Annotated in this window: 56 protein-coding genes (2 of these 56 only partly in view); 30 read left to right on the forward strand and 26 right to left on the reverse strand. The window is 68.5% G+C overall.

Annotated elements, in window-relative coordinates; all coding sequences use genetic code 11:
* Positions 1–269: the start of a sigma-54 dependent transcriptional regulator gene (locus ACP26O_RS18690; RefSeq protein WP_244098971.1), read on the reverse strand. 1,105 nt of this gene lie to the left of the window's left edge; the window shows 269 of its 1,374 coding nt (coding positions 1–269); its start codon is at positions 267–269; its stop codon lies beyond the left edge, outside the window.
* A 1,006-nt stretch (positions 270–1,275) separates the two neighbouring features.
* Positions 1,276–2,202: an AraC family transcriptional regulator gene (locus ACP26O_RS18695; protein WP_011659200.1), complete on the reverse strand. Its 927-nt coding sequence runs from the start codon at positions 2,200–2,202 to the stop codon at positions 1,276–1,278.
* 181 nt (positions 2,203–2,383) lie between these two features.
* Here ACP26O_RS18695 and ACP26O_RS18700 point away from each other — a divergent pair, with 181 nt between their 5' ends.
* From ACP26O_RS18700 to ACP26O_RS18725, 6 genes are all read left to right on the forward strand, one after another.
* Positions 2,384–2,845, forward strand: a complete 462-nt coding sequence (locus ACP26O_RS18700) for a (2Fe-2S)-binding protein (RefSeq protein ID WP_012366480.1) — start codon at positions 2,384–2,386, stop codon at positions 2,843–2,845.
* A 2-nt stretch (positions 2,846–2,847) separates the two neighbouring features.
* Positions 2,848–5,058, forward strand: a complete 2,211-nt coding sequence (locus ACP26O_RS18705) for a xanthine dehydrogenase family protein molybdopterin-binding subunit (RefSeq protein WP_175663505.1) — start codon at positions 2,848–2,850, stop codon at positions 5,056–5,058.
* 628 nt (positions 5,059–5,686) lie between these two features.
* Positions 5,687–6,085, forward strand: a complete 399-nt coding sequence (locus ACP26O_RS18710; protein WP_166726267.1) for a winged helix-turn-helix domain-containing protein — start codon at positions 5,687–5,689, stop codon at positions 6,083–6,085.
* A gap of 388 nt (positions 6,086–6,473) precedes the next feature.
* The gene (gene sctQ / locus ACP26O_RS18715) at positions 6,474–7,619 is read left to right on the forward strand and encodes a type III secretion system cytoplasmic ring protein SctQ (RefSeq protein WP_175663504.1); all 1,146 of its coding nucleotides are present in this window, start codon (positions 6,474–6,476) and stop codon (positions 7,617–7,619) included.
* Positions 7,620–7,622: 3 nt separating this feature from the next.
* A complete protein-coding gene (gene sctR, locus ACP26O_RS18720; protein WP_006755970.1) occupies positions 7,623–8,297 on the forward strand; it encodes a type III secretion system export apparatus subunit SctR in 675 nt (224 codons plus the stop codon).
* Positions 8,294–9,097: a lytic transglycosylase domain-containing protein gene (locus ACP26O_RS18725; protein WP_175663503.1), complete on the forward strand. Its 804-nt coding sequence runs from the start codon at positions 8,294–8,296 to the stop codon at positions 9,095–9,097. The genes sctR and ACP26O_RS18725 overlap by 4 nt, the downstream gene beginning before the upstream one ends.
* A gap of 72 nt (positions 9,098–9,169) precedes the next feature.
* Here ACP26O_RS18725 and asnB read toward each other — a convergent pair whose 3' ends face one another.
* From asnB to ACP26O_RS18800, 15 genes are all read right to left on the reverse strand, one after another.
* The gene (gene asnB / locus ACP26O_RS18730) at positions 9,170–11,137 is read right to left on the reverse strand and encodes an asparagine synthase (glutamine-hydrolyzing) (RefSeq protein WP_175663502.1); all 1,968 of its coding nucleotides are present in this window, start codon (positions 11,135–11,137) and stop codon (positions 9,170–9,172) included.
* A gap of 245 nt (positions 11,138–11,382) precedes the next feature.
* Entirely contained in the window at positions 11,383–12,414 is a 1,032-nt protein-coding gene (locus ACP26O_RS18735; protein WP_175663501.1) for an EscU/YscU/HrcU family type III secretion system export apparatus switch protein, read from the reverse strand.
* A 24-nt stretch (positions 12,415–12,438) separates the two neighbouring features.
* On the reverse strand, positions 12,439–13,248 hold the full coding sequence (gene sctT / locus ACP26O_RS18740; RefSeq protein WP_006754499.1) for a type III secretion system export apparatus subunit SctT: 810 nt from the start codon (positions 13,246–13,248) through the stop codon (positions 12,439–12,441).
* A complete protein-coding gene (locus ACP26O_RS18745; RefSeq protein ID WP_175663500.1) occupies positions 13,242–13,913 on the reverse strand; it encodes a hypothetical protein in 672 nt (223 codons plus the stop codon). The genes sctT and ACP26O_RS18745 overlap by 7 nt, the downstream gene beginning before the upstream one ends.
* Positions 13,906–15,291 carry a type III secretion system ATPase SctN gene (sctN, locus tag ACP26O_RS18750; protein ID WP_175663499.1) on the reverse strand — a complete coding sequence of 462 codons (1,386 nt, stop codon included), beginning with the start codon at positions 15,289–15,291 and terminating at the stop codon, positions 13,906–13,908. The genes ACP26O_RS18745 and sctN overlap by 8 nt, the downstream gene beginning before the upstream one ends.
* Positions 15,288–15,917, reverse strand: coding sequence for a type III secretion system stator protein SctL (gene sctL / locus ACP26O_RS18755; RefSeq protein ID WP_175663498.1), 630 nt, complete (start codon positions 15,915–15,917; stop codon positions 15,288–15,290). The genes sctN and sctL overlap by 4 nt, the downstream gene beginning before the upstream one ends.
* Positions 15,899–16,639 carry a SctK family type III secretion system sorting platform protein gene (locus ACP26O_RS18760; RefSeq protein WP_175663497.1) on the reverse strand — a complete coding sequence of 247 codons (741 nt, stop codon included), beginning with the start codon at positions 16,637–16,639 and terminating at the stop codon, positions 15,899–15,901. The genes sctL and ACP26O_RS18760 overlap by 19 nt, the downstream gene beginning before the upstream one ends.
* Positions 16,636–17,523: a type III secretion system inner membrane ring lipoprotein SctJ gene (gene sctJ / locus ACP26O_RS18765; RefSeq protein WP_041491499.1), complete on the reverse strand. Its 888-nt coding sequence runs from the start codon at positions 17,521–17,523 to the stop codon at positions 16,636–16,638. Before sctJ ends, ACP26O_RS18760 begins: the two co-directional genes overlap by 4 nt.
* Positions 17,524–17,645: 122 nt before the next feature.
* Positions 17,646–18,128, reverse strand: coding sequence for a hypothetical protein (locus ACP26O_RS18770; protein ID WP_105830405.1), 483 nt, complete (start codon positions 18,126–18,128; stop codon positions 17,646–17,648).
* Between the two features lie 124 nt (positions 18,129–18,252).
* Positions 18,253–18,474: a hypothetical protein gene (locus ACP26O_RS18775; protein WP_041491501.1), complete on the reverse strand. Its 222-nt coding sequence runs from the start codon at positions 18,472–18,474 to the stop codon at positions 18,253–18,255.
* A gap of 148 nt (positions 18,475–18,622) precedes the next feature.
* A complete protein-coding gene (gene sctD, locus ACP26O_RS18780) occupies positions 18,623–19,990 on the reverse strand; it encodes a type III secretion system inner membrane ring subunit SctD (protein WP_175663496.1) in 1,368 nt (455 codons plus the stop codon).
* Positions 19,971–22,013 carry a type III secretion system outer membrane ring subunit SctC gene (sctC, locus tag ACP26O_RS18785; RefSeq protein ID WP_175663495.1) on the reverse strand — a complete coding sequence of 681 codons (2,043 nt, stop codon included), beginning with the start codon at positions 22,011–22,013 and terminating at the stop codon, positions 19,971–19,973. Before sctC ends, sctD begins: the two co-directional genes overlap by 20 nt.
* Complete coding sequence (gene sctS / locus ACP26O_RS18790; protein WP_006751731.1) at positions 22,013–22,291, reverse strand: type III secretion system export apparatus subunit SctS; 279 nt, start codon at positions 22,289–22,291, stop codon at positions 22,013–22,015. Before sctS ends, sctC begins: the two co-directional genes overlap by 1 nt.
* Positions 22,288–24,492 carry a type III secretion system export apparatus subunit SctV gene (gene sctV, locus ACP26O_RS18795; protein WP_175663494.1) on the reverse strand — a complete coding sequence of 735 codons (2,205 nt, stop codon included), beginning with the start codon at positions 24,490–24,492 and terminating at the stop codon, positions 22,288–22,290. Before sctV ends, sctS begins: the two co-directional genes overlap by 4 nt.
* 238 nt (positions 24,493–24,730) lie before the next feature.
* Positions 24,731–25,564, reverse strand: coding sequence for a helix-turn-helix transcriptional regulator (locus ACP26O_RS18800; RefSeq protein ID WP_011659217.1), 834 nt, complete (start codon positions 25,562–25,564; stop codon positions 24,731–24,733).
* A 279-nt stretch (positions 25,565–25,843) separates the two neighbouring features.
* Here ACP26O_RS18800 and ACP26O_RS18805 point away from each other — a divergent pair, with 279 nt between their 5' ends.
* Positions 25,844–26,749: a helix-turn-helix transcriptional regulator gene (locus tag ACP26O_RS18805; RefSeq protein WP_175663493.1), complete on the forward strand. Its 906-nt coding sequence runs from the start codon at positions 25,844–25,846 to the stop codon at positions 26,747–26,749.
* A gap of 74 nt (positions 26,750–26,823) precedes the next feature.
* Here ACP26O_RS18805 and ACP26O_RS18810 read toward each other — a convergent pair whose 3' ends face one another.
* Together ACP26O_RS18810 and ACP26O_RS18815 are read right to left on the reverse strand one after the other, a co-directional pair.
* The gene (locus ACP26O_RS18810) at positions 26,824–28,470 is read right to left on the reverse strand and encodes an NRAMP family divalent metal transporter (protein WP_175663492.1); all 1,647 of its coding nucleotides are present in this window, start codon (positions 28,468–28,470) and stop codon (positions 26,824–26,826) included.
* A gap of 102 nt (positions 28,471–28,572) precedes the next feature.
* On the reverse strand, positions 28,573–28,710 hold the full coding sequence (locus ACP26O_RS18815; RefSeq protein ID WP_012366499.1) for a hypothetical protein: 138 nt from the start codon (positions 28,708–28,710) through the stop codon (positions 28,573–28,575).
* A 1,064-nt stretch (positions 28,711–29,774) separates the two neighbouring features.
* Here ACP26O_RS18815 and ACP26O_RS18820 point away from each other — a divergent pair.
* Together ACP26O_RS18820 and ACP26O_RS18825 are read left to right on the forward strand one after the other, a co-directional pair.
* Complete coding sequence (locus ACP26O_RS18820; protein ID WP_175663491.1) at positions 29,775–30,047, forward strand: hypothetical protein; 273 nt, start codon at positions 29,775–29,777, stop codon at positions 30,045–30,047.
* A 110-nt stretch (positions 30,048–30,157) separates the two neighbouring features.
* A complete protein-coding gene (locus ACP26O_RS18825) occupies positions 30,158–31,648 on the forward strand; it encodes a carbohydrate porin (protein ID WP_175663490.1) in 1,491 nt (496 codons plus the stop codon).
* A 93-nt stretch (positions 31,649–31,741) separates the two neighbouring features.
* Here ACP26O_RS18825 and treA read toward each other — a convergent pair whose 3' ends face one another.
* Positions 31,742–33,484: an alpha,alpha-trehalase TreA gene (gene treA, locus ACP26O_RS18830; RefSeq protein WP_175663489.1), complete on the reverse strand. Its 1,743-nt coding sequence runs from the start codon at positions 33,482–33,484 to the stop codon at positions 31,742–31,744.
* Positions 33,485–33,803: 319 nt separating this feature from the next.
* Between treA and ACP26O_RS18835 the strand changes: the two genes are divergently transcribed.
* A complete protein-coding gene (locus tag ACP26O_RS18835; protein WP_105830399.1) occupies positions 33,804–35,192 on the forward strand; it encodes an MFS transporter in 1,389 nt (462 codons plus the stop codon).
* 348 nt (positions 35,193–35,540) lie between these two features.
* Entirely contained in the window at positions 35,541–36,752 is a 1,212-nt protein-coding gene (locus ACP26O_RS18840; protein WP_175663488.1) for a winged helix-turn-helix domain-containing protein, read from the forward strand.
* Positions 36,753–36,860: 108 nt separating this feature from the next.
* Here the strand turns inward: ACP26O_RS18840 and ACP26O_RS18845 are convergent, their stop codons facing one another.
* Both ACP26O_RS18845 and ACP26O_RS18850 read right to left on the reverse strand, forming a co-directional pair.
* On the reverse strand, positions 36,861–37,079 hold the full coding sequence (locus ACP26O_RS18845) for a DUF1653 domain-containing protein (RefSeq protein ID WP_011659226.1): 219 nt from the start codon (positions 37,077–37,079) through the stop codon (positions 36,861–36,863).
* Between the two features lie 55 nt (positions 37,080–37,134).
* The gene (locus tag ACP26O_RS18850) at positions 37,135–37,578 is read right to left on the reverse strand and encodes a GNAT family N-acetyltransferase (RefSeq protein WP_175663487.1); all 444 of its coding nucleotides are present in this window, start codon (positions 37,576–37,578) and stop codon (positions 37,135–37,137) included.
* Positions 37,579–37,726: 148 nt separating this feature from the next.
* On the opposite strand from ACP26O_RS18850, the gene ACP26O_RS18855 reads away from it, so the two are divergent.
* Together ACP26O_RS18855 and ACP26O_RS18860 are read left to right on the forward strand one after the other, a co-directional pair.
* A complete protein-coding gene (locus ACP26O_RS18855; RefSeq protein WP_175663486.1) occupies positions 37,727–38,350 on the forward strand; it encodes an HAD hydrolase-like protein in 624 nt (207 codons plus the stop codon).
* Positions 38,351–38,729: 379 nt separating this feature from the next.
* Positions 38,730–39,302 (forward strand): DUF4142 domain-containing protein, encoded by a 573-nt coding sequence (locus ACP26O_RS18860; RefSeq protein WP_011659229.1) that lies wholly within the window; start codon positions 38,730–38,732, stop codon positions 39,300–39,302.
* Positions 39,303–39,419: 117 nt separating this feature from the next.
* On the opposite strand, the gene ACP26O_RS18865 is transcribed toward ACP26O_RS18860, so the two are convergent.
* Together ACP26O_RS18865 and ACP26O_RS18870 are read right to left on the reverse strand one after the other, a co-directional pair.
* Complete coding sequence (locus ACP26O_RS18865; protein ID WP_175663485.1) at positions 39,420–40,019, reverse strand: GNAT family N-acetyltransferase; 600 nt, start codon at positions 40,017–40,019, stop codon at positions 39,420–39,422.
* 98 nt (positions 40,020–40,117) lie between these two features.
* A complete protein-coding gene (locus ACP26O_RS18870) occupies positions 40,118–41,032 on the reverse strand; it encodes a LysR family transcriptional regulator (RefSeq protein WP_012366512.1) in 915 nt (304 codons plus the stop codon).
* Between the two features lie 109 nt (positions 41,033–41,141).
* On the opposite strand from ACP26O_RS18870, the gene lysA reads away from it, so the two are divergent.
* The 9 genes from lysA to ACP26O_RS18915 all read left to right on the forward strand — a co-directional run bounded on the left by lysA (position 41,142) and on the right by ACP26O_RS18915 (position 48,749).
* On the forward strand, positions 41,142–42,380 hold the full coding sequence (gene lysA / locus ACP26O_RS18875; protein WP_175654464.1) for a diaminopimelate decarboxylase: 1,239 nt from the start codon (positions 41,142–41,144) through the stop codon (positions 42,378–42,380).
* A gap of 147 nt (positions 42,381–42,527) precedes the next feature.
* Positions 42,528–42,794 (forward strand): hypothetical protein, encoded by a 267-nt coding sequence (locus ACP26O_RS18880; protein WP_175663484.1) that lies wholly within the window; start codon positions 42,528–42,530, stop codon positions 42,792–42,794.
* 168 nt (positions 42,795–42,962) lie between these two features.
* Positions 42,963–43,763 (forward strand): transporter substrate-binding domain-containing protein, encoded by an 801-nt coding sequence (locus tag ACP26O_RS18885; RefSeq protein ID WP_426356389.1) that lies wholly within the window; start codon positions 42,963–42,965, stop codon positions 43,761–43,763.
* 74 nt (positions 43,764–43,837) lie between these two features.
* Complete coding sequence (locus ACP26O_RS18890) at positions 43,838–44,497, forward strand: amino acid ABC transporter permease (protein ID WP_011659235.1); 660 nt, start codon at positions 43,838–43,840, stop codon at positions 44,495–44,497.
* Positions 44,498–44,541: 44 nt separating this feature from the next.
* Positions 44,542–45,267, forward strand: a complete 726-nt coding sequence (locus ACP26O_RS18895) for an amino acid ABC transporter ATP-binding protein (protein ID WP_426356390.1) — start codon at positions 44,542–44,544, stop codon at positions 45,265–45,267.
* Between the two features lie 49 nt (positions 45,268–45,316).
* Positions 45,317–46,504: a cystathionine beta-lyase gene (gene metC / locus ACP26O_RS18900; protein WP_175663483.1), complete on the forward strand. Its 1,188-nt coding sequence runs from the start codon at positions 45,317–45,319 to the stop codon at positions 46,502–46,504.
* Positions 46,505–46,573: 69 nt separating this feature from the next.
* Positions 46,574–46,918, forward strand: a complete 345-nt coding sequence (locus ACP26O_RS18905) for a DUF3088 domain-containing protein (RefSeq protein WP_175663482.1) — start codon at positions 46,574–46,576, stop codon at positions 46,916–46,918.
* A gap of 441 nt (positions 46,919–47,359) precedes the next feature.
* A complete protein-coding gene (locus ACP26O_RS18910; protein ID WP_233465655.1) occupies positions 47,360–47,695 on the forward strand; it encodes a hypothetical protein in 336 nt (111 codons plus the stop codon).
* 1 nt (position 47,696) lies between these two features.
* The gene (locus ACP26O_RS18915; RefSeq protein ID WP_175663481.1) at positions 47,697–48,749 is read left to right on the forward strand and encodes a hypothetical protein; all 1,053 of its coding nucleotides are present in this window, start codon (positions 47,697–47,699) and stop codon (positions 48,747–48,749) included.
* Between the two features lie 50 nt (positions 48,750–48,799).
* Here ACP26O_RS18915 and ACP26O_RS18920 read toward each other — a convergent pair whose 3' ends face one another.
* A complete protein-coding gene (locus ACP26O_RS18920; protein WP_175663480.1) occupies positions 48,800–49,483 on the reverse strand; it encodes a helix-turn-helix transcriptional regulator in 684 nt (227 codons plus the stop codon).
* 282 nt (positions 49,484–49,765) lie between these two features.
* On the opposite strand from ACP26O_RS18920, the gene ACP26O_RS18925 reads away from it, so the two are divergent.
* The 8 genes from ACP26O_RS18925 (at position 49,766) to ACP26O_RS18960 (ending at position 55,745) form a co-directional block, all read left to right on the forward strand.
* Positions 49,766–50,458, forward strand: a complete 693-nt coding sequence (locus ACP26O_RS18925; protein WP_175658928.1) for a DUF2589 domain-containing protein — start codon at positions 49,766–49,768, stop codon at positions 50,456–50,458.
* A 15-nt stretch (positions 50,459–50,473) separates the two neighbouring features.
* Positions 50,474–51,361: a DUF2589 domain-containing protein gene (locus ACP26O_RS18930; RefSeq protein WP_244098948.1), complete on the forward strand. Its 888-nt coding sequence runs from the start codon at positions 50,474–50,476 to the stop codon at positions 51,359–51,361.
* Complete coding sequence (locus ACP26O_RS18935; RefSeq protein WP_011659244.1) at positions 51,345–51,791, forward strand: lysozyme; 447 nt, start codon at positions 51,345–51,347, stop codon at positions 51,789–51,791. The genes ACP26O_RS18930 and ACP26O_RS18935 overlap by 17 nt, the downstream gene beginning before the upstream one ends.
* A gap of 175 nt (positions 51,792–51,966) precedes the next feature.
* Entirely contained in the window at positions 51,967–53,091 is a 1,125-nt protein-coding gene (locus ACP26O_RS18940) for an extracellular catalytic domain type 2 short-chain-length polyhydroxyalkanoate depolymerase (RefSeq protein WP_175663479.1), read from the forward strand.
* A gap of 76 nt (positions 53,092–53,167) precedes the next feature.
* Entirely contained in the window at positions 53,168–53,710 is a 543-nt protein-coding gene (locus ACP26O_RS18945; RefSeq protein ID WP_175663478.1) for a hypothetical protein, read from the forward strand.
* A complete protein-coding gene (locus tag ACP26O_RS18950) occupies positions 53,707–54,327 on the forward strand; it encodes a hypothetical protein (RefSeq protein WP_175663477.1) in 621 nt (206 codons plus the stop codon). The genes ACP26O_RS18945 and ACP26O_RS18950 overlap by 4 nt, the downstream gene beginning before the upstream one ends.
* 112 nt (positions 54,328–54,439) lie before the next feature.
* Positions 54,440–55,057 carry a hypothetical protein gene (locus ACP26O_RS18955; protein WP_011659248.1) on the forward strand — a complete coding sequence of 206 codons (618 nt, stop codon included), beginning with the start codon at positions 54,440–54,442 and terminating at the stop codon, positions 55,055–55,057.
* Positions 55,058–55,127: 70 nt separating this feature from the next.
* Positions 55,128–55,745 (forward strand): hypothetical protein, encoded by a 618-nt coding sequence (locus tag ACP26O_RS18960; protein ID WP_012366530.1) that lies wholly within the window; start codon positions 55,128–55,130, stop codon positions 55,743–55,745.
* 58 nt (positions 55,746–55,803) lie between these two features.
* Here the strand turns inward: ACP26O_RS18960 and ACP26O_RS18965 are convergent, their stop codons facing one another.
* Positions 55,804–56,411, reverse strand: partial view of a DMT family transporter gene (locus ACP26O_RS18965; protein WP_175663476.1) — the 3' portion only. Its footprint extends 280 nt past the window's final position; 608 of the gene's 888 nt are visible here — the last part of the coding sequence; its start codon lies off the right edge, out of view; it ends in the stop codon at positions 55,804–55,806.

The following is a 56,411-nucleotide window of genomic DNA, read 5'->3' on the forward strand; positions in this document are numbered from 1 at the left end:
AGCGCGACCCAGCCGATACGCGGATCGCGCAGCAGCGCCTCGAACGACGCGACGTCGGGTGACGCGAAGCCGTCGAAATCGACGATGCCCGCATGCAGGCGGTTCGCCTTCACGAGATTGAGTGCGTCCGCAACGGATTTCGCCCGCCATACGTTCCAGCCGCGCGATGCGAGACAGTCGACGAGCCACGCATCGGGATGCTGCGACAGATAGACGAGCGGGCGCGTGAGCGCGGCAGGGGGACGCCGGCCCGGGACGAACGGCGGCATGCATGCGGCCCGTTCGCCGTCGTGCGGGCCGGACAGTCTGATCGGGCAGTAATGGTTCACGGCACTCGCCTTCCCGGATCAATCGTTTTCGACATTCACTCCCGTGGCATGCCGGCATACGGCAGCCGCTTCAACGACCGAAAATGCGCGAATAGACGGCGTTCGAGCTAGTCCAGCCAGCGCCGGTATGTGTCCGGCGCAATCGATACGGCCCTGCACGACCGAAGCGGGATCGGCGTCAAACTGACCGGCACGAACAGCGTGGCCCATCCGGATGAAGGCGCGCACCGCGGTCCACAGGTCGTCGTGCGGAACGACAGGCGTTCCAGCACGCGCAACGCGCGGATGCCGGGAAAACGGCGGCGACGACCCCGCGACGCAGGCACTGCATCGCGAGTCGTACGACACGCTGCGCGGCTGCTCCAAGGGTGCGCAAGGAATGCGCGGATCACGTCATGGCTTCTGGTCTTCATCATCGTGTCCCCGAGTGCCTATTGACGAGTTGGCCACGCGCCATCCTTGCTGCATCGGATCGACCGCTCGCCGGTACATCCAATATCGCAAGCGGCATGCCATGCGTGATTCCATCGACGGTTGCGCGTCGCATACCGTCCGCGAGGCTTGACCTATCGTCGGGAATCGCCTGTTTTGTTTCAGGAATGTATCGCGACAACCGTCGGGGGCTTGCGCCTCGGCTCCGGCAAACCGTCTGCATATCGAAAAAACGAGGGCGTGCGATACGCGCGACAAACATTTCCGAAGTGATATCGGTCGCGGCTACCATTGCAGAAACCTGGTCGTACCACGCGCGATCTACGCGGAAGGTCCGTCATTGCGCGATCTTTTTGCGCGCCTCGAGCGGTCGGCCTGCATCTGGCCCGTTTCCGGCCGGCAGTTGCCGCATGGGTCCGTCCGCGCACCTGCGGGATACACGCGTGAAACCGAAGTTCGTGCGCGACCCGCAGGGACTCGGGCTCGCCGCCACCGCAATAATCGACGCCGCCGGCTACGTGCCGAGCAACTCCGTCTTGCGCAGATGCACGACGTCGCGCATCGGCGGTGCGCCGAACAGCCGGCTGTATTCGCGGCTGAATTGCGACGCGCTTTCGTAGCCGACTGCCGCGGCCACCGAACCGACGTCGCCGCCCTGTCGCAGCAACAGCCGCCGCGCCTCGTGCAGCCGCAGCTGCTTCTGGTACTGCAGCGGGCTCAGCGTGGTCACGTGCTTGAAATGATGGTGCAGCGACGACACGCTCATATTGACCGCCTGCGCGAGCGTATCGACGCGCATCGGCTCCGCGTAGTGATCGCGAATCCACTCGATCGCGCGCGCGATCCGGTGCGTCTGGCTGCCCGCGACGGCCATGTGCCGCAGCCGCGTGCCCTGCCCGCTCGTCATCAGCCGGTACAGCAGTTCCTTCTCGATCAGCGGCGCGACCACCGGAATATCGGCCGGCGTATCGAGCAGCCGCAGCAGCCGCAGCGCGGCATCGAGCAGCGGCGGCGTCAGCTCGGCGAGCGCGATGCCCTCGCCTTCGGGGCCCGCCTCGGGCTCCGGCAGCCGCATCTCGGCCGCGAGTTCGACGATGCGCTGCAGATCGAGCGTCAGTGACATGCAGAGATACGGCGCGTCCGGCGATGCCCGCGTGACGCGCGAGAGAATCGGCAAGTCGATCGACGTAATCAGGCAGTTCTGCGTGTCGTATTCGTACGTCTGGCCGGCCACGATCACGCGCTTCGCGCCCTGCGCGGCGATCACGAGCGCGGCGCGCGACACGCCGCAGCCGAGATCGACCGGATGCGCATGCCGGTGCAGCATCAGCGCCGGCACCGCGGTCGAGTGGGAGCCGTCCGCCGGCGCGAAACGGCCGATCAGCGACGCCAGTTCGCGCCGTCCGGATTCGCGCGACGCCGCGATATCGGTCATGTCCATGACGGATTCCTCACTTCATTTCCCTGGATCGCGGGAGCATAGCGAATCGCTTGCCGCCGCGCCGGGGATTTGCAGGATTGTTCAATAAATTTGCAGGATTGGGTAGACGTAAAAACCGACCGTTCGCGCACACTGCCACCTGATCCGGCTCATGCCGGGTTTTCCCCACGGAGACAAAAATATGCCCACCACGTTTGTCCTGAACGGCAAGAGTGTCACGCTCGATGCCGATCCGTCGATGCCCGTCCTCTGGGCGATCCGCGAGCACGCGGGGTTGACCGGCACGAAGTTCGGCTGCGGCATGGCGCAATGCGGCGCCTGCACGGTCCACCTGGAAGGCCAGGCCGTGCGCTCGTGCGTGCTGCCGCTCGCCGGCGTCGCGGGCAAGCACGTCACGACGATCGAAGGCGTGCAGAGCAAGCCCGCGCAGGCCGTGCAGGCCGCCTGGGTGAAGCTGCAGGTGCCGCAGTGCGGTTATTGCCAGTCCGGCCAAATCATGTCGGCCACCGCGTTGCTCGAACAGAATCCGAAGCCGACCGACGCGGACATCGACGCCGCGATGAACGGCAACCTCTGCCGCTGTGCGACCTACGCCCGCATCCGGGCCGCGATCCACGACGCCGCAGCGACGCTGGGAGCCTGACCATGACGATCGAACTCGACAACCCCGATTCGGTGCGACCGTCGCGCCGCACCTTTCTGAAGGCCGCGGGCGCTGCGGCCGCCGTCAGCCTGACGATCGGCTTCGAATGGGCCGGCCTCGGCCGCCGCGCGCTCGCCGCGACGGCGCCCGCCGCCGACTTCGCGCCGAACGCATTCCTGCGCATCACGCCCGACGGCAAGGTCACCGTGATCGCCAAGCACGTCGAAATGGGCCAGGGCGCGTATACGGGCATCGCGACGATCGTCGCCGAGGAGCTCGACGCCGACTGGTCGAGCGTGCGCGTCGAAAGCGCGCCGGCCGATGCGAAGCGCTATGCGAACCTCGCGTTCGGCACGATGCAGGGCACGGGCGGCAGCTCGGCCATGTCGAACTCGTGGCAGCAGTTGCGCGAAGCGGGCGGCAAGGCGCGCGCGATGCTCGTGTCGGCCGCGGCGGCCCGCTGGAAGGTGCCGGCCGGCGAGCTGACCACCGCCAACGGCGTCGTCACGCATGCGAAGAGCGGCAAGACGGCCGCGTACGGCACGCTGGTCGCCGATGCATCGAAACTGCCGGTGCCCGACAAGGTCACGCTGAAGCAGCCGGCCGACTTCAAGCTGATCGGCCATCGCATTCCGCGCGTCGACGGGTCGGCCAAATCGAACGGCACCGCGCAATTCACGCTCGACACCACCTTCCCCGGCATGCGCGTCGCGCTGCTGCAGCGCCCGCCGCGCTTCGGCGCGACGGTCAAGTCGTTCGACGCGACGGCCGCGAAGGCCGTGCCGGGCGTGGTTTCGGTCGTGCAGGTGCCTAGCGGCGTCGCGGTCGTCGCGACCGGCTTCTGGGCCGCAAAACAGGGCCGCGACGCGCTGAAGGTCGAATGGGACGAAGCGAACGCCGAGAAGCGCGGCTCGGACGAGATCATGCGCGAATACCGGCAGCTCGCCGCGAAGCCCGGCGCGTCGGCGCGCAAGGACGGCGATGCCGACGCGGCGATCGCGGGCGCCGCGCGCAAGATCAGCGCGACCTACGAGTTCCCGTATCTGGCCCATGCGCCGATGGAGCCGCTCGATGCGGTCGTCAAGCTGACGGCGAGCAGCTGCGAGATCTGGGCCGGCGACCAGTTCCAGACGGTCGACCAGGGCAATGCCGCCAAGGTCGCGGGCCTGAAGCCCGAGCAGGTGCGGATCCACACGCTGTACGCGGGCGGCAGCTTCGGCCGGCGCGCGAACGCGTGGTCGGACTATGTGGTCGAGGCCGTGTCGGTCGCGAAGGCGCTCGGCGCAGACGGCAAGCCGGTCAAGCTGCAGTGGACGCGCGAGGACGACATCCAGGGCGGCTTCTATCGCCCGATGTACTTCCACAAGCTCGATGCAGGGCTGACGAAGGACGGCAAGCTGGTCGGCTGGCGCCACCGGATCGTCGGCCAGTCGATCCTCGCCGGCACGCCGTTCGAGGCGTTCATGGTGAAGAACGGGATCGACGCGACGTCGGTCGAGGGCGCGGCGAACCTGCCGTACGCGGTACCGAACGTGTCGGTCGAGCTCACCACCACCAAGGTCGGCCTGCCCGTGCTGTGGTGGCGCGTGGTCGGCAGCTCGCACACCGCGTATGCGGTCGAGGCGTTCGTCGACGAAGCCGCACACGCGGCGGGCAAGGATCCGTACCTGTTCCGCCGCGACCTGCTCGCGAAGGAGCCGCGGATGCGCGCCGTGCTCGAGCTGGCCGCGCAGAAGGCCGGCTGGGATCCGGCGAAACCGCTGCCGAAGGGCCGCGGGCGCGGGATCGCGGTGGCCGAGGCGTTCAAGAGCTATGTCGCGCAGGTGGCCGAGGTGTCGGTGGACGCCGACGGCAAGGTGAAGGTCGAGCGCGTGGTGTGCGCGGTCGACTGCGGGATCGCGATCAACCCGGACATCGTCGCCGCGCAGATGGAAGGCGGCATCGGCTTCGGGCTCGGCGCGGCGCTGCACAGCGCGATCACGCTGAAGGACGGCCACGTCGAGCAGCGCAACTTCGACGGCTACCACGTGCTGCGGATGGCGGAGATGCCGAAGGTCGAGGTGCATATCGTGCCGTCGGCGGAAGCGCCGACCGGCGTCGGCGAGCCGGGTGTGGCGCCGATCGGGCCGGCGGTCGCCAACGCGATCTTCGCGGCGACCGGCAAGCGGCATTACGTGCTGCCGTTCGACTCGGGCGATAGCGCGAAGGCTTGACGGGCGGGTGAAACGCCGGCCGTGCGACGGGAACGTCGCGCGGCCGGTTTTTTTATGCCGCGCTGCCGCCCGCAGCCCGCCGCCCGCGACGCGATCGCCCGGGATCGCTCATTCCTGTTCGACCTCCGGCCAAAGCTTCGGGAACAAAAATCGAAGTGCCGCAAGCGGCAACCCGAAGGAAAGCTCGCCGCGGTGCGAGTCGGGTTTGATGTAGGGTTGAATGTAGGGTTTGGTGTCGCCGATTATTTCGACTTATATCCATGATTTATATGCGATTTCCATTTCAGGGAGTCGGGTCGAATGTAGGGTTCCACGTCGAGTTTGTTTGGCCGAACTTTGCGCAGGCCGAGGACGGCACTGCGGTGACCTCGTCATCGGCTCATCCCCACGTTACGCCGCCCGTAACGCCCGTAACGTTCCCAACCGATGCTACGTAACAATCCTTCAATATTGGCCGTGCCCTTCCCGAGCGCGCCGCGCGTCCCGCGTTAAAAATTCTTTTAGATTCAACGCCGGCGGGCCGCCCACCCCGCTCCCACCCTCTGTCGCTGCCCCCCACGCCCGCCCTGGCCCGGAAGTTGCGGTACATGACCCGCAAACACTCCTTTACGGACATGCGAGGGCCACCATGGATTGCAAATACCTGTACATCGACAACATAAAAATCAACTTCGTGCGCCGCACGATCGAAATCGACAACAAAATCGTCGACGTCACCCCGCGCGAATTCGATGTCGTCGAATTCCTGCTCGACAACATGAACAAGATCGTGCCGCGGCAGGCGATCCAGGAAGCGGTCTGGGGCCGCGAGCTCGGCGTGTCGTCGCGCACGCTCGACACCCATATCTCGCGCATCCGTTCGAAGCTGCAGCTCGATCACGACAAGAACCTGCGGATCATCCCGATCTATGCGGTCGGCTATCGGCTGGTGCTGTTCGGCGCGGCCATGACGCACGTCGAGCGCCACGACGCGGCGCCGATCCTGCGCGCCGCGCCGCTGTCGGCGCTGGCCGCCGACTACGCGTAACACATAGCGGCTCACCCACGCGCCGCCATCGCGCGGCGCGCCGGTAAGGTTCCCCTTCCTTGCGTGCCGCGCGTGCGACATGCAGCGCCTCGCGGCCCGGCACGCGCGCCTCCTCGCCGCAAAACGAAACGACACGACACGACCGCCGCCTCCGGGGCGGCGGCCGCATTTGCGCGGACGACGCCACGGGCGGCCACGCGGCCCCGCCGCCGCGCAACACGCTTCGTAGCTCGCCGCCACCCGCGCGCCCACCGCACACCTACGACTACGGATTCCGGCACGGCACACGCCCGGCGCCGTCCCTACAATCGACGCAGCAGCCGCGCGCCCCGGCGCCGCCGGCCACAACAACCTGTCGAACCAACGCCGAATCCGCCCTGATCCCGCCGTGCCTGCGCTGTCCCTGACGAATGCCGACGCCGGCGACGCCGCGAACCGGGCTCCGCCCGCCGCCGCCACCCCGGCCGCCGCCGCGGTCGCGCTCGACGCGTCGCCCTATCTGCCGCGCCTGTCCGCCGCCGCCGCGCGCGGGCTGTCGCACGCGTACGGCGCGACGGCCGCGGTTCCGGTCACGCTCGGCGAACACGCGTACGAGGTGCGCTGGCGCATCGATGCCGAACCGGCCGCCGACGCGCATGCGTACCGCTTCGTCATCGGCCCGGCCGCCGGCACGCTGTGGATCGATCCGCTCGCGGAAAGCGAGTGGCTCGGCGACGCGGCCGACCCGGCCGTGCCGGCCGTGATCCGCGCGGCGCTGCTCGCCGATCTCGCCGCGCCGCTCGCCGCCGCGCTGCAGGCCGCGACGCGGCAGCGCGTGGAATTGCTGCCGCCGCCCGCGAGCGTGCCCGCGTGGCGCACGGCGCCGGCCGCGCTGCGCTTCGAGCTGCGTCGCGCCGACGGCGCGTGGCGCTGCCACGGCGCGCTGCTGTTCGATGCGCCGGACGCGCTCGCGGTGTTCTTCGCGACGCCGGCGGCCACGCGAGCCGATACGCGCGCCGCGTATGCGGGCCTGCCGGTGCCGCTGGTATTCGAGATCGGCCGGACCGAGCTGACGATGGCCGAGCTGGCCGACGTCGTCGGCGGCGACATCATCGCGATCGAGCACTGGCGCGCGCACGAGCAGAACCTGCTGTGCGTCGCGCGGGTGCCGGCCGCGCCGGCGTGGGAAATCACCGGACGGCCGTCGGGCAACCGGCTGACCGTCGAACGAATCAGGGAGATGCCTTTGGAACCGACCCGCACCGATACCCCGACCGCGACCACGCACGACGCATCGGCCGACGATGCGCCGCGCTCGCTCGACAGCCTCGCGGTCGACCTGCGTTTCGAGTTGCCGCCCACGTCGATCCCGCTCGGCGAGCTCGGCACGCTGCAGCCCGGCGCGGTGATCGAACTGCAGCAAGGGATCAACCAGAGCGTGATCCATCTCGTCGCGAACGGGATGCTGATCGGCACCGGCCAGCTGATCGCGGTCGGCCAGAAGCTCGGCGTGCGCGTCGTCACGCTGACGCAGCCCGCGCCGCGCGAGCGCTGAACGATGGGCAACCTGCCGAATCCGGTCGCGCTGATCGCGGTGATCGCCGCGCTCGGCATCGCGCCGTTCGCGGCGCTGATGGTGACGAGCTATACGAAGCTCGTGGTCGTGCTCGGCCTGCTGCGCTCCGCGCTCGGCATCCAGCAGGTGCCGCCGAACCTCGTGCTGAACGGCATCGCGCTGATCCTGTCGCTGTTCATCATGGCGCCGGTCGGGATGTCGATCCGCGACGCGCTGCAGTCGCGCCACTTCGATGCATCGGGGCAACTGTCGACTTCCGATATCGGCGTACTCGCCGATGCCGCGCTGCCGCCGATCAAGGATTTTCTGGTGTCGCATACGCGGCAGCGCGACCGCGAATTCTTCGTGCGCACCGCGACGTCGGTCTGGCCGAAGAATCGCGCGGACGGCATCAAGGACGACGACCTGCTCGTGCTGGTGCCGAGCTTCACGCTCGCCGAGCTGACCAAGGCGTTTCAGATCGGCTTCGTGATCTATATCGTGTTCATCGTCGTCGACCTGCTGGTCGCGAACATCCTGCTCGCGCTCGGGATGCAGATGATCTCGCCGACGACGATCTCGGTGCCGTTCAAGCTGCTGCTGTTCGTCGCGCTCGACGGCTGGTCGCTGCTCGTGCACGGGCTCGTGCTGTCGTACCGCGTGGCGGGGGCGGGATGAACGCGCGCGGCCCGCGCTCCGCCGTTGCGAGCCTGTGCGCGCTGGTCACGACGCTCGCACTGGCGCTCGCATGGGTGGCGCTGCAGCCGCGCAGCGCGCACGCGGCCGGCAGCGCCGCAGGCTTCGCGCAGCTCGCGCGCGCGTGCGCGCCGAACATCGACCCCGACACGCTCGCCGCGCTGGTGCGCACCGAGTCCGGTTTCAATCCATATGCGATCGGCGTGGTCGGCGGCCATCTGGCGCGCCAGCCCGCGTCGCTCGACGAAGCGCGCGCGACCGTGAGCGAGCTGGCCGCGCGCGGCTTCAGCTACAGCGTCGGCCTTGCGCAGGTGAACGAGCGCAATTTCGCGAAATACGGCCTCGACGATGCGACGATGTTCGAGCCATGCCGCAACCTGCGGGCGGGCGGCGCGATCCTGACCGAATGCTTCGCGCGTTCGTCGAACACCGGCCGCCCCGCGCAGGCCGCGTTGCGCGCGGCGCTGTCGTGCTACTACAGCGGCAACTTCACGACCGGTTTCTCGAGCGGCTATGTGAGCCGGGTCGTCGCGAGCGCGCAGCGCAACGCACGCGAAGGCGGCGTCGAGCCGATTCCGGTGGTGCGCGACGTGCCGCCGCCAGCGCGACAGCGACGCATGGACGCGGCCGCCACCACGCCGCCCGAACGCGCGCGCCGGCTCGCGTCGCCCGCGGCATCGGCCGACGCGCCGTCGTGCCATGCGCGCCCGGTCGTGATGATGTGCCGCGGGTTGTCGGCAAGCCAGGCGAAGCGGCTGTGCGTGCGGTGTCTCGATCAGTGAGCGGCGACGCGACACAGGCGTGACCTCGGCGTGACGCGCGGGAGATGACGCGGCACGCCGCGTCATCGCGCATCATGCGGCGCGCTGGGCCTCCAGCCACGCCTGAAACATCAGCACGGTCCACAACTGGTGCTGCCAGTTCATCCGGCCCGACTGGTGCTGCCGCCACAGCCGCTCGACCGCCTGCGCATCGAAGAAGCCCTCGTCGCGCAGCCGCGACGGCTGCAGCAGCGCATCGGCCCAGTCGCGCAATGCGCCGCGCAGCCAGTGATCGACGGGCGCGCAGAAGCCCTGCTTCGGCCGGTCGATCAGCGACGACGGCACGTACTGGTCCAGCAGCCGGCGCAGCAGCGCCTTCGACTGCCCTTCCGGCAAACGCACCGACGCGGGCACGCGCCACGCGAATTCGACGACGTGATGATCGAGGAACGGCATGCGCGTCTCGAGGCTCACGGCCATCGCCGCGCGGTCGACCTTCGCGAGGATGTCGGTCGGCAGGTACGTGAGCGTGTCGATCGCCATCGCCTGCTCGGCGAAGCTCAGGTGCGCGGGCCACGCGGAAACGGTATCGAGCGGCGTCGGCGGCTCCTTCCCGGCGAGCGCGATGCGCTCCGGATGATGCACCGACGACATCAGCAGCCGGTACAGCCCGATGCGGCTCTCGGCCGTCATCACATGGCCGAGCTTGTGCAGCCGGTCGCCGATACGGGACGCCGATTCGCGCGCTTCCACGCCGCTCCACGCGCCCTGCGCGACCGCCGCGAGCTGGTCCGCATGGTCGGGGCGCAGCGCGTGAAGCGCGGCGGCGATCCGCGCACGCACGGCCGCCGGCACGCGATGCAGCTTGCGCCAGAGGCGCGGCGTCAGGAAGTAGCGCGTATAGCCGCCGAACAGCTCGTCGCCGCCGTCGCCGGACAGGCTCACCTTCACATGCCGGCGCGTCAGCTCCGACACGAGGAAGGTCGGAATCTGCGACGCATCGGCGAACGGCTCGTCGTAGATCGTCGGCAGTTTCGGCACGACGCCGAGCGCATGGTCGGCCGTCACGTAGAGCTCGGTATGCCGCGTGCCGAGATGGCGCGCGACCGCCTTCGCATAGCCGGCCTCGTCGTAGCCGGCCTCGTGAAAGCCGATCGTGAACGTGTCGACGGGGTTCGTCGACTGCGCCTGCATCAGCGCGACGATCGCCGACGAATCGACGCCGCCCGACAGGAACGCGCCGAGCGGCACGTCGGCTTCCATCTGCCGCGCAACGGCCTGCCGCAGGATCGCGTCGAGCTGCCCGACGGCCTCGTCGGCGCTGCCCTCGAACGGCCGCTCGCGGCCCGCCTCGATCGCCTGCTCGAGCGTCCAGTACGCGCGCACGGGTGGCGTGTCGCGCGCATGCTCGAACTGGATGAAGGTGCCCGGCGGCAGCTTGCTGATGCCGCGATAGATCGTATGCGGCGCGGGCACGCTCGACTGGCGCAGGTACAGGCACAGCGCGTCGCGATCGATCGTGCCGTCGAAGCCCGGATAGCCGCGCAGCGCCTTCAGCTCCGACGCGAACACCAGTGCGTCGCCGATCCGGCCGTAGTAGAGCGGCTTCTCGCCGATCCGGTCGCGCGCGAGCGTCAGCACCCGCGACGCGCGATTCCACAGCGCGAACGCGAACATGCCGGTCGCGCGCCGCAGCGTCGCCTCGACGCCCCACGCGACGATCGCCGCGATCAGCACCTCGCTGTCGGAGTGGCCGCGCCACGCCGGTGCGCGACCCGCGCGCTCGAGCTCCGCGCGCAACTCGCGATGGTTGTAGATTTCGCCGTTGAAGACCATGACGTAGCGGCCGCACGCGGATGCCATCGGCTGCCGGCCATGGACCGACAGATCGACGATCGCCAGCCGCCGGTGGCCGAGCGCGATACCGGCTTCCGGGTCGACCCAGAGGCCCTGTCCGTCCGGCCCGCGATGCGCAAGGCTCGTCGTCATTCGCGCGAGTGTGCCGCGCGCTGTCTCCTCATCGAAGGCGACGCTATTCAAAAAGCCGTCGATTCCGCACATTTGATTTGTCTACCCCTGTTGACCTGTCCCGTCAGCGGCGGCGCGACTTCGCGGCCCGCCGTCCCACTGACGGTCGAGCCATATTACGAAGAAATAAATCAGCAATAATTCATGGGTGAACGTCAGACGAACCAGGAAAAAAAACGGCGTCAAGTGCCGCGGGCGCGGCCGGCAGGCTGAGAAGTAGGACCACATCGCAGCGAAACGCGCAGGCCGGCGTTCCGGCCCCCGATACACGGCCCGCGTCAGATAGCGCCCGTCGCCCACTTCAGCAACTGCGCGACCTCGCGGAAATGCTGCTGCTGGATCGTGCCCTTTTCAGGAGTGCTGTCGTATAGCGCATGCGCGAGGCCGGCGTTCGCGAGCGTCGGGCGCAACGCGTCGCGCGCGAGCCGCACGATCCGTTCGGCCGCCTCGCCCTCGCCGCGCGCAAGCACCCACGGCAGCGTGCCGATCCCGCCGTAGTAGAGCGCGACCGCGACGCTCGACGAATAGACGACCACCGACGCGAAGCCGATCCGGTCCTGCAGCGACGAGAACTGCGCTTCGCGCGCGAGCTGCCGGCGCTTCGCCTCGATATGCGGGTCGCCTTCGTCTTCCTTGTGCTCGCGACGCACTTCCTCGATCGACATCTTCATCTTCTGATTGAATTCGTGCCGCTGGTGCACGATGTCGATCAGCGCCATCACGATATAGATCAGCGCGGCCCAGCCGAACAGCAGCATCAGCAGCTTCACGATCAGCGCGAGAATCGACATCGGCCGCGTGAAGCCGGACTGCACCGACGGATCGAGCGACTCGACGATCAGCCAGCCGAGCGTCGCGGCCAGCAGCACGGTCTTCAGCAGCATCTTCGCGAGGTTCACGAGGTTGCGCATCGACCACATGTTCTTCAGCCCCTCGGCCGGATTGAGCCGCGACAGCTGCGGCACGAGCCGGCTCCACGCCATCACGCCGCCCACCTGCACGAAGCCCGCGAGCAACCCAGCCAGCAAACCGGCCGCGACGATCTGCGCGGACAGCATCGCCCAGTCGCGCGCGGCGCCGTCGATCAGCGCCGCGAGCCGCGCGGACGGGTCGGCCGCGCCGGCCGCGTCGAACACGAGCCGGAACAGCGCCTGCAGCCGCGCGAACAGCGTGCCGAGCCCGACCGCGAGCGCGACGCATACACCGACGAAGAACGCCGACGAGATCGTCTCCGCGCTCTTCGGCACATCGCCTTTCTGGCGCGCCTCGCGCAGGCGCTTCGCGGTCGGCTTCTGGTCCTTTTCGGCCATGGTCGCTCCGGCTCCGGCGGCCCGTCACGCGCCGCCGTGCGCGGCGAACAGCGCACGCAGCAGCGCCATCAACCCGCTGTCGGGGCTCAGCAGCGCATGCAGCGACGCGTACACCACCGGCAGGAACAGCACCATCATCAGCACCGCGAGCGCGCTCTTCACCGGCTGCGCGAACACGAAAATGTTCAGCTGCGGCACCGCGCGCCCGACCAGGCCGATGCCGAGCTCGACGAGCACCAGCACGATGATCACCGGCGCGGCGAGCTTCACCATCCATTCGAAGATCGTGTCGGTCTGCCGCACGACGAAGGTCTCGAGCATCGACGAGAAGTCCGGGCCGAGCGAGCCGATCGGCCACCACGCATACGACTGCGCGAACAGCTGCACGAGCACCTGCAGGCCGCCCGCCGTGACGAACAGCGCGATCGCGACGAAATTGAGGAATCCCGACGTCGGGCCGCCTTCGTGGCCGCCCATCGGATCGAAGAACGCGGCGCTGCCGCTGCCGGTCTGGAAATCGATCAGGTAGCCGACGCCCTGGATCGCGAACAGCACCGCGCTGAACGCGCCCGCGAGCAGCATGCCGACCACCGCCTCCTTCGCGACGAGCAGGCACCACATCAGGAACGGCAACGCGGCGACCTGCGCCGGGTCGATCACCGGCGCGACGAACGCGGCGATCACGACCGCGATCCCGTTGCGCACGAGGCCCGTGATGATCTGCTCGTTGAACACCGGCACGACGAACATGATCGGCAGCAGGCGCGGCATCACGTAGAGCAGCGGGCGCAGCGTGCCGGCGATGTCGTTGAAGTTCGCCGCGTGGTCTAGCATCGGCGCTCCGCGGCCGTGGGGGCGGTGTCGTCGGCAGAGTCGGCCGAATCGACCGAATCGGCCGCGTCGGTTGCGTCCGCCTCCGCATCCGCTGGTCGCGACCTCATCTGCGCATCGAACGCGGCGGCCATGTCCGGCTGCCCCGCTGCGTGGCCTTCCGCGTCGCCCGCCCACACGCCGGCCGTCGCGAAACGCCGCACCGCGTGCGCATCCGCGACTTCGTCGGCGTCGCGCTCGACCCGCGCCGCGCGGGCCTGCAGCGCCTTCTCGCCGGCCTTGTCGAGCTTGTCCTCGGCGGCCTTCGCCTTGCGCGCGGCGCGCTGCAGATCGGCGAGCGTCGCCTCGTGATCGCGATGCACGTGGGTGGCCTCGCTCACCGACGCATTCGCGACGCCGATATGACGATCGAACGTGCGCGTGTCGGCCGCCGCGTTCTGCAGCGCGCGCGCCTCGCGCACGTCGTCGGCGAGCCGGGTCTGGATCGCGGCCTTCGCGGCGACCTGCTGGGCGAGCTGCGCCTGCGCGGCGTCGAGCGCGCGACGGCTCTGCGCGGCGATGCCCTGCTGGCGCGCGGCCGCGACGCGCGCGATCTGGCTGCGCATCTCGCGCACGCGCTTCAGGCGTGCGAGTGTCGCGAGCACGAGGCGGTCGTCGGCTTCAGACATGGTCGTTCGCGAGTTTCGTCAGCTTCGCGAGCAGCGCGTCGAAGCGCACGTCCTCGTGCGAGCCCTGCGCGCAGAACGCACCGATCGCATCGCGCGCGCGCAGCGCGAGATCGCCGAGCCGGTCGCTGCCCTCGCGATACTCGCCGATCTGCACGAGCAGCTCGATTTCCTGATACTTCGCGATCAGCTCGCGCACGCGCGCGGCCGATTGCTGATGTGCGCGGCTCGCGACGAGCGGCATCACGCGCGACAGGCTCGCGAGCACGTCGATCGCCGGATAGCGGTTCGCGAGCGCGATCTTGCGCGACAGCACGATATGGCCGTCGAGGATCGAGCGCACTTCCTCGGCAATCGGATCGGATTCCTCATCGCCTTCGACGAGCACCGTATACAGCGCGGTGATCGACCCCGTCGCGCCCTGCCCCGCGCGTTCGAGCAGGCGCGGCAGCACGGCGAACGTCGACGGCGGAAAGCTGCGCCGTGTCGGCGGCTCGCCGCTCGCGAGGCCGACCTCGCGCTGCGCGCGCGCGAAGCGCGTGAGCGAGTCGACCAGGAGCAGCACGCGCTTGCCCGCATCGCGGAAATGCTCGGCGATCGCGGTCGCGACCAGCGCGGATTTCACGCGCTCCATCGCCGGACGATCGGACGTCGACACGACGACGATCGAGCGCGCGCGCACTTCGGGCGACAGGCTGTGCTCGATGAACTCGCGCACTTCGCGGCCGCGTTCGCCGACCAGCGCGATCACGTTCACGTCGGCCTGCGCGCCGCGCGCGATCATCCCGAGCAGCGTGCTCTTGCCGACACCCGACGGCGCGAAGATGCCGACGCGCTGGCCGATGCCGAGCGTCATCAGGCCATCGATCACGCGCACACCGGTCGGAAACGGCGTGTCGATCATCTTGCGCGCGAGCGGATTGGGCGGGTCCTGCTGCGTCGAGACCCACGCGGCGCCCGTCACCGGCCCGCGATCGTCGAGCGGCCGGCCGAGCCCGTCGAGCACGCGGCCGAACAGCGCTTCGCCGACCGGGAACACATGCTCGCGCCCCGACGGCACGACGGTCGTCTCCGGCGACAGGCCGGCCACGTCGCCGAGCGGCGTGAGCAAGGTGGTCTGCCGCGAGAAACCGACCACTTCGGCGAGCAGCGTCGGCTGGTTCGGCGTGCGCAGCTCGCAGATTTCGCCGAGCCGCGCGCGGATGCCGGTCGCGTTGAGGATCTGTCCGACCGCATGATTGACGCGGCCCTGCACCGACACCGGCGAGAAGAACGCGAGCCCCGCATCGAGGTCGCCCACGAGGCGGCCGCGATCGAACGGCGCGGCATCGTCGTCGCTGTCGCCACCGAACGGCTGCGGATCGTCGAGCGGCCCATTCATCGCGTCGTGCCCTTCAGCGCGTCGCGGCGGATCGCCTGGCGCAGCGAGTCGATCTGCAGGTCGAGGCTCGCGTCGATGCGTCCGGACGGCGTCTCGACCGTGCATGCGTGACGTTCGAGCTGCGCATCCTCGACGATGCGGATCCGTTGCCGGTTCGACTGGCCGGCGAACGCGCGCTCGAGCGCATCGCGCATCTCGTCCTGCCGGCCGGGCGCGACCCGCACGATCAGGAATGCCTCGTCGCGCACGAGCGGCGCGATCCGCGCGAGCGCGGCCTCATACAGCTTCTGCGTGGCCATCTCGCCGACGATCGCGCGCACGGCCTTCACGACGATATCGGCCATCGAATCCTTCATCGACTCCATCGTGCGCGCGGCGGCCAGCGCCTGCGTATAGGTCTGCGCCGCATGCTCGCGCTGCGCGCGGCGCATGCCTTCGTCGTAGCCGGCCGCCTGGCGCTTGTCGAATTCGCGCTGCGCGTCGGCGACGATGCGCGCGGCCTCGTCGCGCGCGGTCGCGATCACCGCGGATGCATCGAGCAGCGCCGCATATTCGCGCTCCTTGAGCACCTTGCGCTCCGACAGCAGCTGCAGGTTGTCGCTCGTGATCAGAAAAGCCAGTCCCATGACGCAAGCCTCTCGGGAATCAGAAACAGGAACAGCAATTCGCCGAACTGGTCGCGCTGCGCGCGGTTGAGCCAGTACGGCGCCTCGTCATCGATCGCGCGGTTGAATTTCAGGCGCACGCGCCGCGCGACCGCGTCGCCCGTCACGCCGATGAAATCCGCGAGCAATCGGCCGCCGCGCGCACGAATCACGACCGGCAGCGCGGCCGGATCGGCACGCCACGGTTCGAGCGTTTCCGCGAGCGCGCCGAATTCCGGCGCGCGCTCGAGCGCGAGCTCCAGCGCATCGCCGCCGAGCTTCGCCGCGACCTCCGCACGGATGCGCCGCACGCTCAGCGCATCGCGCAGCCAGCCGCGATGCAGCAGCAGCCCCGCATACGACGCGAGCTGCTCGAGCGCCGCACCGGGCAGCAGCGCGAGCCGCGCGCACGGATTGGCCACGTCGAAGTCGTGGTGCGCGGCCACGCCGTTCGCGTCGAGCAGGTGGCGGGCCAGCAGCTTGCGGCCGGCCGGGCCGAACGCGTCGGGCGAGCGATAGCGCGCGGGCCACTCGGCCGGCACGCGCGTCACGTGCAGATAGCGGTCGGGCCGCAGGTTGAATTCGCAGACGAGCGCGTGAAACGCCGCGCGCCGCCCGGCAGGCGGCGGCGCGATCGGGTGCAGCCACGGCAGCGACGCGGCGTCGGGCGTGACGCCCGGCGGCAACGCCTGAGGCTCGCTCATGCGCCGTCGCGCGCGCCGTCCGGCGTGCGCAGGCTGCCGCCGCCCGACTGCGCGGCCCCGCCGCCGGCCCCGTTCGCACCGCGCGGTGTGCCAACCAGCCCGGCCAGCCGCGCGCCGAACATCCCGCGCCGCGCGGCCGACAGCGCGATCACCGCGCAGGTCAGCAGGATCAGCGCGAACACCAGCCAGCCCAGCGGCGAGCGCAGCCGCAGGATGTCCGACACCGCGCTGCCGATGCCGTCCACGCGCGTCGTGCGCGCGGCGGCCGGCTGCAGGAACAGCGACACGTTGTCGTACTGCAGCCCCTCGATGCTGTGCGCGACGAGATCCTTGACCATCGGCGCCATCGCGCGCAGGTCCACGCCCGGCCGGTAGCGGATGTACACGGCCGCCGACGACGGCTTGATCTTATCCGCGAGCGGATCGTTCTCCGGAATCACGACCTGCACGCGTGCGACCACCACGCCCTCGATGTCCTGCAGCGTGCGCGACAGGTCCTGCGACACGCCGTACAGGTAGCGCACGCGCTCCTCGGCCGGCGTCGAGACGAGCCCCTGCTTCTGGAACAGCTCGCCGAGGCTCGCATAGCTCGGCTTCGGCAGCCCGTTCGCCTGCAGCACGGTCAGCGCCGACTGCATGTCGCCGTCCGCGACGCTCACGAGCCACGCGTTGCGATCCGACGTGTCACGCGCGTCGTTGTCCTTCGACGCGCTGATGCCCGCGTCGCCGAGCACGGCGACCATCTGGTTCGCGTCGCGCTCCGACAGGCCGGAGTAAAGCTCCTTCTGGCAGCCGGCCAGCAGCGCGAGCAGCCCCGCGAGCAGCGCACGCGCCGCCCGGCTGCGCCACGCATGCATGCGCGGCGTCGAATCGATCGTCGTCATCGTTTGTCCACTCAGGGCGCGCGGCCCGTTTCAGGCACACGCACCTCAGGGTCGTCCCATGCCTCGCGCCCCGCCCGTCCGGCGGCCGGCGCAATCCCGTCATGAGCAGGAACGGATCCCGGTCACTCCTGCGTCTTCAGCACCGTGTGCGTGAAGCCGTTCGCCGCCTGCGCGACCGACAGGCTCAACTGGTATTCGGAAATCGTGGTGGTCGCCGTCCACTGGAAATCCATCGCCTGCACCATCGTCATCAGCGGATCGCTGCGGTTGTCCGCCATCGACGTCAGCATCTCGGTGCGATGCTTGTCGATGTTCGCGTACCGCGTGTCGAGATCGTTGCCATACGTGCGCAACCGCTCGACGAGCGACGAATGGTTCGCCTGCGCGGGCGTCGCGGGCGTCATCTGCACCGCCGGCGCCGCATCGGCCGCCACGCGCGACATCGCGACGCCCGATGCCGACGGCGACGCCGCGGCCGCACCCGGCTGCATCAACGCATCGAACTGGCGCACCTGCGCCGGATCGGACGCCGTGCCCGCCTGCTGCACGGCCCCCGCGAGCGCGGCCGCGCCCGGCGGCGCCGCGCCTACGCCTGTTACCGACATGATCGTGTCCTCCTTGACCGGCAGAGCCGGCAATAAGCCGGCCGGCACGCACACCCGCCCTACCGGGCGCCCGTCATGGGCGGCCCCGGCATGTGGCGTCGCGCGGCACGGCCGGCGACCGGCGTCATGCGCGGCCGGCGGAACTCAGGTGTTGCGCAACCTGGGCGTTCGCCGTCCCTTCCTGCGCGGTCACTGCGTTGCTGGTTTCGAACGTCGCGGTCGACTGCTGAACCTGGAAGTTGATCTTCGTCAGTTCGAGTTGCGTCTTGGTCAGGTCGTCCGCCTGTTGCTGGACTTGCTGCGTGTTGGTTGCACCACCCGTATTACCCGCTGCCGAGGCACCCATGATTCGCTCCTTTACGTGAAGAACATCACCTGCTTTCCGGCGCGGCCCCATGCCCCGCCGGCACCGTGACGCGCCGCTCGTGCGCGGCGTGTCGCGTCCTGCGCGCACCGCGCGAAACGCGATGCGCCTGTCATGTCCCGTCGCGGCGCTAGTGCGCCGCCCCTTTCAATGCGCCGGCGGCCGCGACGGACGCGCCTGCCGGTGCAGCCGGTGCCGCCGGCGCAGCCGGCAACAGCGTCGGCCCCGGCACCGGCTGCGCGACCCCGGCCGCCGCACCGCTCGCGAGCGGCGGCACGGGCGGCGCCGGCGCCTGCCCGGGCGCGCTCGCGGACGAACCGCCGAGCGGCATCGTGATGCGCTGCCCGTTGCGCTCGAACACCACTTCGTCCGGCCCGATCGACACGACGGTCGGCCCTTCCTTCAGCCGCGCGCCTTCGAAGTAGCGGCTACCGTCGACGGTCTCGATATAACGCTGATCGCCGTCGCCCGCGAAGACCGTCGTGATCTCCGGAATCCCGGCGACGCCGCCGAGCGTCGTCGCGGTGCGCGGCGCGGCGGCATCGGCGTCACGCACGTGGTCGACCACCTCCAGCGCCGGGCGCGCGTCCTTCATGTAGTTGCGAATGCGCGGCTCGATCTGCGCGCGCTCGGCCGCCCCCGTCAATTCGATCCGGCCGCGGCCGAGATAGGTGACCGTCAGCGCCGTGTCGCTGAAATACGTCTGCGCGGTCGCGACGAGATCGCTCACGACGTAGATGTTGCCGAGCGCCGCGTTGTCGACGCCCGCGACGATCTGCGCGACGCGCTCGCGCGCGGCCGCATCGCTCACGTAGCCCGACACGATCACGCCGTCGTCCCGCGGCGCGACGGCGAGTTCCGGATACCCATGCAACTGCTGCTGCAGCCGGTGCGTGCGCGCGAGCACCGATTCGTGCTGCCACGGCAGGCGTCCCGACCACGCGACGAAGCCGTAGCCGAGCGCGCCGAGCAGCACGCCGATCCACAGCGCGACGAGCGCGATCACGAGCCGCCGGCTGCCGAGACGACGCAGCCCGCCGGTGAGCCAGCCGAGCCACGCGGCCTCGCGCGCGGCGTCCGGCGCGTCGGCCTCGTCGGGCACCGCGACGCTCGCCTGCGCATGACGTGCGATGCCGAGCTTGATGGAACCGACCGTCACGACGTCCTGCGGCGTCATCGAGCGGCGGCCCGCGCCGAGCGGCTCGTCGTTGAACAGCACCGGCGCGCCGCCGGCGCCGCCGTGGTTCTGCACGGTCACCGCGAGCGCGCCGACCTGCAGGCACACCTGTTTCGCGCCGATCTCGCGATCGGGCAGGATCACTTCGCAATCGGCCGCGGTACCGACCCAGTTCGCGCCGCGCGCGAGCGACATCGTGCGGCCGTACATCGGCCCGCTGAGAAAGCACAGGTTCCACGGCGACGCGAGTGCGGCCGCCCCGCCCGCCGCGCCGCCGGGCACCGTGCCGTCGCCGTGCGGCTCAATGATGGTCGTCGACATGGGTAGGCGCTCCTGCGGTCGTCGCCACGGGCCGCGACGCCGAATCCGATGGCGGCGGCGGCAGCGCGGGCGGGCCGAACTTCGTGCCGGGCAGCGGCGCGGGCGTCAGCGGCACCGCGATGTCGTTGTCCGGCGGGCGATACATCGACGTGCCGTTCGGATCGGCCGGCGCGCCCGTGCCCGGGTTCACCGGCGAGCCGTCCGGCGCGTACATCGACGCGGTCGTCACCACGCGCGGCGTCAGCAGGTAGAACCGCTCCATGTGATTGCCCGACTTGTCGGTGTACTTGAACAGGTTGCCGATCAGCGGAATGTCCGACAGCCACGGCACGCCGCTCTTGTTCAGCCGCACCTCGTCGTCGTTGAAGCCCGCGATCAGCAGGCTCTTGCCTTCGTCGATCATCGTCTTGGTGACGATGTTGCGCTGCTGGATCACCGGCACGTTCGACACCGCCTGCCCCGGCACGATGTTGCCGTCCTGGATGTCGATCGACATCATCACGCTCTGCGGATTACCCGACACGGCCGCCGCATTGCGGATCGCCTCGTCGACGATCATCGGCGTCACCTTGATGCTGGTGCCGGTCGTCACGCTGTACAGCGACGAATCTTGATAGCCCTGCACCTGCACGTAGAACTGCGTGAGGTTCTCGAGAATCGCCTCGGTGTTGTCGAGCGCGAGCACCTTCGGCTTCGAGCGCAGCTGCGCCTGCCCTTTCTGGGCGAGCGCGTTCACGCGCGTGAGCAGGTAGTTGCGCAGCGAGCCGCCGATCGATGCGGTAAGCGCGATGCCGGTCGGCAGGAAGGTGCCGGTCTGCCCGGTTTCGGAGGTGCCGATGCCGAACGTCAGCGGCGGGTTGCCGGCGCCGTTGTACTGCGTGTTGCCGTTCAGCGGGTTCTGGCCGTTGCCGATCTGCACGTCGCCATGCGTCGTGTGCAGGCGCCAGTCGATCCCGAGGCTGTCGAGCGAATCCTCGTTGATGTCGATGATCGTCACGTTGATCTCGACGATGCGCGGCCGCTCGTCGAGCTGGTTGATCAGCGACTGGTAGCGGTACATGTTCTCCGGCAGGTCGCGCACGATCACCGCGTTGATCGCCGGATCGGCGACGATCTGCGGCAGCGTGTCGCCGCCGCCGGCGTTCGAGAACGGCGAGAAGCCGCCGGCCGCACCGTCGGCGCCGCCATAGCTGCCCTGACGCGAGCCGCCGGAAATGTCCGGGAAGTCGAGCCGCGGCACCGCGATCGTCAGCCCCGAGCCGAGCTTCACCTGGCGCGCGGCCTGCCCGAGCGGCGTGCTCGACGGCGGCTCGTTCGTGCCGCCGCCTTTGCCGAACAGCCGGCGCAGGATCGTCGCGACGCCCGGCACCGTCACTTCCTTGCCCGAGCGATTGATCGTGAAATCGGACGCCCAGCCGTACCTGAGCCGGAACGCGCGGATGTCCGCATGCGCGCCGTTCGCCGACGGATCGCCGACCGAGCCGACCGCCTGGCGCACGAGTTCGACATAGCGGCGCGGGCCGGCCACGTACACGCTGTTCGCGCGGTCGTTGATCACGAGCGTGTAGCGCTTGTCGGGAATCTGCATCGCCTGCAGCGAGCGGCCGATCTCGCCGGCCGCGTTCGGCGGGATCGGAATCATCTGCGTCTGCGACTGGTCGGCCGGATCGACGTACAGGAACGAGCCGTCGTAGTACCACGTGAGCCCGTAGGTCGAGCAGATCGTATCGAGCGTCTGCTGCGGCGTGCCCGAGAAGCGGCCGCTGATCACGCCGTCCACCTTCGGATCGACCACGGCCGTCACGCCCTGCGACGACGCGAGCTCGCGAATGAAGTCGCCGATCTTCTTGCCGTTCGCGACGATCGTGAACGGCTTGTTGCGCCAGCGCAGGTCGGCCGCGCGCGCCGGCTGCGCGATCGTCACGCACAGCGACGCCGTAAGCAGCGCGGTCGCGCACATGGCGAGCGCAACCCGTTGCAGGCGGCGCGGTTGAAACCGGATCGGGGCGACGCGTCGACGCATCAAAGCACTCCTGTGGAAGAAACGAACATGCGTTCAAGCGCCTGCTGCGCGAAGCGCAGCACCTCGCTGCCGAGCCAGCCCGACAGCAGCACGAGCGCGACCATCACAGCGATCAGCCGCACCGCGATGCCTATGTTGGCGTCCTGCACCTGCGTGACCGCCTGCAGGATCGCGACGACGAGGCCGGTCACGGTCGCGATCAGCACGATCGGCAGCGACAGCAGCAGCACCAGCATCAGCGCCTGCCGCGTCAGGTCGAGGATCGTCGAGCTCGTCATTGCACGACTCCGGGCGCGCGCACGCCGGCGCCCGCGCCGAGCGTGCCGTCGTCGGGCGGGTTCTTCACCCAGCCGACCGTATGGAGCTGCACGTCTTCCTCGACCTCCTGATACGACAGCACCGCGAGCTCGGGCAGCACCGGCTGCAAGATCGTCTTCACGTAGCGGCGCGCGCCGAGCGCGACCATCACCGCGAGCCGCGGCGCACCTTGCGGATTGCCGTGACCGCCGGCGCCGGCCGCCTGCGCGGCCTGCACGATCGCGCGCACCTGCTCGCCGATGTCCTGCTTGATCGCGCTCGACAGCGCGAGGAAATTGCCCTGCTTCGTGCGCATCACCGCGCTCTCGATCCGCTCCTGCAGGTTCTGCTCGAACAGCACGACGCGCAGCTGGCGCGCCGCGCCCGCATGGCGATCGGTGATCATCCGGCGCAGGTCGACGCGCACCAGCTCGACCAGCGCGATCACGTCGTCCGGCTCGTTCGGCGCCCACGTGATCAGGCTCTCGAAGATCACGCGCAGGTTGCGGATCGGCACCTGTTCGGCGAGCAGCCGGCGCAGCACCTCGGTCACGCGCTGCAGCGGCACGAGCCGCGTCAGTTCGCCGACGAGTTCGGGATGCTCGCGGCGCACCAGGTGCACGAGCGCCTGCGTCTCCTGGATGCCGAGCAGCTCGTCCGCGTGCTGGCGCACGACCTGCTCGACGTGCGCGGCGAGCGCGCCTTCGCTCGTCAGCCACTTGCCGTCCGGTGCCGGGCCGTCGGGCTTGATCCACAGCGCGGTCGCGAACGGGCCGAAGGCCTCGGCCGGCTGGCGCTCCGCGCGTTCGGGCAGCGGCGCGACGCCGTCCCACAGCAGCCAGCCCGGCTTCAGCGCGCCATGCGCGGCGAGCACGTCCTGCAAATAGATCCGGTAGGTGCCGGCCGGCGCGCCCTCGTCGTCGTTCAGCGTGATGCGCGGAAACACCGTGCCGATATCCGCGTCGACGCGCGCCTTCGCGCTCGACAGCGCGGTCTGCAGTTGCGCGAGATTCAGTGTCGTGCGCAGGTCGTCCGACAGCGACACCGCGATCAGCGACGTGACGCCCGCCGCGTGCGACACCTTCGCGGGCTGGCCGTCGTCGGTCGCGCCGATGCGTCCGGCGATATGAATCAGGTTGAAGCTCGGCGCGGTCGTCTTGCGCTTCAACTGCGTGACGGCGAACGCGCCGAGGCCGAGCGCGATCAACGCGAACGACCATTTCGGGAAACCGGGTACGACGAGAAAGCCGGCGAGCACGAGCGCCGCGATCAGCAGCGCACGCGGATGCGCGCCGAGCTGCTCGCCCAGCTGTTCGCCGAGCTGGCGCTGCCGCGTGTCGCGCGTCGCGACGCGCGTCGTCACGATGCCGGCCGCAATCGACACCAGCAGCGACGGAATCTGCGACGCCATCCCGTCGCCGACCGTCAGGATCGCGTAACGCTGCAGCGCCTCGCCGATATCCATGCCGTGCATCAGCGTGCCGACCGCGATCCCCGCGACGATGTTGATGAACGCGATCACGAGGCCGGCGATCGCGTCGCCCTTCACGAACTTCATCGCGCCGTCCATCGCGCCGTGCATCTGCGATTCCTGCTCGAGCTTCTCGCGGCGCTCGCGCGCTTCGTCGGCGCTGATGATACCCGCGCGCAGGTCCGCGTCGATGCTCATCTGCTTGCCCGGCATCGCGTCGAGCGAGAAGCGCGCGCCGACTTCGGCGACCCGTTCGGAGCCCTTCGCAATCACGATGAACTGCACGACGGCGATCACGAGGAACACCACGCCGCCCACCACGACGTTATTGCCGACCACGAGCCGCCCGAACGCGTCGATCACGTGGCCCGCGTTCGCGTGCAGCAGGATCAGCTTGCACGACGCGATGTTCAGCGCGAGCCGGAACAGCGTGGTGAACAGCAGCAGCGCGGGAAACGACGAAAAGCTGACCGCCGACGGCACATAGGTCGACACCGTCAGCAGCACGACGCTCGCCGCGAGGTTCAGCGAGATCATCCCGTCGAGCGCGGCCTGCGGCAGCGGCAGGATGAACAACGCGACCACCGACACGATGAAGCCGGCGAGAAACAGGTCGGCGCGCGGCGACGCCCCGAGGCGCCGCCCGGACACGCTGCGGCCGGCGGAAAAGATCCGCTGCCAGTCGCGAGGGAGCGCCTTCGGTTCTGCCATCGTGCCGTCGTCCTGTCGTTGTTGCCGGCGGGCGCGGGCCGTCATGTCCCGCGTCGCTCGGACCGTTGAATGGGACGAGTGTAGCGACGGGAAACCGCGTGAAAAGGGACGCGCCTCGTAGCGCCGCGGCGGTTTTCCGGCGACGATCGGATCGGACTACGAAACCCGGTGGCGCATGCGCGCGCCCGTCGCCGGAACCGCTTCCATCGCGCGGCGGGCGCCGCGCGCACGGAAGGGGTCAGGACTCCAGACGGCGCGCGGCGAGGTATGCGAGCTGCGCGCGGTTCTGGACGTTGAAGAGTTTTTCGAGCGAACGGATATGGTGACCGACCTTGTGCAGCGACGTGCGCAAGGCGCTGGCGATCTCCTGGTCGGACAGCCCGTGCACGAGGCGCTCGAGCACCTGCTGCTGCTCGTCGCCGAGCGCGAAGCCGCGCATGCGCGCGATGCGCGCCTCGAGAAACGGCAGCGCGATGCGGTGCACGGCGAGACTCACCGACAGTGCGCCGCCGATCACGCGATCGTCGATCCACTCGGTGCCGTGGGCTTCCGACGTCACGTTCACCGCGACGCGCAGGTCGAGCCGCGGCGCCGACAGGCTGAAGATCACGCCGCTGTTCATTGCGTGCGCACGCAAATGGCCGGCCAGCGCGAGCACCTTGCGATCGCCGCTGCCCTGCGCGGCCGACTCGATCTCGTCGAGCCGCCACGCGACCGGAAAGCCGCTCTGCCGCACCTCGGCGAAACGCGGGTCGCTCTCGTAGAGCATGCCGTCTATATACGGCTGCATGAACGTCGCGGGCGCGAGGTCGCGCAGCAGATGCGCGCACAGGATGCGCCGCCCGATCATCTCGTAGGCGCCGTAACCGAGCGTGCTGAAACCGATTTGCCGCAATCGCGCATGGCATTGGGCGAAGTCGACGAGACTCAGGTCGGATTTACCGGGCGCGATTTGAATGCCGGTAAAAACGTCGCGCTCGAATGCGTGAATTTCTTTCGAATAAGCGGCAGCGGCCGCGATATCGGCTTGCGAAAACCACTCGACGCGTGGCGCGTCGTCAGCATATGTCATGAGCAGCCCACCCCTTCCCAATATGTGAACGTGCCCCGTCACCACCTGGTCTTTTCTTTATGATTTTCTGGTTGTCTCTATACGGGTGCGGATATGAACCTTTCGTCCGCATTAGTATTACGGCATATTACGCGCACACAGGCATTTTTGTACAATGCCCCCGCGTTTCGTCTGGATGACGATCGGCGCATATCAAAAGATGCTCGATCGCACCGTCGCGAGCGCCGTGCACGACACGGCTGCCGCCACGCGATGCGCGTCGATTCCGAGGGATGGCTCATGTCCGATATTGCATTGCAAGAAGAAGCGGTCGCCCCAACGTTGTCCCGTTCGCCCCGGCGGACGGTCGCCTGCGCCGACGCATCGAGAGAGCGCCCGGTGCAGGTCGTCTGGTGCGATGACTTGAAGCGCGGCGACATCACGCAGCCGCACGCGCCGAAGCTCGGCGTCGCCGATACGCTCGCGAACGCGCAGAGCACGGCGGAACGCAACCGGATCGTCGCCAGCCTGCTGCACCTGACGGGCTTCTCGACGTTCGCGTACTTCGCGCTCGAATTCTCACGCGAGCGCGTCGAAAGTCTCTATCTGCACGAGGCGTTCACGCCGAACACCTACCGTGGCGACTACGTGCGGCACAACCATCACGACATCGATCCGCGCACGCTCGACGCGCGCGTGTGCAACATGCCGATCGTGTGGGACCTGCAGCAGCTGCGCCGCGAACATCGCGAGCGCGACAGCGGCCCGTGCGTGACGCCGGCCGCGCTCGACGGTTTCCTGCAGACGATGCAGGAGGACGGGATGTGCAGCGGCATCATGTATTCGATGGCCGTGCCCGGTACGCGGCTGCACGCGTTCATGAGCTTCACCGCACCGCGCCGCACGCGCGAGTGGATCACGCCGGCGACGATCGAGCAGGCGCTGTCGATCGGGCTGTCGGTGCACAAGTTCGCGTCGCCGCAACTGATCGCGACGTCGCGCGAGCGCGCGGTCAACGGCCTCACGCCGTTCGAGCAGGAACTGCTGCTGGGTATCGCGGAAGGCGCGTCCGACAAGGAGATCGGCCGGCGCCTCGACACCAGCGCGCACAACGTCGACTATCACCTGCGCAAGCTGCGCAAGCGCTTCGGCGTCGCGAACCGGATCCAGCTCACGTATCTGACGTCGAAGCTCGAGCTGATCTGACGCGCTGCCCGCGCATGCGCACCGGCCTCTCGGGCCGGCATGTGCGGGGCGCATCGCGAGGATGACGCGCGCCGTTACTTCATCAGCGTCATCTGCACGACCTTGACGATCACGAGACCGACCGCGACCACCAGATAGCCGCGCAGCACGGCCATCCACACACGCGTCGCGACCGTCATCTTCTGCGGCTCGAGCGAGTCGAGCGGCGGCATGCGCCACGTGTCGCGCGCCGCACGATCGATGCCCGGCTCGACCACGCGCTTGTTGCGGCGGATCAGCACCGTCGCGAGATAGCCGGCGATCGCGAGCACCGTGCCGCCCACCAACACGTCGACGATCGCTTCGCCGCTGATGTCCGGATATATCACCGACGCGGTCAGGATGATCGACAGCAGCACGAGCACCCAGATCACCGCGCCCGTAAACACGTTGAGCTTCGTCGAGTTGACCCACGGGCCGAGCACCTGGCGATCGTTGCAGAGCACGAGCAGGAACACCGTCGCGCTCGGCAGCAGCACGCCCGCGAGTGTCTGCACCGCTTCGGTCAACAGGCCGAGCGGGCTGCCCGGGATCAGCACGAGCGCAGCCGCGGCCGCGACGATCCCGAAGTAGACGAGATAGAAGCCCTTCGCGTCGGACACGCCGCGATGCAGCGAATGGCGGATCTTGAACACGTCGCCGATCGCGTATGCCGTCGACAGCGACACCGCCGCCGCGCCGATGATGCACGCGTCGAGCAGCGCGACCGCGAACAGCGTCGCGCCCGTGCGGCCCGCATACTTCTCGAGGCCCGCGATCACGCCGCCCGCATCGGTGAAGTTGCCGGCTTCCGGATGGCCGCCGAACAGCGCGGCGCTGAAGCCGATCATCGCGACCGCGCCGATCAGCACGAACGCGATGCCGATCCACAGGTCGACCTTCTCGTACTTCATGAAGCGCGGCGTGATGCGCTTGTCGATCACGTAGCTCTGCTGAAAGAACAACTGCCACGGCGCGACCGTCGTGCCGACGATGCCGATCACGAGCAGCATCACGTCGGACAGCTTCGCATGCGCCGGCCAGGTCGGCACGAAGAAGTCGCGCGACATCTGCGACACCGGCGGGTGGATCGATACGAGCACCGGCACGAGCAGCAGGCTCAGCACGCACAGCACGATCGCGAACCGCTCGAAGCGCCGGAAGTCGCCGGTACTCACCGCGGCCATCGTCAGCGCGGCCGCCACGCACACGCCCGCAACCTTCGGGAGCCCGAAGAAAGCCAGCACGAACGTGATGCCGATGAACTCGGTGACGATCGTCAGCGCATTGAGCAGGAACAGGTCGATCACGCTGAACGCGCCCCAGAACCGGCCGAAGCGCTCGAAGATCAGGCGCGCATGGCCGACGCGCGTGACCGCGCCGAGGCGCAGCACCATTTCCTGGTTCACGTACAGCACGGGCACCAGCAGCAGCAGCGTCCACAGCAGCGTCGTGCCGTAGTTCTGGCCGGCCTGCGTGTAGGTGCCGAAGGCGCCCGCGTCGTTGTCGCCGACCATCACGATCAGGCCGGGGCCGATGATCGCGAGCAGCGTGCGTAGCCGCGCCCACCACGTGCGCCGCGCGGCGGTGTCGTGATGCGCGATCGTGCCGAGGGCACCGCGAATGTCGCCCAGATGGGCTTCGTCGAGCACGGCGCTGCGCTCGACGGCGATCGGTGGAGAGACGTTGGATGGCGTGGACATGATGAATTCCGTACGGCTGGTTTTTTATCCGGCCAAGCGTGTGGCCTTGGCATACGCGCGCGGAACCGGCCCGCGTGCGCATGCCGAGACGCGCTCGGTGCGTCAGTGGAACAACGACTTGAGGTGGTTCAACAACCGGGAGAACACCCGCGGACGGGCGTCGAAGGTCAGCATCGCGTCGTAGTGCGAACGCGATTGCGTGACTTGCGGAAGATTCGACAGCAGAAGGCCGAAGTTCATGGTCTGGCTCCTGGCGGCAACGGCATGCGTGCCGGCCGCGTGGTGGGCGCGGGGCCAGTCCGGGGCCTGAACGACGTGTCAGGCTAGTCGGCCGGCATGTCCCTGCGACCCGGGTTCAAAAGGGTCTGTTGACGCAACGGGCATAAGGGACAACTGTCACTGTCGTTCATGGCGGCTCCTGTGCGGTGTTCCGGAAAACACGGTTGACCGCCGTCCGGCGCGCTGACCGCGGTTCGGCTGCATGCGAAACGCATGCGCGAACGCGGCCGCGCACCAGGCGGCGGCGAATCCGGATCGCGCATGCGCAAAGGCATCACGCTAACCGGCGCGAATCAGGGTGCACGTAGGGGGTTACTGCGGAATACTGCTGCGCGCACCGTTTGCCTGGGGGACAAACGGCGGCTTCGATGAGGCGCGGACGTCGGTCGCTCAGGCGGAAATTTCGTTCGAAGATCGACAACCGCAGGCGTCCAAGGCGGCGGCCCCAAGAGTGAAGATGCCGGATTCTATGGACCGGCCGAAACGGAAGTCAACCCTCTGCAACACCGTTCCGGGAACATTTTTTCCCGGACTGGGACGCTGAAAGATTTGCGCCCGGAATGACGCGCCGCAACCTTTCAACGCGTGGGCCGGCGCGTGCCGCCGATGCGTGCGAGCAACAGTGTCCGCAAGCGGCCGGCGGCAGGCTGAACCGCGCGTCGGCCGGGCCGCACCGCCGCTGCGACACTGTCGCGATCCGCGCAAAGCCGACGTTTTTTGCTTGCACCGCAGCAAAACGCGCGACTACAATCCGCTCCGGATCATCAAGGGAGTCCCTCCGTGGACACATGCTCTAGTTGTAGTTCGATGCCGGCTCAAGCCGGCCAAGCCATCGCGAGATAGCAGCCGGACGCATGTCCTTCGCCGCTAGCTCGCTTCGTCGGGTTAGCGCGCTTCCTCCCGGACCGGCCTCGCCGGTTCGTCCGTCGCACGCTCCGTTACGTTCCAACCGCCGATCGCAGGCCGCGTCGTGCCTACGCTCGATCACGTCGTCCGGTATGCTCCGGACCGGACGGAGGTACGCCATGTTCTTTCAATCGCTCGCCGCGAAACTCAAGCGGCGCCTGCACATCACGTGCGATCGCCTGTCGGTTTCACCGCTCGCCGAAGCGCTTGCCGAAGCGCTCGGCAACTGGCGCGGCAGCGCGCTCGCGCATAGGCCGGCAGCGCCGCGCCCGCTCGACTGCATGCTGGCCGGCGCGATGGCGGCCGCCGTCGCGCTCGTCGTGCTGCTCTGCACGGCCGCGTCGCGCCTCGGCTTCGCCCAGGCATGGCGTATCGGCGGCTGGCTGCCGTAACGGGCAGCGCGGCGCTACGCGGCCGTGTGCCCATGCGCCGCCCGCACGCATGCGCTCGCCTCGCGCCGCCACCTCCCCAGCCTGACCCAGCACTCGAATACGGAGCACACATGAAGAATCGTTTCGAAGCCGCGCGCACGCGGCGACTCGATGCGCTCACGGCGCTTCTCCTGTCGCTCGCCGCAGCGCCCGCATTCGCGCAATCGGCGTCGCCCGCCGCTGCCGAGTCGACGGCCGGCGGCGGCGCCAGCGACACCGCCGCCGCCGCCGCGCAGCCCGCCGATGCCCCCGCGCCCGCCCCCACCGGCTTCTGGGACCGTTCAAACCTGTTCGGCAACATGGGCGGCCTGCGCGACGTGCTCGGCGACCACGGCGTCACGCTGAGCCTGCAGGAAACCAGCGAATACCTGTACAACGCCGCGGGCGGCACGAATCGCGGCGGTGCGTACCAGGGCGTCACCCAATTCGGCTTCAACGTCGATACGGAGAAGGCGATCGGGCTGCCGGGCGGCACGTTCAACGTGTCGGGGCTGCAGATCCACGGCACCAACCTCACGCAGCGCTACCTGCAGACGCTGCAGACCGCGACCGGCATCGAGGCGAATTCGACCACGCGGCTGTGGGAGCTCTGGTACCAGCAGGCGTTTCTCGACGGCAAGGCCGACGTGAAGGTCGGCCAGCAGAGCGTCGACCAGGAGTTCATGGTGAGCCAGTACGCGGCGACGTTCATGAACGCGACGTTCGGCTGGCCCGTTCTGCCGGCGACCGACCTGCCGGCCGGCGGCCCCGCGTATCCGCTGTCGTCGCTCGGCGTGCGGCTGCGCGTGAAACCGGCCGACGCGTGGACCGCGATGGTCGGCGTGTTCGATGGCAACCCGGCCGGCCGCAGCGACGGCGACGCCCAGTCGCTGAACGCGCACGGCACCAACTTCAACCTGCGCAGCGGCGCGTTCGTGATCGGCGAACTCCAGTACGCGCTGAACGCGCCGCCCGCCGATCCGAAGGCGCCGCAACCGGCCGGCCTGCCGGGCACGTACAAGCTCGGCTTCTGGTATCAGTCGCAGCACGCGAACGATCCGCGCTTCGGCACCGACGGGCTGTCGCTCGCGAATCCCGACAGCAACGGGATCGCCGCCACGCATCGCGGCAACTACGGCTTCTATGCGGTCGCGGATCAGATGGTGTGGCGGCCGTCGGCCGACAGCCCGCGCTCGGTCGGCGTGTTCGCGCGCGTGATGGGCTCGCCGGGCGATCGCAACGTCGTCGATTTCGCGGCGAATGCCGGCATCACGCTGAAGGCGCCGTTCGCCGGACGCGACAACGATACGGCCGGCATCGCGGTCGGCTACGCGAAGATCGGCTCGCACGCGCGTGCGCTCGACGGCGACACCGGCGCCTACACGACGCCCGGCTATCCGGTGCGCCGCGCGGAAACGGTGATCGAGGCGACCTACCAGTACCAGGTCACGCCGTGGTGGCAGTTGCAGGCCGACCTGCAGCACTTCTTCCGGCCGGGCGGCGGCATCCCGAATCCGAACGCGGCCGGCGCGCGCATCGGCGACGAAACGGTGGTCGGCGTGCGCACGACGATCACGTTCTGACGCACCACGCATGCGACACGGGCCGGACTGCCGCTTGCGCGGCGCTCCGGCCCGTTGTGCATTCAACTGCCAGCGCGCGACGCACGCGCCCCGTCACTCGCCATACAGCCCGAGCAGTTTCAGCGTGACGCCGTTGGTCCAGCCGAAGCCGTCCTGCAGCGGATACTCGCCGCCCCCGCCGCCGCCCGCGCCCGTCCCCTCGACCACGTACTTCTCGACGAGTTTGCCTTCGGTCGCATACACATGCTTCACGTCGGTCAGGAAGCGCGTGCCGATGTCCTTCGCGAGCGCCGGGTCACCGTAACGGCGCAGCCCTTCGATCGCGATCCACTGGAGCGGCGCCCAGCCGTTCGGCGCATCCCACTGCTGGCCGGTGTTCACCATCGTCGTCGCGAGGCCGCCCGGCTGCAGCAGCGTCTTGCGCACCTCCCGCGCGGTCGCCTTCGCGCGCTCGGGCCACGCGACGCTCGTGAACAGCGGATACAGCGCGGCGGCCGTCACGCCGTCACGCGGCTTGCGCAACTGCCAGTCGTAGTCGCCGTAATAGCCGCGACGATTCCACAGATAGTGGTTGATCGCGGCCGCCCGGCGGCCCGCCCGAGCGGAAAAGTCCGCGACGCACGCGATGTCGTGCGTGACCACGCAGCCCTTCACGATCGTCGTCTCGAGATGGAACATCAGGCTGTTCAGGTCGACCGGCACGATCGACGTAGTGCGGATCGTCGCGAGCGTCTTGCCGTCGCCGAACCAGCGCGAGCTGTAATCCCAGCCGCTTTCGGCGCCCGCGCGCAGGTCGCGGTACACCTCGTTCGCGGGCCGATTGGGTACGGCCTTCGCGGTCGTCACGTCCTCGAGATACGACTCGTCGCGCGGCGTGTCGCTCGCGTCCCAGTAGCGGTTCAGCACCGCGCCGTCCGGCATCGCGACCACGTGGCGCGCGGCCTGCCCGCGCGGCGTCGTGGTTTCGCCCTGCATCCAGTACGCATACTCCTTGCGCAGCGCCGGCAGGTATTTCTGGTAGACCTTGTCGCCTTCGGCCTGCGCGGCGAGCGTGACCATGTACGCGAAGAACGGCGGCTGCGAGCGGCTCGCGTAGTACGTCCGGTTGCCGTTCGGGATGTGGCCGATCGTGTCGATCAGATGCGCGAAGTTGTCGAGCATGTCGTCGACGAGATCCTCGCGCCCCGACACCTGCAGCCCGAGCATCGTGAAATAGGTATCCCAGTAGTAGCCCTCGCGGAAGCGGCCGCCCGGCACCACGTACGGCTTCGGCATCGGGATCAGCGAGCTGTACGGCGGCACCGTCGTGCTGGTGCGCGTGAGCTGCGGCCACAGCCAGTCGATGTGCTGGCGCAGCGTCTGGTTCGCGGGCGGCGTGACGCCGCCTGCCGGCGGCGGCGTGAAGTGCTGGTCGACGAACGCCTTCAGCGAGAAGCCCGGCTGCGACTTCTGTTGCTGATACAACTGCATGATGGTCGCGGGATCGGTATCGGGCGTCGCATCGACGAAGGTCTTCTGATCGGGATAGAGCTGCGCGGTCTGCACCGCGACGAACAGGTCGCCGTAGAGCTGGCTCGGCGGCGGCAACAGCGTGCTGCCGGAGGCCGGACTCGCGAGCGCCGCCGAGGCGGGCACGGCCGACTGGGCGGCAGACTGCGCGGCCGCGTGGTTCGCGCTGTCGGCTTGCGCCGCGCATCCGGCGACGGCCAGGTACGCGACGGCCAGGACGGCGGCCCAGCGCATGCGCGGCGCGGGCGCGAACGAGTGCGAGTGCGAGTGCGAGTGCGAGTGCGAAGCAGGATGCGATGCGATCGATGCGGCACGACGTGACGTCATGACGTGTCCCCTCCTTTCTATGGTGAGTGGATCGGCAGGGGTCTCGTTCGCGCGTGCGTTCGTCTCGATGGCCGTCGATCGAAGCGCGTCGTTGTATGTCGCAGATGAGTTTCGACTGTCGCACGAAACGCGCATCGCACGCAAGTTTCGCGGGCGGGCCCGCACACGCGCGCCATCGGTGATGTCATGCGCCGCAGTCGTCTCTTTTGCCGGACACCGTAACAGGAACGACTGTTGCAACATGCGAAACAGGCGTTGCCTCACGTGACGCAACGACCACATTGTGGGCATAATGGCGTCTTTACCGCGCGCCCTGCTCATGTCGCCCGTCTTTCTAGCACCGCTCATCGTTGCCTGTGCGTTGTTCATGGAAAGCGTCGACGCGAACATCATCGTCACCGCACTCCCCGCGATGGCGAGGGACTTCGGACACAATCCCGTCACACTGAACATTGCGATCACGGCCTACGTGGTCGGCCTCGGCGTCTTCATCCCGATCTGCGGATGGCTCGCCGACCGCTTCAGCGCGCGCTCCGTATTCCGCACCGCGATCGGCATCTTCGTCGTCGGCTCGCTGATGTGCGCGGCCTCCAACTCCCTCGGCGTGCTCACGTTCGCGCGCTTCGTGCAGGGCGTCGGCGGCGCGATGATGGTGCCGGTCGGCCGGATCATCATCTTCCGCGCAGTGCCGCGCTCCGAGCTCGTGCGCGCGATGAACTACCTCGCGATTCCCGCGCTGTTCGGGCCCACGCTCGGGCCGCTCGTCGGCGGCTTCATCACGACCTACCTGCACTGGCGGATGATCTTCTTCATCAACGTGCCGATCGGCATCTACGGGATCTACGTCGCGAGCAAGCACATCGCGAACACGCACGAGCCCGACCCTGGCCCGCTCGACTGGTTCGGCTTCCTGCTGTCGGCGAGCGGCGCCGCGCTGCTGCTGATGGGCCTCACGCTGATCGACGGCTCGCTCACGTCGCGCGGCAACGCGCTCATGATGTGCGCGGCCGGCGCGGTGATGCTTGCGCTCTACGTGCCGTACGCGCGCCGCAAGGAGCGGCCGGTGCTCGACCTCAGTTTCCTGAAGATTCCGACCTACCACGCGAGCGTGGTCGGCGGGTCGCTGTTCCGCATCGGCCTCGGCGCGGTGCCGTTCCTGCTGCCGCTCGCGCTGCAGGAAGGCCTCGGCATGAGCGCGTTCCACTCCGGGCTGATCACGTGCGCATCCGCGCTCGGCGGCGCCGTGAGCCGCTCGACGGCCACCCATACGCTGCGCCGCTTCGGCTTTCGCACGGTGCTGATCTACAACGCCGCGTTCGCGGGGCTCGCGATCGCCGCATACGGCGTGTTCCATCCGGGCATGCCCACCTGGGCAATCTGGATGATCGTGCTGGTCGGCGGCATCTTCCCCGCGCTGCAGTTCACGAGCCTGAATTCGATGATCTACGCGGATATCTCGCAAGCCGACGCGGGCCGCGCGACGAGCCTCGGCAGCGTGGTGCAGCAGATGTCGCTCGGGCTCGGCGTGACGGTCGCCGGCCTCGTGCTGCACGTGTCGCACTGGCTGCAGGGTCATCAGACGATGGTGTGGTCGGATTTCTGGCCCGCGTTCGTCGTGGTCGGGCTGTGTTCGTTCGCGTCGATTCCGATCACGCGGCGGCTGCCGCCGGGCGCCGGCGACGAAGTCGCGCGCGGCAAGCGGCAATGAACGGGCAACGCGGGCGGGAACGGGCAGGCGGCTAAAGAAACCGGAAAACCAAAAAAATCAGCGGACATCCACACGGGGCCGGTGCATGGCCGTATGGATGTCCGCTCAGGGCTCCGGGTCTCTCGTTGGGGATTGAGAATCCCGGATCTGCTTCCTGCGTGCCATGGACATATGTGCGTCGGAAGCGGAATCGTTGCGCGCATCATTCGTCGCGCCATGTCCCACTATAGGGAAAGTCGCGCCGCGCATCTGTCAAGCATTGTCAGACGCCGCGCGCGTGCGGGCCGCACATGTGCGCCGCTTTCGCGCTAAAGTGGTGCCCGACCGTCACCCTCAGCCGCCGCTCCGATGCTTACGCTTTCGCCTGCCGCCGCCCGCGCGCTGCATCTCGCCGCGCAGGGCCTGCTGACCCCGCCCCGCCGCAAGGCCACCAAGGCCGACGTGCTCGACACGATCCGCCGGATGGCGCAGCTACAGATCGATACCATTCACGTCGTCGCGCGCAGCCCGTATCTCGTGCTGTTCAGCCGTCTCGGCGACTTCGCCCCGCAATGGCTCGACGAACATCTCGCCGAGGCGCGCCTGTTCGAATACTGGTCGCACGAAGCATGCTTCCTGCCGATCGAGCAATTCGGGCTGATGCGCTACAAGATGCTCGATCCGTCGGGAATGGGCTGGAAATACGCGGCCGAATGGCACGAACAGAACCGCGCCGACATCGAACGGCTGCTCGCGCGGATTCGCGACGAAGGCCCCGTGCGGTCGGCGGATTTCGTCCGCGAGGACGGCGTGAAGGGCAACGGATGGTGGGACCGCAAGCCGGAGAAGAAACATCTGGAAGTGCTGTTCACGACCGGCGAGCTGATGGTGTCCGAACGCCGCAATTTCCAGCGCATCTACGACGTGCGCGAGCGCGTGCTGCCCGGCTGGGACGATGCGCGCGACCTGCCGCCGCGCGACGCGGTGCTGCCCGCGCTGCTCGACTATACGTGCCGCGCGCTCGGCGTCGTGCGCGCGGACTGGGTGGCCGATTACTACCGGCTGCCGCGCCGTTCGTACCGCGCGGAGCTCGAGCACCTCGCCGGCGCGGGCGAGTTGATTCCGGTGGAGATCGCCGGCTGGAAGGAGCCGGCCTACGTGCATCGCTCGCTCGAAGCGCTGCTGCCGGCCGCCGCGGCCGACACGCTGCGCTCGACGGTCACGACGCTGCTGTCGCCGTTCGATCCGGTGGTGTGGGACCGCCGGCGTGCGTCGACGCTGTTCGGGTTCGACTACACGATCGAGTGCTATACGCCGGCGCACAAGCGGCGTTACGGCTATTTCTGCCTGCCGGTGCTGCATCGCGGCCGGCTGATCGGACGCGTCGACGCGAAAGCGCATCGCGTGCTCGGCACGTTCGAGTTGAAGGCCGTGCATGTCGAGCCGGGCGTGCGGTTCGGCGCGGGAATCGCGGCCGACGTCGCGAAGGCCGTGAAGCGGCTGGCGGCGTGGCATGGCACGCCGGACGTGACGGTCGCACACGCGCCGCCCGAATTGACGAAGGCGCTGGCCGGCGCTTGAGGCCGGCGATTTCACGCCGAGCGCCGCGCGGCGGTGATGCGCGTGGCGCGTGCCGCGTGCCGCTTCCGCGTGTGCGGCGACGCGCTCGGTGTCAGCCGCTGCTACCGCTCAGTCGCGCAGCTTACGAAAACGCGGGGTGCCGTCCGGCAGGTTCTCGTTGAACATCGTTTCGGGGCGTACCCACAGGCCGCGCGCATGCGGCCACAGATGCTCGTACACGACCACCGATTCCTCGGTTTCGGAATGACGGGCGACGCCGATGTAGCGATACAGCCCGCCCTTGTAGTGACGATGCGTGGCGAGCTGTTCGGCTTCCTGTTCGGTCATGATCTGCTTTCCTTCGGCAAAAACGAAAGCGCGTATTGTATGCGCTCGCCGCGCGTCAGCGCTTCGCGTAGATGTCGGGGCGGCGGATCTCCATCAGCCGCTCGGGATTCGCGGGCGGCCCGAATCCGACCGGCCGGTACAGCTCGTGCGCATCGGTCGTCGCGAGCATGATGCGGCGCAGGCTTTGCACCATCGGCTGCGCGAACACGTGATCGATCAGCGCGCGGCCGTAGCCGTTGCCGCGCTCGGCCGGCAACACGAATACATCGCACAGGTACGCAAACGTCGCGTGATCGGTCACGAGCCGCGCAAACCCGACGAGCCGGTCGCCGACATACGCGCCGAAGCACAGCGAGCCGTCGATCGCACGCTCGACGACGTCGCGCGGAATGCCCTGCGACCAGTACGCGTCGCGATGCAGGAAATCGAAGATCGCGTCGATGTCGAGTTCGCGCTTGTCGGTGGAAAATCTCAGCATGGCGGTTCGGGCTGCGGGCACGTCGGCTCTCCGGTCGGGTCGGGCGGAGCAGCAAAGATAGCGCGACGCGGGGTGGGCGACAAGCGAGGCTTGTGCAACCCGTCGCCCAGCCAACGAGGCTCGATTCGGTGATATCGTCGGCGGCTCGATGAACCTGCCGCATCACTTCATGCCCTATCGACTCATCGCGTTCGACTTCGACGGCACCCTCGCCGATTCGCTCGACTGCTTTCTCGCGGCGCTCACAGAGGCATCGCGCATGCACGGCTTTCGCGACGCGACGCCCGAGTTGCGCCCCGCACTGCGCGGCATGTCGGCACGCGAGATCATCCGCGCGCTCGAGGTGCCGATGTGGAAAGTGCCGAGCGTGACGATCGACATGCGTCGGCTGATGCGGCCGCGCATCGCGCACGTGAAGCTGTTCCCCGGCGTCGACGCAACTTTCGACGCGCTCGCCGCGCGCGGCATCCGCATCGCGATCGCGACGTCGAACACCGAGGACATCGTGCGCGACCGGCTCGGCCCGCACGCGAGCCGATGCGTCGATACATTCGCCTGCGGCATTCCGCTGTTCGGCAAGGCGCGCCGGCTGCGCGCGCTCGTGCGCGAAGCCGGCATGCAGCCCGACGACGTGCTGTATGTCGGCGATGAAATCCGCGATGCCGAAGCGGCGCGCCGTGCGCGCATCGCATTCCAGGGCGTCGCATGGGGTTACACGGCCCCCGACGCGTTGCAGCCGCATTGCGCGACACCTTTGCTGCCGCGTCTGGACGCACTGCTCGATCGCGTTTGACGGTGGCGTGCGCATCGCGCGCTTCGATTCGACGCGTCGTGACGCGCAACACGATGAAACGCCGATGACACGTGCGCACATCGCATCCATTGCATGCGCGTCGCGCACGCAAAAATTGCCGCCACGATGCATCCAGCAGGTACGCCCTACCTGTCCGCGCGCACACCCCTCGATTGGTCTTACCAACCGTTACACAAACCACAGCGCGGTTGCACCTGCTACCGAAGCGCTCTCCTAGAATCAGTCGGGCCGGGAAACACTTCGAACGCCGCCGCGGCAGAGCGGCGAACGAGTCCGGCCCGGGCGCGCCCGGTCTCTCGCACAGCCGCGGATCACGCGATCCGCCCATTAATCAGAGCCCCGATCGACAGGAGGTCCTATGAACCGCTTTCCCCAAATCTCGCGCCTTGCATTGTCTGCCGCTGGCCTGCTTCTCGTCGCCGTGACGGCGACCGCGCAAACCGCTCAACCGGCGCCGGCCGCACCGACCGCCGCCACGCAAACGCGCATCCACGAAGCCGACCAGACCTTCATCACGGACGGCACGAAAACCGTGTCGACGCAGCGCGACGCCGCACGCATCGCCGATTCGCGCACGTCGGACAGCCAGGTGAAGGCGTTCGCGCAACGCGTGTCGACCGAGGATGCGAAGATCATCCAGTCGATGCGCGCGGCCAGCCCGCGCGGCATCGACGTGCCGGCCAACGACCCCGACACGACCGTGCTGGACAGCATCAAGACGCTGCGCGGCGCGGAATTCGACAAGGCGTACATCGAGCAGGTCGCGCTCGCCGGCCAGCAGAAGACGATCTCGGCATTCCAGGCCGAAATCGCATCGGGCCGCGACACGAAGCTGAAGGAAGTCGCACGCCAGTCGCTGCCGATCCTGCAGGCCCACTACGCGGAAGCGCAGAAGCTCGCGCAGCGTCACCACCTCGCATCGGCGCAGTAACGCCGGTCACGCCAGTCACGCGATAACCCGCCGCGCAACCCGCGCGGCACTCCGCTTCCCGATCGTCGCGTCGCCGTTCCCCTCTCCGGCGGCGCGACGCCTGCGGCACGCTTCGCGTTACGTCGCGAGCTTCGCCCGCAACCGCTCGCTCACCTCGGGCCATTCGTCATCGATGATGCTGAAGCGCACCGAATTGCGCTTGCGGCCGTCGGGCATGATCCGTTCGTGACGCACGATCCCTTCCTGCTTCGCGCCGAGCCGCAGAATCGCCGCGCGTGACTTCTCGTTCAGTTCGTCGGTCGTGAACTGCACGCGCACACAGTGCAGCGTGTCGAACGCGTACGCGAGCAACAACCATTTCGCTTCGGTATTCGCGCGCGTGCGCTGCGCCGATTCGCTCAGCCACGTATGACCGATCTCGAGCTTGCGATTGTTGCGGTCGATCTTCCAGAAACGCGTGCTGCCGATCGCGCGGCCCGACGCACGCTCGACGATCACGAACGGCATCACCGTGCCGGCCGCGCGGCCTTGCAGCGCGGTGTCGATATAGGCGTCGACCGTGTCCTCGCCCGGCACGACCGTGACCTTCAGATTCCATAGTTCACCGTCCGCCGCGGCGTCGAGCAGCGCCTGCCGGTCGGATGCGTCGAGCGGCCGCAATACGATGCGCTCGCCGAGAAGCGTCGGTTGTTCGAGAGAAGATGAAGCGTCGGTCATGACGGGTTCCGTTGCCGTGAAGGTGACGAGGAGGAGGACGCCGTGCGCGGCAAATCGCACATCGAACGCACATCGAAACGCCCATCATACGGCCAGCGTCAGCCGGGCAGCGCGGCGAGCCGTTCGCGAATCGCCTTCGCTTCGCCGCGCAGCGCATCGGCGAAGGCATCGACGAGCAAGCTCTTCGGCCGGTGCTCGGGCACGATCACGCTGACGCGATACGGAAACGAGCGCGTGAGCGGCCGCACGTGCAGGTCGCGCCCGACGAAATCGAGCGCGGTCAGCGGATTGACGATCGCGGCGCCGAGCCCCTGCCGCACGAACGCGCACACCGACACGGCCGACGGCGTCTCGACCACCGAACGCGGCGCGACGCCGAGCTGCGCGAACGCCTCGTCGATCAGGATCCGGTATGGATCATTCAGCGACAGGCTCACGAACGGACGATCGGCGAGATCTGCAAGATCGATCGCGCGCCGCGCGAGCAGCGGATGGCCGTCGGGCAGCACGCACACCTCGTCGACTTCGAGCAGCGGCGTGAGCACGGTGCCGGCCGGCGCGACGTCGTGTTCGGTCAACCCGAGATCGTAGCGCTGCGCGGTCAGCCACTCTTCGAGAACCGGCGACTCCTGCGTCGCGACCGACACGCTGACGCCCGCATGCGCGTCATGAAAGCGCCGGCAGGCGCCGGGCAGGATCGCATGCGAAAACGCCGGCAGCGCGATCACCGACAGCTGCCCGTCGCGAAACTCGCGCAGCCGCGCGGCCGTCGCCGCGACACGCTCGAGCCCCACATACGCGAGCCGCACGTCGTCGAATAGCGTGAGCGCGGCCATCGTCGGCCGCAGCCGGCCATGCGAGCGCTCGAACAGCGCGAAGCCGATCACCTGCTCCATCCGCGCGAGCTCGCGGCTGATCGTGGGCTGCGACGTATAGAGCATCTCGGCCGCACGCGTCGTGCTGCCGGTGACCATCAGCGCGCGGAAGACCTCGATGTGCCGGTGTGTGAGCATGGCCGTCTATATCATAAATGAATCGAATCTCGATAATCTGGCATTTTACTGGATAGACGAACAGGCGCATCATTCAGGCTATCCGTTCATTCGCTCCGGTTCCTCCGCCATGTCCCTCGATTCCCGCCAGCTCGCGACGCTCGCGCAGCAATATGGCACCCCGCTGTGGGTGTACGACGCCGACGTCATCCGCGACCGCATTGCCCAACTGCGTCAGTTCGACGTGATCCGCTACGCGCAGAAGGCGAACTCGAACCTGCATATCCTGAAGCTGATGCGCGACGAACGCGTGTGCGTCGATGCCGTATCGCTCGGCGAGATCGAGCGCAGCCTTGCTGCTGGGTTCAGTCCGGCAGGTGATCCGGAAGGCGTCGTGTTCACGGCCGACCTGATCGACCGCCCGACGCTCGCCGCCGTGCTGAAGCACGGCGTGACCGTGAACGCCGGCTCGCTCGACATGCTGGCACGCGTCGGCGAGCATGCGCCCGGCCATCGCGTGTGGCTGCGCGTGAATCCCGGCTTCGGCCACGGCCACAGCAACAAGACCAATACCGGCGGCCCGCAGAGCAAGCACGGGATCTGGATCGACGACGTGCCGCGCGCGATCGAGATCGTGCGCCAGTACGGGCTGAAGCTGGTCGGCATCCACATGCATATCGGCTCGGGCGTCGACTATGGCCACTTGTCGCAGGTGTGCGACGCGATGGTCGACCTCGTCACGTCGCTCGGCCATGACATCGAAGCGATCTCCGCGGGCGGCGGGCTGTCGATTCCGTATCGCGACGGCGAGCCGCGCGTGGACGTCGGCCACTACTTCAGCCAGTGGGATGCCGCGCGCAAGCGGATCGAACGGCATCTCGGCCATGCGGTGCGCATCGAGATCGAGCCGGGCCGCTTCCTCGTCGCCGAGGCCGGCACGCTCGTCACCGAAGTGCAGGCCGTGAACCACCGGCCGAAGCACGACTTCGTGCTGATCGACGCGGGCTTCAACGATCTGATGCGTCCGTCGATGTACGGCAGCTACCACGCGGTGTCCGTGCATGCGCCGGACGGCGCGCTGCCGGCCGGCCGGCCGCTCGTCGACATCGCGATCGCGGGGCCGCTGTGCGAATCCGGCGACGTGTTCACGCAGGACGCGGGCGGCGTGGTCACGCACCGCAAGCTCGCGCAACCGCAGATCGGCGACCTGCTGTTCCTGCACGATGCGGGCGCGTACGGCGCATCGATGTCCTCGAACTACAACAGCCGGCCGCTCGCGCCGGAAGTGCTGGTCGATCGCGGCACGCCGCGGCTGATCCGCCGCCGGCAGACGATCGGCGAACTGCTCGCGCTCGAAACGTTCGAGTAACACGCACGCGCCTTCGCGCCGCGTTCGACGGATCGGACGCCAACGGCCACGCTTGCCGCTACCGGCATGCGTGGCCGTTTTGCTTTTCGGCGGTGGTGCTCAGCGCAACCGTTCGAGCACGCCGTAGCACCGGATGCTGCACATCGCGTGCAACCGCAGCAGATCGCCTGCACCGTGTTCGATGCACGGAGAAAAACATTCCACGCCGCGTGGAAAGTCCGTGCATTTTTGGAAGCACTTTCCTTTTTGACAAAACTAAGATTGCCCTCAGTCGTTCAGCATTTGCGTCACCGGATATGCATCGACGATGCAGCCGGTCTACCCCACTCGCAAGCCGCACGGGCACTCATGAACACGATGCTTGAACTCTTCGCCGCGCACCGTTACGCCACCGTGCGCGAACGCATGCCGTAACGCATCGCGGCAAACGGCTCCGCGCCCTCTCGCCGTCCCTCGCCGCACCTTTCCCGCGCCGCATTCGACTGCGGCCTGCTTCCCGCCCACGGCGACACCACCCGTCGCCGCGGATACGTACGCCCAAAAATTTGGACAACGACGTTTCGACAACACACGGAGACAACCATGAAGCCCTTCACCCCGACGCTCAAGCAAGGCCTCGCCGCCGCCCTCCTCTGCGTGGCGGCCACGGCGTCGCACGCGGCGGACCTGCTCGACACCGTCAAGCAGGCCGGCGTGCTGCGCGTCGGACTCGAAGGCACGTATCCGCCGTTCAACTCCCGCAACACCGAAGGTCAGCTCGAGGGTTTCGACGTCGACGTCGCGAAGGCGGTCGCCGCGCAGCTCGGCGTGAAGACGCAGTTCGTCACGACCGAATGGAGCGGGATTCTCGCCGGGCTGCAGGCCGGCAAGTTCGACGTGATCGTGAACCAGGTCGCGATCACGCCGTCGCGCCAGCAGGCGCTCGACTTCAGCCAGGCGTACACGTACTCGTCCGCGCAGCTGATCCAGCGCAAGGACGATACGCGCCAGTTCAAGTCGCTCGAAGACCTGAAGGGCAAGAAGCTCGGCGTCGCGCTCGGCACGAACTACGTCGATCTCGTGAAGACGGTGCCCGGCATCGATGTGCAGGCGTATCCGGGCGCGCCGGAAAACCTGCGCGACCTCGCGGCGGGCCGTATCGACGCGGCGGTCAACGACCGCCTGATGCTCAGCTATCTGATCAAGAACTCGCACCTGCCGCTGCGGCCCGGCTCCGTGCTCGCCGGCGGCGAGGACCGGATGGGCATCCCGTTCCGCAAGGGCAATCCGAAGTTCGCGAAGGCGATCGACGACGCGGTCGCGTCGCTGCAGCAGGACGGCACGCTGAAGAAGATCTCGATGCAGTGGTTCGGCACCGACACGACGCGGCCGGTCGCGCAATAACGCAGCCATCACGCGCCCGCGCGCCCGAACGCGCGGGCCGCGGCGGCACACGACACACAATCAGGAGACACGCGATGGAAGCACTCGATCTGGTCATTCATACCCTGCCCGTGATGGTGAAGGGCGCGCTGCTCACGCTGAAGTTCGCGGTGGCGTCGATGGCGCTCGGCCTCGTCGTCGGGCTCGTGGTCGCGATCATGCGCATCGGCAGCAACCGGCTCGCATCCGGTCTCGCACAGGGTTACGTCAGCCTGATGCGCGGCACGCCGCTGCTCGTGCAGATGTTCGTCGTCTACTACGGGCTGCCCGATCTCGGCATCACGCTCGATCCGACGACGGCCGGCATCTTCACGCTGACGCTCAACGCCGGCGCGTACCTGTCGGAAAGCATGCGCGGCGCGATCCTCGGCATCGGCCGCGGGCAATGGGCGGCCGCGCACAGCCTCGGCCTCACGCACGTGCAGACACTGCGCTACATCGTCTGCCCGCAAGCGCTGCGCCTCGCGGTGCCGAGCCTCGGCAACACGCTGATCAGCCTGATCAAGGACACGTCGCTCGTGTCGGTGATCACCGTCACCGAGCTGCTGCGCTCGACGCAGGAAGTCATCGCCGCGACGTTCCAGCCGCTGCCGCTGTACCTCGCCGCCGCCGCGCTCTACTGGGTGCTGAGCACGCTGCTCACGCGGCTGCAGGGCCGCGTCGAAACGCGGCTGTCGCTGCCGTCCACGCATTGAGCCCGCACACGTCATTCAATCCGAACCTCCACCACGGACAACCCATGATCACGCTCGACAACGTTTCCAAGTGGTATGGCAAGCATCAGGTCCTTTCCGCATGCAGCGCGGCGGTATCGAAAGGCGAAGTGGTCGTCGTCTGCGGGCCGTCGGGCTCCGGCAAGTCGACGCTGATCAAGACCATCAACGGCCTCGAGCCGTTTCAGCAGGGCGAGATCCTCGTGAACGGCCAGTCGGTCGGCGATCGCGCCACGAACCTCTCGAAACTGCGCGCGCGGGTCGGCATGGTGTTCCAGCATTTCGAGCTGTTTCCGCACCTGTCGATCACCGACAACCTGACGCTCGCGCAGGTCAAGGTGCTCGGCCGCCGCAAGGACGAAGCGCTCGACAACGCGATGAAGCTGCTCGATCGCGTCGGCTTGAAGGCGCATGCGAACAAATATCCGGGGCAATTGTCCGGCGGGCAGCAGCAACGCGTCGCGATTGCGCGCGCGCTGTCGATGAACCCGGTCGCGATGCTGTTCGACGAGCCGACTTCCGCGCTCGACCCCGAGATGATCAACGAAGTGCTCGACGTGATGGTCGAGCTCGCGCGCGACGGCATGACGATGGTGTGCGTCACGCACGAGATGGGCTTCGCGAGAAAGGTCGCGCATCGCGTGATCTTCATGGACCAGGGCGCGGTGGTCGAGGATGCGGCAAGCGATGCGTTCTTCGCCGCGCCGCGCTCCGAACGCGCACGCGACTTCCTCGACAAGATCCTGCACTGACCGCGCGACGCCCTCGCTCCGATTCGACTGAACTTCAAAGGACGCCATCTTGAACCCCCTGCATTCGCCCGACACCCTGCTCGCTCACGAAGGCCGCTCGCACGGCCAACCCGGCTCGCCGGTGAACCCGCCCGTGTACCGCCAGTCGACGCTGCTCTTTCACGGCACCGACGCGCTCGACGCCGTGCGCGGCACGCCGCTCGCGTACGGACGCCACGGCAGCCCGACCACGCGGGCGCTCGAAAAGGCGCTGGCACGCCTCGAAGGCGCGCATGCCGCGCTGCTGACGCCGAGCGGGCTCAGCGCGATCACGACCGCGCTGCTCGCGGTGCTGAATCCCGGCGATCACCTGCTGATGGCCGATTCGGTGTACGACCCGACCCGCTCGTTCTGCGACGAGACGCTCGCCCGCCTCGGCATCGAGACGACTTACTACGATCCGTCGATCGGCGCCGGCATCGCGGCGCTGATGCGGCCGAACACGCGCGCTGTGTTTACCGAATCGCCGGGCTCGCTGACGTTCGAGGTGCAGGACATCCCCGCGATCTGCCGCGTCGCGCACCAGCACGGCGCAGTCGTGCTGCTCGACAACACGTGGGGCACGCCGCTGAATTTCCGCTCGTTCTCGCACGGCGTCGACGTGTCGATCCACGCGGCGACCAAATACATCGCCGGACACTCCGACGTGCTGATGGGTGTGATCCTGACGACCGAAGCGCTCGCGCAGCAGGTGACGCGCTGCTACCGGCAGCTCGGGATGACCGTCAGCGGCGACGATGCGTATCTCGCGCTGCGCGGCTTGCGCACGCTGTCGGTGCGCCTCGAACGCCACCAGCGCAATGCGCAGGTGCTGACCGACTGGCTCGCGCGGCAGCCGGAAGTCGCGCAGATCCTGTATCCGGCGCGGCCGGGCGACACCGGCCACGCGCTGTGGCAGCGCGACTTCACGGGTGCGTGCGGATTGTTCGGCCTGGTGCTGCATCCGCAGCCCGACGAGGCGGTGCGCGCGCTGCTCGACGGCATGACGTGCTTCGGCATGGGCTACAGCTGGGGCGGCTTCGAAAGCCTGATCATCCCGTCGAATCCGTCGCGCCAGCGCACCGCGACGCAATGGAAGGCAACCGGCCCGCTGCTGCGCATTCACGCGGGGCTCGAGCATCCGGACGACATGATCGCCGACCTCGACGCCGGCTTCGCGAGAATGCGCGCCGCCGCGGCCGCGCTCGCGGAAGCGTGAAATCTGACGACGCCACCTGCGGCCGCTTCTTTTCTTCAACGTTAGACCACCACCGATAGCGAGATCATCATGAAAGACACACTGTTCATTCTCCGTCCCGGCTTTTTCAAGGACTCCGAAGGTCCGTTCTACTGCGGCGACTCGGTCGCCGTCGAAGGGCTGCTGAGCTTCTATCCGCAGTTGCGCGACGCCGTCACGGTCGAGTACGTCGACGCGCCGCGGCCGCGCCAGCCGATCGTCGCGCTGATCGGCGCGGACAACCAGTCGGCGCCGGTGCTCGTGCTCGGCGACGGGCGGATGCCGAAGGACGACGCGATCGCGATTCGCGAACACGACGGCCGCCGCTTCATCGATTCGCCGGCCGACATCCGGCGCTATCTGTCGTCGCAATACGGCGTCGCGCACGTCGCGTAAGCACGCCGCGGCTGATTTACCGCCGGCAGGCGATCGGTACCCTGATCGCACTCGACACATTCGAGCAACACGCGTTCGGCGGCAGCAACGCCAACGGCCAGGCTTGCCGCTGCCGGCAAGCCTGGCCGTTGTGTTTTTCGGCGCGGCGCAGGCGTGCTGCTCGACGACGCATGAAGCACGCCGTCGAAGTTGCCAAGCCTTCATGCGCAGTCGCACGACGCATGCGCGTCGCGTGACGCCGCTGCACATCCTGCGCCGCCTGCGTCCGCCGCATCCGGCACCTGCTTCCCGGGTGTTCGGTCACACCGATGGCCATGACTTCCGCCGCATTGTTCACCCGCCGCGCGCCGCGCACAGTGGCCAAACGGCTGCGCGTCCGCTTCGATCCGCGCGCCGTCTCGACGGCCGAGCGACACCGGGTTATCGACAGGAGTGGACATCGTGCAACTTCGACTCACCACCGGCAGTGACTACCAGGACGATCTCGCGGCGCTCCGCGACACGATCCGTCGGAACGGCACGCGCGCGACGCGGCATGCCGTCGACCTCGTGATCGATGACGACGCCGGCGCGCCGCGCGTGTCGTTGCTGCTGAACCTCGCATGGCAAGCCGCGAAGAATGGCAAAGTCGTCGTGTTCGCGGTCGACCGCACGCGAACGCGCTGGCAGCGCATCGCCGAAGCGCCGTGCGTGCGTCACCTGTCGAGCTCGGATCGCGAACGCGTCGCAATCCACGCGTTCGACGTGGACGTGCCGGGCGCGGACGGTACACCGTGACATGGGCGCCTCCCGCTTCGGCCGCTGGCGCGCGCGGCAGGCGATGCCGGCGGCGCCACGCGCACCAGACGATCTCGCCGCGCAGCTGTGCGACGAATGCGAGGCGATGGCGCGCTATGCGCTCCATCACGGGCTGCCGATCGAGCCCGAACTCGTCGCGCGGCTCGCGGCTCTGATCGCGGCCGCCTGTTCGGCCGCCTGTTCGGCCGGCGCATCGGCCGCCACGCCGCTGGCGCCCGCGCAGCAGCACGCGCTCGCCGCGATCCACCGCAAGCTCGCGACGCTCGTCGCGCCCGCGACGCCGCAAGCGGTCGCGCTGCTCGACATGCACCGGCGCCAGGCGCACCCGTTCGCGTGGCTCGGCCCGGTGCCGCTGATCCGGCTGCTGACTGGCTCGGCGCTCGGCTTCCTGCTCGCGGTCGTGCTGACGAGCCTGTCGCCGCAGGTGTCGGGCGAGAACATCGCGCGCGGCTTCCTGCAATCCAACGGCATGCAGCTGCTGTGGAACACGACGTTCCTGCTGTGCTGCGCAGGCCTCGGCGCCTCGTTCGCGACGCTGTTCCAGGCGCACCACTATGTCGCCGCGTCAACCTACGATCCAAAGTACGACGCATCGTACGGTGCACGGCTGATTCTCGGCGTGATCGCCGGCCTGATCCTCGTCGAGATGCTGCCGGCGCAGCTGTTCGCGCAGGGCAGCATGCACAGCTTCGGGCGGCCGGCGCTCGCGATGCTCGGCGGCTTCTCGGCGACGGCCGTGCACCGCGTGCTGCAGCGGCTCGTCGAAACGCTCGAGACGCTCGTGCAGGGCGATCGCTCGGCCGAGGTCGGCGCGACGCTCGCCGCGAATCGCGCGCGCGCGGCCGGCGAACGCGCGCAATGGCAGGGCGAACTGGCGGCGAGGCTGCTCGACCTGCAGCAATCGCTCGACGGCGCGGCGTCCGCCGACGTCGTCCGGGCGCGCCTCGCCGAGTTCACGCGCGCGATGCTCGCGGCCCATCCCGTCCCCTCGGCCGCGGACGATCCGCTCCCGCCCGACGCGCCCCGCCAATAGCGCGACGCCGAACTCGCGCGCCGGCCCGGCCGGTGCGCCCGTCACACGCATCAGCCGGGCGCATGGCTGGCCGGCGCAAACGGGAAGCCGGCTGAATCGGACGACACGTGGCGCGCGAGCCACAATGCGGCCTCGGTCCGGTTGCTCACGCCGATCTGGCGAAACAGCGCATACAGATGATTCTTGATCGTGCCCTCCGCGACGTTCAGCACGCGGCAGATCTGCTTGTTCGACTTGCCCTCGGCCAACAGGCGCAGCACGTCGCGCTGGCGCGGCGTCAGGCGCTCGAACGCGCGATCGTCGCCGGCCGGCAGGCCGCCCGGGCGCGCCTGCGTCGCGCCGCCATCGTTCGGCGGCACGTAGATCGCACCGGCCGCCACCCGGCCGAGCGCATCCGCGAACTCGTCGGCGCTCGCGTGCCGGTCGATGATGCCGGCGGCCCCCGCCAGCAGCGCATCGGCAATCGTGCGGCGGCACACGGCCGTCGCCACGCACAGCCACGGCGCGCCGGCGAACGTCTCGTGCAGCACGTTCGGCCAGCTCGGCCGCGCGGCGTGCTCGTCGCATTCGATCGTGATTGCCTCCACCGTCTCGGGCAGCAACGCATCGCGCAGGCGCAAGACGTCCTCGGGACAGCGAGCCGACCACACATGCCAGTTGACATCGCGTTTACACAGTACGTCCGCTACACCCGCGACGAATAACGGCGGGCTATCGATCATTAGAACGTTCATTGCGCGGTTTCCTCGAAATCGGGCTGCTCGGTTTGTTTTTTTTACTTCCCTACCCGGCGTTTTTTTACCGCTGTTTCACGCACCGCGCACTAGGCTCGTCGCTCCGTGACGAATGGCCTAATTCGTCCGCGCCGGGCCCCCGCCACGCGCGCCGATGCCCGTCGCGGGCCGGCCCGGGCCGCCGGCCGTGACGGACGTCATATTGGGTAACCGTTTTAAATTTCCTAACGTGAATAACGACAGCGAATTTCCGTTGTCTTCGACACGAAGAGGAGTTTATTCATGGACGCGAATTTCATCGGCTCGGTCATTAACGCTTTACCCATGGACCAAATGATCGCCGGCCCTTTAAAGGCGATGATCAGCGCGCAGACGCAGGCCGCGAAGAGCTACGCGGATTTCCTGATGCAGGTCTGCATCCAGGGCGGCAAGGCCGTGGCCGTCCAGTTCGACTACGACGAGACGCTGGTGGACGAAAGCGGCGTGTCGAAAGGCGTCGTGCAGAAGACCATGCGCATCCCGCTGCTCGCGGCGATCGTCCACCCGATCATCGCGATCGAGGAGGGCACGATCGACTTCGAGATGGAGATCACGCAGTCGGAGAAGGCGTCGTCGTCGACCGAGGCCGGCGGCGAATTCCAGGCGAAGCTCGGCTGGGGGCCGATCAGCGTGAGCGTATCGGGGCGCGTGTCGCACAAGGCGGAGCAGACGCGCAGCACCGACACGCGCGCGAAATACTCGATCCATACGCAGGTAAAGCGCCAGTCGCCGCCCGAAGCGCTGATGCGCGTGATCGACTTCCTGACCGAAGCCGCGACCAAGCCGGTGGTCACCGAAGGCAACGCGAAGGACGTGAAGCCGCTGCCGGCGACGCCGACCGACGGCAAGCTGGTCGGCGACGCGTCCGGATCCGGCGGCAGCGCGGCCGCGCCGGCCGCTGCCGGTGCGGATGCCCGGCAGCCGGCGCACGCGTAAGCGCGTGGACCGGCCATGTTCAGGCTCTTCAGACGGTCGCGCCGCGCGGGCGGCGGCACGCACGACGACGGGAATCCGCGTCCGGGCGGCGGCAACGCCCGGCAGGAACCCGACGGGCCGGTCCCGCCGCCGGCCACGCCGGCAGCGGGCCATGCCGGCGCCGGCGCGGGCGCGGGTGCCGCTGCACCGGCGGCGATAGGTGCCGATCCGGCGCGCCACGTGCCGCCCGATGACGCCGGCTGGCCGGCCGGCGCCGCACCGGGCACGCATGACGCACCAGCCACCGCGCCCGACGCGTCCGCCGACAGCCTGCCGCCCGCCCCACCCGCCCCACCCGCCCCTCCGCCCGGCATGCCGGCCGACGACGCGCGCCCGCCGCCGCGCGGCATCGCGCTCGACGAGATCGCGCGCGGGATGCAGCACGCCGCCGCCGCCGCGAACCAGTTGCTCGCGCACCAGTACACGGCCGTGCTCGACCAGTTCTTCGACCGGCGCGACGACGGCCTGCTCGCGCCGCGCGAGGTCACGGTCGCGCTCGACGCGGAGCACACGATGCCGGTGCCGCTCGTCGCGCTCGCCACGCCACGCGGGCTCGCGCTCGACCGGATGATCGTGCACCTGACCGTGCGCGGCGACTTCACCGAGGCGCTGCCGGCCGGCGGCATCTCGGGCGACGACGACCAGCGCAGCCGCTTCTACGTGACGTTCGCGCCGCGTTCGGCGAAAAAGGACGCGCAGGGCAATACGCGGCAGCGCGACACCGAGCATATCGACATCGAAATGCAGTTCGTGGCGCTCGCGCCGCCCGAAGCGATCATGCGCGTGATCGACGAATACACGCATCGCCTGGTGCCGCGCGCACGGCCGGGCAGCAAGGAGAACGACGATGGCGAACCAGCCTGAACGCACCGGTGCGCAGGGCATCGCGCTGATCAAGCAGTTCGAGGGGCTGCGCCTCGCGCGCTATCTCGACGCGGTCGGCAAGCCGACGATCGGCTACGGGCACCTGATCCTGCCGAACGAGCGCTTCACGCGCCCGCTCACGCCCGCCGAAGCGGAGGCGCTGCTGCGCCGCGACCTGCGCGGCGCCGAGCTGAACCTGCGCAAGCTGCTGCACGTGCCGGTCACGCAGCAGCAGTTCGACGCGCTGATGTCGTTCGTCTTCAATCTCGGCGCGGGACGGCTGCGCTCGTCGACGCTGCTGCGCTACCTGAACGCCGGCGCGCGCACGCGTGCGGCCGACCAGTTCCTCGTCTGGAACAAGGCCGGCGGCAAGCCGCTCGCGGGGCTCACGAAGCGCCGCCAGGCCGAGCGCGCGCTGTTTCTGTCATGAGCGCCGTGACGCCGCACCGGCCGAACGTCACGGGTCGCCGCGCATGCCGTTCGCGCCATTTCGCAAGTCGTCGCGTGCCCGTAAGCTGAAACCGTCGCTGAAGTCCGGTCTTGCCGCACCCGATCCGTTACAACGATTCGTCATCCGCCATTCGCCACGACAACAGGAGCCTCGCATGAACATCACCCGCTCGCCCGGCCGCACGATGCCGCCCCGCTTCGCCGTTTCGCTCGCCATGCGCGACGCGCTGCGCACCGTCTGCGTCGCGTTCGCCGCCGCGGCCGCGGTGGCTTCCGGCGCGCCGCAAGCCGTCGCCGCTTCCGCCGATCCGTTGCCCGCCTATGCGGCCGACCTGCAGCGCACGTCGGTGTCGGGGCTGTCGTCCGGCGGCTTCATGGCCGCGCAGTTCGACGTCGCGTTCTCGAGCCGGCTGATCGGCGCGGGCATCGTCGCGGGAGGCCCGTTCTATTGCGCGGGCGTGAACCCGCTGATCCCGCCGGCGGTGGCCGCGACAACGCTGTGCATGCAGCCGATCGGCCCCGCGCCGTCCGCGACCGATGCATGGCGCGCCGCGCGCACCTTCGCGCAGCGTGGCGAGATCGACGATCCGGCCGCGCTGCGCGGCCAGCGCATCTACGTGTTCAGCGGCGCGAAGGATACGGTGGTGTCGACGCGCGTCGTCGACCAGACCGCGCGCTTCTACACGCTCGCGCAGGTGCCGGCCGCGAACCTCCAGTACCGCGCATCGCCGGACGCCGGGCACGCGTTCATCACGAACCGTCCCGAGGACAACGCGTGCAGCGCGAACGCGAGCCCGTATATCGACAACTGCGGCTTCGAACAGGCGCACGACATCGTGCGCTGGATCTACGGCACGCCCGACAAGCCGCTCAATCCGCCGGCCGCGCAGGCAGGCGGCAAGCTGCTGGCGTTCGACCAGCGCGCGTTCGATCCGCGGCGCGCGGCGTCGCTCGGCGATACCGGCTATGCGTACGTGCCGGCCGATTGCGAGCGCGTGACATGCGCGGTGCACGTGGTGTTCCACGGCTGCGTGCAGAACGTCGCGACGGTCGGCGAGCGGATGATTCGCGGCGTCGGCTACAACGAGATCGCCGATACGAACCGGCTGATCGTGCTCTATCCGCAGGTCGAGAAATCGGCCGTCAATCCGCTCGGCTGCTGGGATTTCTGGGGCTATACGAGCGCCAATCCGCTCAACCCGGGCTTCTACCGCCGCGACGCGCCGCAAATGGCCGCCGTGATGCGGATGGTGCAGCGCCTCGGCGCCGCGCGTCAGTAATCGCGTCCCGGCCGCCATCGCGCCGCCATTGCGCCGTCATTGCTCCTTCATCGCGCCTTCATCACGAGGAATCGCCATGTTCTCCACGTTCATCGCCCAATGGGAACGCGCGCACGCCGACGCGCTCCAGCTGTTCGGCACGCTCGCCGCGCAGACGACCGGCACCGGCGGCACGCCCGGCGCCCCCGCGTGGCGCGCGTTCGCGCACACCGCGCTGCTCGCCGGCCACCGCTACACGGATGCCTGCCAGGCCGCGACCGACGCGTTGTGGCGCGGCCAGCTCGAACGGTTCGGGCTCGGCAGTTCGGCCGCCGCAGTCAAGGAGCTGGCGGCGCTGAACGCGGATCTCGCCACGCGCTTCACGCAGAGCCACCTGCAGCATGCGGGCGCGATGGCCGATGCCGCCGCGCAATACCTCGATGATCTCGGCCGCACGCGCGGGCCGGCCGATGCCGCGATGGCGCTCGGCCGCTTCGCCGGCGACCTGCAGGCGCAGGCGCGTGCGCATGCGCTGCACGTCGCGTCGCTCGCGAACGGCGTCCCGCCCGCGCTTGCGCAGTGGGCCGACCGCACGCTGCGCGACGAACGCGGCACGCCCGATCAGGAGCAAGCACCATGAACATCAAGCTACGCTTCATCAATCGCTCGAATGACCTCGGCAACAGCGAAGTCGTGCTGTTCCAGCGCGACGTGATCCCCGATCTCGACGCATTCGCGATCGCGTGGAAGGTGGTTCGCTACTGCGGACGCGACTGCTTTCATCCGTTCGACTACTCGACCGACATCGACGTCGCGCTCGGCGACGAGCACGGCAACTTCTCGCCGCGCGTCACGGCGCCCGCCGGCGTGCGCTTCGTCGTGGACCCGCAGCCGACCGGACGCGGCCGGCTCGTGCCCGACCCGGCCGACGCAGCGGGCGGCGACATCGAGGTCGTCAACCGGATGCGGCGCGGCGCGGTGAACGTCAATGCATTCAGCGCGGGCCGGCTGATCGCGGTGAAGGAAGCGGTCGCGCCCGGGCAGAAGGCCGTGTTCCGCTTCACGCCGACGCTGTGGATCGGCGTGGCATCGCAGGTGCAGGAAAGCCGCGCGCTGCACGCGGCGGTGATGTCGAGCGCGAACACGCAGTTGCCCCTGGCGGGCGTGGCCGCGGCGGACATCGTGATGACGGGCGGCGGCACCGGCGCCGACGCGCAGCCGTTCGCGTTCGCGCTCGAGCACATCGTGCGCGCGTAGCGCCGCCCGATACCGTTTGGACCGGCTTGACGGCACGGCCTCGCGGCCGGGCCGGCGGGAAAGGTGTGCGGCAGACCGACTGCCGTTTTTTTCAAACTCAAGGAGCAACGACGTGGATATCCAACTGAACCTGATCAACCGCTCGAACGACGCGAACAACTCGAGCGTCGTGATCTTCCAGAAGAACGTGGCGACCGACTTCGACGAACTCGCGATCGCGTGGAAGGTGATCCGCAACTGCGGCCAGGGCGACAACCATCCGTTCAAGTTCCCGATGACGATGAGCGTGAGCGCGAGCGACAGCTGGGGCAACTACATGCCGCAGCAGATCGCGAACAACGGCCAGGTGTTCCAGGTCGTGCGCTCCAGCTCCGGCGACGTGCTGCAGCTCGGCGGCGATCCGGGCGCGAGCGCCGAGGTGCAGGTGCGCAACGACCTGCCGGCCGGCGCGATCAACGCGACGATCTACAAGGACGGCAGCGCGCTCGCGCGCAAGACGTCCGTCGCGCCGGGCCAGAAGGCCGTGTTCCAGTTCAAGCCGACGATCTGGATCGGCGTCGCGTCGCAGATCGAACAGGGCGCGCTGATGAATTCCGCCGTGATCTCCGACATCAACACGGAACTGTCGCTGCTCGGCATCGCGAGCGCCGACATCGTGATGACCGGCGGCGGCCCGGGCCCGCGCTCGCTGCCGTTCACGTTCCGGCTGGAAAACGTGGTGATGGCGTAACGGTTCGTGCGCCGGCAACGCATGGCCGGCGCCCTATCAATCAGTTATCCGAATCGAATCAAGGTGACTCATGGACATCAATCTCAACTTCGTCAATCTGTCGAACGACGTCAACAACAGTCAGATCGTGATCTTCCAGAAGAACGTGTCGACGGACTTCGACGAGCTCGCGATCGCGTGGAAGGTCATCACCAACTGCGGACGTGGCGACAACCATCCGTTCGTGTTCCCGATGCTGACGACCGTCTCTGCGAGCGATGCCGACGGGAACTACATGCCGCAAAAGCGCGCGGACAACGGACAGCTCTTCAACGTGTCGCGCTCGACGTCGGGCAACGTGCTCGCTCTGGCCGGCCCGGCGCCGACGTCGCGCGAGATCCAGCTGCGCAACGACCTGAGCCAGGGGGCGATCACCGCGTCGGTCTTCAAGGACAACCGGCTGCTCGCGCACAAGACCGGCATCGTGCCGGGCCAGAAGGCCGTGTTCGAGTTCAAGCCGACGCTGTGGATCGGCACCGCGTCGCAGATCGAACAGGGCGCGGTGATGAATTCGGCCGTGCTGTCCGACATCAACACCGAACTGTCGCTGCTCGGGATCAAGCGCGCCGACATCGTGATGACGGGCGGCGGCGGCGGCACCACCGCGACCGCGTACCAGTTCCGGCTCGCGAACGTGGTGATGGGGTAAGCGGCGCACGCGCGACGGCGAACGGGCGGCACCCGTCACGTCGTCGCGCGCACGCGCGTCAGCCTGCGCGCTGCACGGGCGCCATCTTCGAGAAATATTTCGCACCCGCCACGCAGGCGACCACCACGACCGTCACGACGAGCATCGACGGCGGCACCGTCTCGTGCAGCAGCCCGGCCGCGAGCAGGAAGCCGAAGAACGGCTGCAGCAGCTGCAACTGGCCGACGCCCGCGATCCCGCCGAGTGCGAGGCCGCGATACCAGAACACGAAGCCGATCAACATGCTGAACAACGACACGTACGCGAGCCCCCACAGCGCGGCGGCATCGACGCCGTCGAACGTCGCGGGCCACGTGAGCCCCGTGAGCGGCAGCATCACCGGCAGCGACAGCACGAGCGCCCACGAGATCACCTGCCAGCCGCCGAGCTGGCGCGACAGGCGCGCGCCTTCCGCATAGCCGAGCCCGCACGCGACGATCGCGGCCAGCATCAGCGCATCGCCCACCACCGACGCGCTGCCGCCGTTGCGCAGCGCGAACGCGGCCACCGCGCCGCTGCCGACCAGCGAGAAGATCCAGAACGGCAGCCGCGGCCGTTCGCCGCCGCGCCAGACGCCGAACAGCGCGGTCGCGAGCGGCAGGAGCCCGACGAACACGATCGCATGCG

The sequence above is a fragment of the Burkholderia sp. R-40 genome (genome assembly GCF_049942845.1).
GTDB lineage: Bacteria > Pseudomonadota > Gammaproteobacteria > Burkholderiales > Burkholderiaceae > Burkholderia > Burkholderia ambifaria.

Bases quoted from the DNA above. Each gene is read 5' to 3' on its own strand.
- ACP26O_RS18695 (WP_011659200.1), bottom strand. From the start codon at position 2,202: ATGGACATGACCGATATCGCGGCGTCGCGCGAATCCGGACGGCGCGAA.
- ACP26O_RS18700 (WP_012366480.1), top strand. From the start codon at position 2,384: ATGCCCACCACGTTTGTCCTGAACGGCAAGAGTGTCACGCTCGATGCC.
- ACP26O_RS18705 (WP_175663505.1), top strand. From the start codon at position 2,848: ATGACGATCGAACTCGACAACCCCGATTCGGTGCGACCGTCGCGCCGC.
- ACP26O_RS18710 (WP_166726267.1), top strand. From the start codon at position 5,687: ATGGATTGCAAATACCTGTACATCGACAACATAAAAATCAACTTCGTG.
- sctR (WP_006755970.1), top strand. From the start codon at position 7,623: ATGGGCAACCTGCCGAATCCGGTCGCGCTGATCGCGGTGATCGCCGCG.
- ACP26O_RS18725 (WP_175663503.1), top strand. From the start codon at position 8,294: ATGAACGCGCGCGGCCCGCGCTCCGCCGTTGCGAGCCTGTGCGCGCTG.
- asnB (WP_175663502.1), bottom strand. From the start codon at position 11,137: ATGTGCGGAATCGACGGCTTTTTGAATAGCGTCGCCTTCGATGAGGAG.
- ACP26O_RS18735 (WP_175663501.1), bottom strand. From the start codon at position 12,414: ATGGCCGAAAAGGACCAGAAGCCGACCGCGAAGCGCCTGCGCGAGGCG.
- sctT (WP_006754499.1), bottom strand. From the start codon at position 13,248: ATGCTAGACCACGCGGCGAACTTCAACGACATCGCCGGCACGCTGCGC.
- ACP26O_RS18745 (WP_175663500.1), bottom strand. From the start codon at position 13,913: ATGTCTGAAGCCGACGACCGCCTCGTGCTCGCGACACTCGCACGCCTG.
- sctN (WP_175663499.1), bottom strand. From the start codon at position 15,291: ATGAATGGGCCGCTCGACGATCCGCAGCCGTTCGGTGGCGACAGCGAC.
- sctL (WP_175663498.1), bottom strand. From the start codon at position 15,917: ATGGGACTGGCTTTTCTGATCACGAGCGACAACCTGCAGCTGCTGTCG.
- ACP26O_RS18760 (WP_175663497.1), bottom strand. From the start codon at position 16,639: ATGAGCGAGCCTCAGGCGTTGCCGCCGGGCGTCACGCCCGACGCCGCG.
- sctJ (WP_041491499.1), bottom strand. From the start codon at position 17,523: ATGACGACGATCGATTCGACGCCGCGCATGCATGCGTGGCGCAGCCGG.
- ACP26O_RS18770 (WP_105830405.1), bottom strand. From the start codon at position 18,128: ATGTCGGTAACAGGCGTAGGCGCGGCGCCGCCGGGCGCGGCCGCGCTC.
- ACP26O_RS18775 (WP_041491501.1), bottom strand. From the start codon at position 18,474: ATGGGTGCCTCGGCAGCGGGTAATACGGGTGGTGCAACCAACACGCAG.
- sctD (WP_175663496.1), bottom strand. From the start codon at position 19,990: ATGTCGACGACCATCATTGAGCCGCACGGCGACGGCACGGTGCCCGGC.
- sctC (WP_175663495.1), bottom strand. From the start codon at position 22,013: ATGCGTCGACGCGTCGCCCCGATCCGGTTTCAACCGCGCCGCCTGCAA.
- sctS (WP_006751731.1), bottom strand. From the start codon at position 22,291: ATGACGAGCTCGACGATCCTCGACCTGACGCGGCAGGCGCTGATGCTG.
- sctV (WP_175663494.1), bottom strand. From the start codon at position 24,492: ATGGCAGAACCGAAGGCGCTCCCTCGCGACTGGCAGCGGATCTTTTCC.
- ACP26O_RS18800 (WP_011659217.1), bottom strand. From the start codon at position 25,564: ATGACATATGCTGACGACGCGCCACGCGTCGAGTGGTTTTCGCAAGCC.
- ACP26O_RS18805 (WP_175663493.1), top strand. From the start codon at position 25,844: ATGTCCGATATTGCATTGCAAGAAGAAGCGGTCGCCCCAACGTTGTCC.
- ACP26O_RS18810 (WP_175663492.1), bottom strand. From the start codon at position 28,470: ATGTCCACGCCATCCAACGTCTCTCCACCGATCGCCGTCGAGCGCAGC.
- ACP26O_RS18815 (WP_012366499.1), bottom strand. From the start codon at position 28,710: ATGAACTTCGGCCTTCTGCTGTCGAATCTTCCGCAAGTCACGCAATCG.
- ACP26O_RS18820 (WP_175663491.1), top strand. From the start codon at position 29,775: ATGTTCTTTCAATCGCTCGCCGCGAAACTCAAGCGGCGCCTGCACATC.
- ACP26O_RS18825 (WP_175663490.1), top strand. From the start codon at position 30,158: ATGAAGAATCGTTTCGAAGCCGCGCGCACGCGGCGACTCGATGCGCTC.
- treA (WP_175663489.1), bottom strand. From the start codon at position 33,484: ATGACGTCACGTCGTGCCGCATCGATCGCATCGCATCCTGCTTCGCAC.
- ACP26O_RS18835 (WP_105830399.1), top strand. From the start codon at position 33,804: ATGTCGCCCGTCTTTCTAGCACCGCTCATCGTTGCCTGTGCGTTGTTC.
- ACP26O_RS18840 (WP_175663488.1), top strand. From the start codon at position 35,541: ATGCTTACGCTTTCGCCTGCCGCCGCCCGCGCGCTGCATCTCGCCGCG.
- ACP26O_RS18845 (WP_011659226.1), bottom strand. From the start codon at position 37,079: ATGACCGAACAGGAAGCCGAACAGCTCGCCACGCATCGTCACTACAAG.
- ACP26O_RS18855 (WP_175663486.1), top strand. From the start codon at position 37,727: ATGCCCTATCGACTCATCGCGTTCGACTTCGACGGCACCCTCGCCGAT.
- ACP26O_RS18860 (WP_011659229.1), top strand. From the start codon at position 38,730: ATGAACCGCTTTCCCCAAATCTCGCGCCTTGCATTGTCTGCCGCTGGC.
- ACP26O_RS18865 (WP_175663485.1), bottom strand. From the start codon at position 40,019: ATGACCGACGCTTCATCTTCTCTCGAACAACCGACGCTTCTCGGCGAG.
- ACP26O_RS18870 (WP_012366512.1), bottom strand. From the start codon at position 41,032: ATGCTCACACACCGGCACATCGAGGTCTTCCGCGCGCTGATGGTCACC.
- lysA (WP_175654464.1), top strand. From the start codon at position 41,142: ATGTCCCTCGATTCCCGCCAGCTCGCGACGCTCGCGCAGCAATATGGC.
- ACP26O_RS18885 (WP_426356389.1), top strand. From the start codon at position 42,963: ATGAAGCCCTTCACCCCGACGCTCAAGCAAGGCCTCGCCGCCGCCCTC.
- ACP26O_RS18890 (WP_011659235.1), top strand. From the start codon at position 43,838: ATGGAAGCACTCGATCTGGTCATTCATACCCTGCCCGTGATGGTGAAG.
- ACP26O_RS18895 (WP_426356390.1), top strand. From the start codon at position 44,542: ATGATCACGCTCGACAACGTTTCCAAGTGGTATGGCAAGCATCAGGTC.
- ACP26O_RS18905 (WP_175663482.1), top strand. From the start codon at position 46,574: ATGAAAGACACACTGTTCATTCTCCGTCCCGGCTTTTTCAAGGACTCC.
- ACP26O_RS18915 (WP_175663481.1), top strand. From the start codon at position 47,697: ATGGGCGCCTCCCGCTTCGGCCGCTGGCGCGCGCGGCAGGCGATGCCG.
- ACP26O_RS18920 (WP_175663480.1), bottom strand. From the start codon at position 49,483: ATGAACGTTCTAATGATCGATAGCCCGCCGTTATTCGTCGCGGGTGTA.
- ACP26O_RS18925 (WP_175658928.1), top strand. From the start codon at position 49,766: ATGGACGCGAATTTCATCGGCTCGGTCATTAACGCTTTACCCATGGAC.
- ACP26O_RS18930 (WP_244098948.1), top strand. From the start codon at position 50,474: ATGTTCAGGCTCTTCAGACGGTCGCGCCGCGCGGGCGGCGGCACGCAC.
- ACP26O_RS18935 (WP_011659244.1), top strand. From the start codon at position 51,345: ATGGCGAACCAGCCTGAACGCACCGGTGCGCAGGGCATCGCGCTGATC.
- ACP26O_RS18940 (WP_175663479.1), top strand. From the start codon at position 51,967: ATGAACATCACCCGCTCGCCCGGCCGCACGATGCCGCCCCGCTTCGCC.
- ACP26O_RS18945 (WP_175663478.1), top strand. From the start codon at position 53,168: ATGTTCTCCACGTTCATCGCCCAATGGGAACGCGCGCACGCCGACGCG.
- ACP26O_RS18950 (WP_175663477.1), top strand. From the start codon at position 53,707: ATGAACATCAAGCTACGCTTCATCAATCGCTCGAATGACCTCGGCAAC.
- ACP26O_RS18960 (WP_012366530.1), top strand. From the start codon at position 55,128: ATGGACATCAATCTCAACTTCGTCAATCTGTCGAACGACGTCAACAAC.